56 protein-coding genes and 1 other RNA gene (2 of these 57 running past the window's edge) are annotated in these 55348 nt (G+C 65.8%); 20 read left to right on the plus strand and 37 right to left on the minus strand.

Annotated elements, in window-relative coordinates:
* On the plus strand, positions 1–244 hold the end of the coding sequence (locus ACNQQL_RS07805; RefSeq protein WP_347063758.1) for a DUF6600 domain-containing protein. Its footprint begins 2312 nt before the window's first position; 244 of the gene's 2556 nt are visible here — the last part of the coding sequence; its start codon lies beyond the left edge, outside the window; the stop codon is at positions 242–244.
* 74 nt (positions 245–318) lie between these two features.
* Here ACNQQL_RS07805 and ACNQQL_RS07810 read toward each other — a convergent pair whose 3' ends face one another.
* Both ACNQQL_RS07810 and ACNQQL_RS07815 read right to left on the minus strand, forming a co-directional pair.
* Entirely contained in the window at positions 319–1290 is a 972-nt protein-coding gene (locus ACNQQL_RS07810) for a thymidylate synthase (RefSeq protein WP_072436420.1), read from the minus strand.
* Between the two features lie 41 nt (positions 1291–1331).
* Positions 1332–2729 carry a sigma-54 dependent transcriptional regulator gene (locus ACNQQL_RS07815; protein WP_072436032.1) on the minus strand — a complete coding sequence of 466 codons (1398 nt, stop codon included), beginning with the start codon at positions 2727–2729 and terminating at the stop codon, positions 1332–1334.
* 501 nt (positions 2730–3230) lie between these two features.
* On the opposite strand from ACNQQL_RS07815, the gene ACNQQL_RS07820 reads away from it, so the two are divergent.
* Positions 3231–3557 (plus strand): hypothetical protein, encoded by a 327-nt coding sequence (locus tag ACNQQL_RS07820; RefSeq protein WP_347063804.1) that lies wholly within the window; start codon positions 3231–3233, stop codon positions 3555–3557.
* 272 nt (positions 3558–3829) lie between these two features.
* Positions 3830–4330 (plus strand): dihydrofolate reductase, encoded by a 501-nt coding sequence (locus tag ACNQQL_RS07825; protein WP_347063759.1) that lies wholly within the window; start codon positions 3830–3832, stop codon positions 4328–4330.
* An 83-nt stretch (positions 4331–4413) separates the two neighbouring features.
* Here the strand turns inward: ACNQQL_RS07825 and pmbA are convergent, their stop codons facing one another.
* Positions 4414–5784 (minus strand): metalloprotease PmbA, encoded by a 1371-nt coding sequence (gene pmbA, locus ACNQQL_RS07830; protein WP_072436035.1) that lies wholly within the window; start codon positions 5782–5784, stop codon positions 4414–4416.
* A 127-nt stretch (positions 5785–5911) separates the two neighbouring features.
* Here pmbA and yjgA point away from each other — a divergent pair, with 127 nt between their 5' ends.
* Together yjgA and mog are read left to right on the plus strand one after the other, a co-directional pair.
* Positions 5912–6514 (plus strand): ribosome biogenesis factor YjgA, encoded by a 603-nt coding sequence (gene yjgA / locus ACNQQL_RS07835; protein ID WP_305729451.1) that lies wholly within the window; start codon positions 5912–5914, stop codon positions 6512–6514.
* Positions 6498–7106 carry a molybdopterin adenylyltransferase gene (gene mog, locus ACNQQL_RS07840; protein ID WP_347063760.1) on the plus strand — a complete coding sequence of 203 codons (609 nt, stop codon included), beginning with the start codon at positions 6498–6500 and terminating at the stop codon, positions 7104–7106. The genes yjgA and mog overlap by 17 nt, the downstream gene beginning before the upstream one ends.
* Positions 7107–7140: 34 nt before the next feature.
* Here mog and orn read toward each other — a convergent pair whose 3' ends face one another.
* Complete coding sequence (gene orn / locus ACNQQL_RS07845; RefSeq protein ID WP_204426006.1) at positions 7141–7761, minus strand: oligoribonuclease; 621 nt, start codon at positions 7759–7761, stop codon at positions 7141–7143.
* Between the two features lie 117 nt (positions 7762–7878).
* Here orn and ACNQQL_RS07850 point away from each other — a divergent pair, with 117 nt between their 5' ends.
* The 3 genes from ACNQQL_RS07850 to ACNQQL_RS07860 all read left to right on the plus strand — a co-directional run bounded on the left by ACNQQL_RS07850 (position 7879) and on the right by ACNQQL_RS07860 (position 10456).
* Positions 7879–9138 carry a M48 family metallopeptidase gene (locus ACNQQL_RS07850; RefSeq protein ID WP_204426005.1) on the plus strand — a complete coding sequence of 420 codons (1260 nt, stop codon included), beginning with the start codon at positions 7879–7881 and terminating at the stop codon, positions 9136–9138.
* The gene (gene rsgA / locus ACNQQL_RS07855) at positions 9135–10076 is read left to right on the plus strand and encodes a ribosome small subunit-dependent GTPase A (protein WP_072436039.1); all 942 of its coding nucleotides are present in this window, start codon (positions 9135–9137) and stop codon (positions 10074–10076) included. The genes ACNQQL_RS07850 and rsgA overlap by 4 nt, the downstream gene beginning before the upstream one ends.
* A 62-nt stretch (positions 10077–10138) precedes the next feature.
* Positions 10139–10456 (plus strand): putative signal transducing protein, encoded by a 318-nt coding sequence (locus tag ACNQQL_RS07860; protein WP_011351362.1) that lies wholly within the window; start codon positions 10139–10141, stop codon positions 10454–10456.
* 63 nt (positions 10457–10519) lie between these two features.
* Here ACNQQL_RS07860 and ACNQQL_RS07865 read toward each other — a convergent pair whose 3' ends face one another.
* From ACNQQL_RS07865 to rpsP, 6 genes are all read right to left on the minus strand, one after another.
* On the minus strand, positions 10520–11458 hold the full coding sequence (locus ACNQQL_RS07865) for a CobD/CbiB family protein (protein ID WP_034183056.1): 939 nt from the start codon (positions 11456–11458) through the stop codon (positions 10520–10522).
* Between the two features lie 120 nt (positions 11459–11578).
* Positions 11579–12265: a CoA pyrophosphatase gene (locus tag ACNQQL_RS07870; protein ID WP_204426004.1), complete on the minus strand. Its 687-nt coding sequence runs from the start codon at positions 12263–12265 to the stop codon at positions 11579–11581.
* Positions 12266–12352: 87 nt separating this feature from the next.
* Positions 12353–12745, minus strand: a complete 393-nt coding sequence (gene rplS, locus ACNQQL_RS07875) for a 50S ribosomal protein L19 (protein ID WP_011883860.1) — start codon at positions 12743–12745, stop codon at positions 12353–12355.
* 132 nt (positions 12746–12877) lie between these two features.
* Positions 12878–13672 carry a tRNA (guanosine(37)-N1)-methyltransferase TrmD gene (gene trmD / locus ACNQQL_RS07880; protein WP_034183054.1) on the minus strand — a complete coding sequence of 265 codons (795 nt, stop codon included), beginning with the start codon at positions 13670–13672 and terminating at the stop codon, positions 12878–12880.
* A gap of 1 nt (position 13673) precedes the next feature.
* Positions 13674–14351, minus strand: coding sequence for a ribosome maturation factor RimM (rimM, locus tag ACNQQL_RS07885; RefSeq protein WP_347063761.1), 678 nt, complete (start codon positions 14349–14351; stop codon positions 13674–13676).
* A gap of 42 nt (positions 14352–14393) precedes the next feature.
* Positions 14394–14648 (minus strand): 30S ribosomal protein S16, encoded by a 255-nt coding sequence (gene rpsP / locus ACNQQL_RS07890; protein WP_006476550.1) that lies wholly within the window; start codon positions 14646–14648, stop codon positions 14394–14396.
* A 152-nt stretch (positions 14649–14800) separates the two neighbouring features.
* Between rpsP and ACNQQL_RS07895 the strand changes: the two genes are divergently transcribed.
* Positions 14801–15940, plus strand: coding sequence for a sorbosone dehydrogenase family protein (locus ACNQQL_RS07895; protein ID WP_347063762.1), 1140 nt, complete (start codon positions 14801–14803; stop codon positions 15938–15940).
* 109 nt (positions 15941–16049) lie between these two features.
* The gene (locus ACNQQL_RS07900) at positions 16050–16517 is read left to right on the plus strand and encodes an NINE protein (RefSeq protein WP_034183440.1); all 468 of its coding nucleotides are present in this window, start codon (positions 16050–16052) and stop codon (positions 16515–16517) included.
* A 52-nt stretch (positions 16518–16569) separates the two neighbouring features.
* Here ACNQQL_RS07900 and ACNQQL_RS07905 read toward each other — a convergent pair whose 3' ends face one another.
* Positions 16570–17748: a PA0069 family radical SAM protein gene (locus tag ACNQQL_RS07905; protein WP_347063763.1), complete on the minus strand. Its 1179-nt coding sequence runs from the start codon at positions 17746–17748 to the stop codon at positions 16570–16572.
* 90 nt (positions 17749–17838) lie between these two features.
* On the minus strand, positions 17839–18327 hold the full coding sequence (locus tag ACNQQL_RS07910; RefSeq protein ID WP_012492860.1) for an Lrp/AsnC ligand binding domain-containing protein: 489 nt from the start codon (positions 18325–18327) through the stop codon (positions 17839–17841).
* Between the two features lie 145 nt (positions 18328–18472).
* On the opposite strand from ACNQQL_RS07910, the gene ACNQQL_RS07915 reads away from it, so the two are divergent.
* Entirely contained in the window at positions 18473–19759 is a 1287-nt protein-coding gene (locus ACNQQL_RS07915) for a D-amino acid dehydrogenase (protein WP_347063764.1), read from the plus strand.
* A gap of 102 nt (positions 19760–19861) precedes the next feature.
* On the opposite strand, the gene ACNQQL_RS07920 is transcribed toward ACNQQL_RS07915, so the two are convergent.
* The 5 genes from ACNQQL_RS07920 to ACNQQL_RS07940 all read right to left on the minus strand — a co-directional run bounded on the left by ACNQQL_RS07920 (position 19862) and on the right by ACNQQL_RS07940 (position 24296).
* On the minus strand, positions 19862–20797 hold the full coding sequence (locus ACNQQL_RS07920; protein ID WP_034183049.1) for an electron transfer flavoprotein subunit alpha/FixB family protein: 936 nt from the start codon (positions 20795–20797) through the stop codon (positions 19862–19864).
* 16 nt (positions 20798–20813) lie between these two features.
* Positions 20814–21563: an electron transfer flavoprotein subunit beta/FixA family protein gene (locus ACNQQL_RS07925; protein ID WP_072436048.1), complete on the minus strand. Its 750-nt coding sequence runs from the start codon at positions 21561–21563 to the stop codon at positions 20814–20816.
* A gap of 228 nt (positions 21564–21791) precedes the next feature.
* Entirely contained in the window at positions 21792–22586 is a 795-nt protein-coding gene (locus ACNQQL_RS07930; RefSeq protein ID WP_175963715.1) for a MetQ/NlpA family ABC transporter substrate-binding protein, read from the minus strand.
* A 32-nt stretch (positions 22587–22618) separates the two neighbouring features.
* Positions 22619–23272 (minus strand): methionine ABC transporter permease, encoded by a 654-nt coding sequence (locus ACNQQL_RS07935; protein WP_006486982.1) that lies wholly within the window; start codon positions 23270–23272, stop codon positions 22619–22621.
* Positions 23262–24296: a methionine ABC transporter ATP-binding protein gene (locus ACNQQL_RS07940; protein WP_347063765.1), complete on the minus strand. Its 1035-nt coding sequence runs from the start codon at positions 24294–24296 to the stop codon at positions 23262–23264. Before ACNQQL_RS07940 ends, ACNQQL_RS07935 begins: the two co-directional genes overlap by 11 nt.
* 218 nt (positions 24297–24514) lie before the next feature.
* Between ACNQQL_RS07940 and ACNQQL_RS07945 the strand changes: the two genes are divergently transcribed.
* The gene (locus ACNQQL_RS07945) at positions 24515–25435 is read left to right on the plus strand and encodes a lysophospholipase (RefSeq protein WP_347063766.1); all 921 of its coding nucleotides are present in this window, start codon (positions 24515–24517) and stop codon (positions 25433–25435) included.
* Between the two features lie 31 nt (positions 25436–25466).
* Here the strand turns inward: ACNQQL_RS07945 and ACNQQL_RS07950 are convergent, their stop codons facing one another.
* Positions 25467–26390, minus strand: a complete 924-nt coding sequence (locus ACNQQL_RS07950) for a histone deacetylase family protein (RefSeq protein ID WP_072436050.1) — start codon at positions 26388–26390, stop codon at positions 25467–25469.
* 43 nt (positions 26391–26433) lie between these two features.
* Between ACNQQL_RS07950 and mltB the strand changes: the two genes are divergently transcribed.
* A complete protein-coding gene (mltB, locus tag ACNQQL_RS07955) occupies positions 26434–27777 on the plus strand; it encodes a lytic murein transglycosylase B (RefSeq protein ID WP_347063767.1) in 1344 nt (447 codons plus the stop codon).
* Between the two features lie 66 nt (positions 27778–27843).
* On the opposite strand, the gene cysM is transcribed toward mltB, so the two are convergent.
* The 16 genes from cysM to gyrA all read right to left on the minus strand — a co-directional run bounded on the left by cysM (position 27844) and on the right by gyrA (position 45619).
* A complete protein-coding gene (cysM, locus tag ACNQQL_RS07960) occupies positions 27844–28746 on the minus strand; it encodes a cysteine synthase CysM (protein ID WP_347063768.1) in 903 nt (300 codons plus the stop codon).
* Positions 28747–28960: 214 nt separating this feature from the next.
* Entirely contained in the window at positions 28961–29323 is a 363-nt protein-coding gene (locus ACNQQL_RS07965; RefSeq protein WP_072436053.1) for a ComEA family DNA-binding protein, read from the minus strand.
* 73 nt (positions 29324–29396) lie between these two features.
* A complete protein-coding gene (rfaD, locus tag ACNQQL_RS07970) occupies positions 29397–30389 on the minus strand; it encodes an ADP-glyceromanno-heptose 6-epimerase (RefSeq protein WP_347063769.1) in 993 nt (330 codons plus the stop codon).
* A gap of 63 nt (positions 30390–30452) precedes the next feature.
* Positions 30453–31403: a D-glycero-beta-D-manno-heptose-7-phosphate kinase gene (gene rfaE1 / locus ACNQQL_RS07975; protein ID WP_072436055.1), complete on the minus strand. Its 951-nt coding sequence runs from the start codon at positions 31401–31403 to the stop codon at positions 30453–30455.
* Positions 31404–31410: 7 nt separating this feature from the next.
* Positions 31411–32811 (minus strand): UDP-glucose/GDP-mannose dehydrogenase family protein, encoded by a 1401-nt coding sequence (locus ACNQQL_RS07980; RefSeq protein WP_347063770.1) that lies wholly within the window; start codon positions 32809–32811, stop codon positions 31411–31413.
* Positions 32812–32901: 90 nt separating this feature from the next.
* Positions 32902–34074: a lipopolysaccharide assembly protein LapB gene (lapB, locus tag ACNQQL_RS07985; protein ID WP_347063771.1), complete on the minus strand. Its 1173-nt coding sequence runs from the start codon at positions 34072–34074 to the stop codon at positions 32902–32904.
* A gap of 53 nt (positions 34075–34127) precedes the next feature.
* Positions 34128–34421, minus strand: coding sequence for a LapA family protein (locus ACNQQL_RS07990; RefSeq protein ID WP_347063805.1), 294 nt, complete (start codon positions 34419–34421; stop codon positions 34128–34130).
* Positions 34422–34630: 209 nt separating this feature from the next.
* Complete coding sequence (locus ACNQQL_RS07995) at positions 34631–34954, minus strand: integration host factor subunit beta (protein ID WP_072436057.1); 324 nt, start codon at positions 34952–34954, stop codon at positions 34631–34633.
* Between the two features lie 22 nt (positions 34955–34976).
* Positions 34977–36689, minus strand: a complete 1713-nt coding sequence (gene rpsA, locus ACNQQL_RS08000) for a 30S ribosomal protein S1 (RefSeq protein WP_034183438.1) — start codon at positions 36687–36689, stop codon at positions 34977–34979.
* Positions 36690–36831: 142 nt separating this feature from the next.
* Positions 36832–37518 (minus strand): (d)CMP kinase, encoded by a 687-nt coding sequence (cmk, locus tag ACNQQL_RS08005; RefSeq protein WP_258282249.1) that lies wholly within the window; start codon positions 37516–37518, stop codon positions 36832–36834.
* Positions 37519–37531: 13 nt separating this feature from the next.
* Entirely contained in the window at positions 37532–38836 is a 1305-nt protein-coding gene (gene aroA, locus ACNQQL_RS08010) for a 3-phosphoshikimate 1-carboxyvinyltransferase (protein WP_034183036.1), read from the minus strand.
* A gap of 13 nt (positions 38837–38849) precedes the next feature.
* Entirely contained in the window at positions 38850–39776 is a 927-nt protein-coding gene (locus tag ACNQQL_RS08015; protein ID WP_347063772.1) for a prephenate dehydrogenase, read from the minus strand.
* A gap of 184 nt (positions 39777–39960) precedes the next feature.
* Positions 39961–41043, minus strand: a complete 1083-nt coding sequence (pheA, locus tag ACNQQL_RS08020) for a prephenate dehydratase (protein ID WP_347063773.1) — start codon at positions 41041–41043, stop codon at positions 39961–39963.
* Positions 41044–41076: 33 nt separating this feature from the next.
* Entirely contained in the window at positions 41077–42159 is a 1083-nt protein-coding gene (serC, locus tag ACNQQL_RS08025; RefSeq protein WP_347063774.1) for a 3-phosphoserine/phosphohydroxythreonine transaminase, read from the minus strand.
* A 173-nt stretch (positions 42160–42332) separates the two neighbouring features.
* The gene (locus tag ACNQQL_RS08030) at positions 42333–42932 is read right to left on the minus strand and encodes a DUF2059 domain-containing protein (RefSeq protein WP_021157463.1); all 600 of its coding nucleotides are present in this window, start codon (positions 42930–42932) and stop codon (positions 42333–42335) included.
* A gap of 83 nt (positions 42933–43015) precedes the next feature.
* The gene (gene gyrA / locus ACNQQL_RS08035) at positions 43016–45619 is read right to left on the minus strand and encodes a DNA gyrase subunit A (protein WP_072436062.1); all 2604 of its coding nucleotides are present in this window, start codon (positions 45617–45619) and stop codon (positions 43016–43018) included.
* 548 nt (positions 45620–46167) lie between these two features.
* Here gyrA and ompA point away from each other — a divergent pair.
* The 4 genes from ompA (at position 46168) to ssrA (ending at position 48804) form a co-directional block, all read left to right on the plus strand.
* Positions 46168–46836, plus strand: coding sequence for an outer membrane protein OmpA (gene ompA, locus ACNQQL_RS08040; RefSeq protein ID WP_006400736.1), 669 nt, complete (start codon positions 46168–46170; stop codon positions 46834–46836).
* Between the two features lie 152 nt (positions 46837–46988).
* Positions 46989–47687: a bifunctional 2-polyprenyl-6-hydroxyphenol methylase/3-demethylubiquinol 3-O-methyltransferase UbiG gene (ubiG, locus tag ACNQQL_RS08045; RefSeq protein WP_347063775.1), complete on the plus strand. Its 699-nt coding sequence runs from the start codon at positions 46989–46991 to the stop codon at positions 47685–47687.
* Positions 47688–47700: 13 nt separating this feature from the next.
* Complete coding sequence (gph, locus tag ACNQQL_RS08050) at positions 47701–48417, plus strand: phosphoglycolate phosphatase (RefSeq protein ID WP_347063776.1); 717 nt, start codon at positions 47701–47703, stop codon at positions 48415–48417.
* Positions 48418–48434: 17 nt separating this feature from the next.
* Positions 48435–48804, plus strand: a transfer-messenger RNA (tmRNA) gene (gene ssrA, locus ACNQQL_RS08055).
* A gap of 278 nt (positions 48805–49082) precedes the next feature.
* Here the strand turns inward: ssrA and ACNQQL_RS08060 are convergent.
* The 3 genes from ACNQQL_RS08060 to ACNQQL_RS08070 form a co-directional block, all read right to left on the minus strand.
* Entirely contained in the window at positions 49083–49436 is a 354-nt protein-coding gene (locus ACNQQL_RS08060) for a DUF4148 domain-containing protein (protein ID WP_347063777.1), read from the minus strand.
* Positions 49437–49811: 375 nt separating this feature from the next.
* Positions 49812–50081: a hypothetical protein gene (locus tag ACNQQL_RS08065; protein ID WP_072436064.1), complete on the minus strand. Its 270-nt coding sequence runs from the start codon at positions 50079–50081 to the stop codon at positions 49812–49814.
* A 101-nt stretch (positions 50082–50182) separates the two neighbouring features.
* The gene (locus tag ACNQQL_RS08070; protein ID WP_347063778.1) at positions 50183–51289 is read right to left on the minus strand and encodes a substrate-binding domain-containing protein; all 1107 of its coding nucleotides are present in this window, start codon (positions 51287–51289) and stop codon (positions 50183–50185) included.
* 131 nt (positions 51290–51420) lie between these two features.
* Here ACNQQL_RS08070 and ACNQQL_RS08075 point away from each other — a divergent pair, with 131 nt between their 5' ends.
* The 3 genes in view from ACNQQL_RS08075 to fdhF are tightly spaced (at most 17 nt apart) and all read left to right on the plus strand, a layout consistent with a single transcriptional unit that may run on beyond the window.
* Complete coding sequence (locus tag ACNQQL_RS08075; protein WP_347063779.1) at positions 51421–51921, plus strand: NAD(P)H-dependent oxidoreductase subunit E; 501 nt, start codon at positions 51421–51423, stop codon at positions 51919–51921.
* The gene (locus tag ACNQQL_RS08080) at positions 51918–53495 is read left to right on the plus strand and encodes a formate dehydrogenase beta subunit (protein WP_072436067.1); all 1578 of its coding nucleotides are present in this window, start codon (positions 51918–51920) and stop codon (positions 53493–53495) included. Before ACNQQL_RS08075 ends, ACNQQL_RS08080 begins: the two co-directional genes overlap by 4 nt.
* Positions 53496–53512: 17 nt before the next feature.
* Positions 53513–55348, plus strand: partial view of a formate dehydrogenase subunit alpha gene (gene fdhF, locus ACNQQL_RS08085; protein WP_347063780.1) — the 5' portion only. 1116 nt of this gene lie beyond the right edge of the window; the window shows 1836 of its 2952 coding nt (coding positions 1–1836); it begins with the start codon at positions 53513–53515; its stop codon lies off the right edge, out of view.

The raw sequence follows: 55348 nt of genomic DNA on the forward strand, positions 1-55348 counted from the left end.
CGCACCGCCGCGCGTGAACGAGTACCGCCCGCCGGCCCCCGCCGCACATGAAATGCCGCGCCCGCAGCCGCAGGCGCCGCGCATGGAGCCACGGCCGTCGATGCCCGCACCGCACGTGGAACCGCGCCCGTCGATGCCCGCGCCCCGAATGGAACCGCGGCCGCAACCGGCGCCGCACGTCGAGGCGCCGCGCCCGAGCAACCCGCCGCCGCAAGGCGGTCACGAAGAGCGGCACCGCCAGTAAGTGCCGCAAACGTGAAGCAAAAAGGCCCGACCGGCTGATGCCGGTCAGGCCTTCTTTCTGCGGGGGCCGCGCGATCAGACCGCCATCGGCGCGGTCAGCGGCTCATGGTGGCGATAGCCGACGAGCGAGAAGTCCGACGGCTCGATCTGCTCGAGCCACTCGGGCGCATAGACGCCCGTCTTCGCGTATTCAGGCACGCGCTCGGCGATCTCGAGCCGCGGGCTTTCGTACGGCTCGCGTGTGAGCTGCTGCTGCAGCATGTCGAGCTGGTTCTCGTAGATGTGCGCGTCACCGATGAAATACGTGAACCAGCGCGGCGTATAGCCCGTCAGCCGGCCGACGAGCGACAGCAGTGCGGCCCCTTCCGTCAGGTTGAACGGCGTGCCGAGCCCGACGTCGTTGCTGCGGATGTACAGGCACAGCGAGATTTCGCGCTTCGTCGCATTCGGCAGGAACTGGTACAGCAGATGGCATGCGGGCAGCGCGATCTGGTCGAGCACGGCCGGATTCCACGCGTGAAACAGGATACGACGGTCGGCCGGATTCTCCATGATCGTGTCCAGGCACTGGCGCAACTGGTCGATCGCCTTGTACAGCAGCACCTTCGGTGCGCCGTCTTCGTCGAAACGCGTGACGATCCGGAAGCCGCGGCGCGTCGCGTCGGCGATCTGCGCATCGGCGCCCGCATCGAGCACCTTGTAGCCCGGCCACTGGCGCCATTGCACGCCGTACACGTCGCCGAGATCGTCGACGCCCTGGCGGTACGGGTTCGCGAGCCACTGCGCGTTCTCGTTCGCGTTCGCGTCCCACACCTTGCAGCCGAGCGCGCGGAAATCGGCCGCGCTGCGCGACGCGCGCAGGAAGCCGACCAGTTCGCCGACCGCGGACTTGAACGCGAGCTTCTTGGTCGTGACGGCCGGGAAGCCTTGCTGCAGGTCGAAGCGCAGCATCGCGCCCGGCATGCTGATGGTGCGGATCCCCGTGCGGTTCTCCTGCCAGGTGCCGGTATCGAGAATGGTACGAACGAGGTCGAGATACTGTTTCATGCGGGTTCCTTCGGCCGCGAGGGCGGCCGTACCCGCCAATTTTAGCAAGCGTGATGCGGAAACTCCGGCAACGACGCAGGAAACCCCGCCAGCGCGTCGCCGCGATCGCGCATTCCGTGCGCGCACATCAGCCGGTAGAGCGTGACGCGCGACACGCCGAGTTCGCGCGCGGCATCCGCGAAACGGCCGCGATGGCGCAGCAGCGCCTGCTCGATCGCCTGCCGTTCGGCCGCCTCGCGCGCCTCCAGCAGCGACACGGGCGCGAGCGTCGCGTAGTCGTTCAGCTCGAGATCGGCCGCGGTGATCATCCGGCCCTCCGACATCACGATCGCGCGGCGCACGCGATTGATCAGCTCACGCACGTTGCCCGGCCACGAATAGCCGTACAGCGAGGCCACCGCATCAGGGGAAAAGCCGCGCAGGCGGCGATGCGCATCGCCCTTGAAACGCTCGAGCATGTGGCGCGCGATCACCTCGATGTCCTTGCCCCGCGCGCGCAGCGGCGGCTCCTCGATCTTCAGCACGCACAGGCGATGGAACAGGTCTTCGCGGAACCGCCCTTCGCGCAGCGCCGCTTCCATGTCCACGTGCGTCGCGCAGATCACGCGCACATCGACCGGCACCGACACGTGCGCACCGAGCCGCTCGATCTTGCCTTCCTGCAGGAAGCGCAACAGGCTCGCCTGGCTTTCGAGCGGCAGGTCGCCGATCTCGTCGAGAAACAGCGTGCCGCTGTTGGCGGCCTCGACGCGGCCGATCTTGCGCTGGTTCGCACCGGTGAACGCGCCGCGCTCATAGCCGAACAGCTCGGCCTGCAGCAGCGTCGACGGGATCGCACCGCAATTGATCGCGATGAACGGCGCCTGCGCACGCGACGAGCGCTCGTGAATCGCGACCGCCGTCAATTCCTTGCCCGTGCCCGATTCGCCGGAGATGAACACCGGCGCATCGGTCGCCGCGACGCGACGGATTGTCCTGAAGAGTCCGAGCATCGCATCGCAGGTGCCGACCATCTCGCCTTCGCTGCGGCCCGCACCGGCAAGCGGCGCAACGGGCTCGGTCAGCGCGACCATGCCATGCGCATGACCGACGGTCTCGACGATCCGCGACATCTCGTACGGCATCGTCACGTAGTCGAAGCAATAGTCGCGAATGAGATGGCGCAGCGTGGCGTCCTGCAACTGGCCGCGCCGCGTCGCCGCGATCCAGCCGATGTGCTGGATGCTCAGACAGGATTCGAGTTCGCGCAGGTCCGAGGGCTTGAAGCCCGGCGAGAAATCGAGCAGGCCGGCCGTTGCAACGCCGTGCTGCACGACGCGCCGTACGTCGCGTACGGTCTCCGCGAGATCGACGCGCCAACCGCATTCGTCGAAATGGCCGCGCAACGCATCGTTCGGTTCGCGCGAGTAATAGATCACGTGCCGCTGATCGGCTCCCATATGCCCACCCCGTTCATCAACCATCCAACGATTGCCGCGCACGCCAAGTCGCGTGCGAAAGGATCGAATCGGGTCAGCCAAAGGTGGCTCGATTCGCCATGCCGATGCGCGGCAACGACAAAGCCTCGCATGATGGCGCTAATTTCGCGTCCGTTTTTTTTTGATCAACACAGCTTAGTTATAGGCACTGAATGCGACAAACCGATTTCAGCGCCTCGGGCGATGCGGTCAAATCGCTCGGGAAGTCGACGCATGTCAATCATCTGCACATAGCACCTGCGCAGCGAAGTGCTCTTTCATCGACACACGCGTCGATTTTCATCCTTGTAGCGTATCGATTGAATCCGCAGTATTCCCAAGCCCCCTCGTTTCAGGCCTGAAACACTTTCAGGCGTTTTTCGCCGCAATTGTCGACGCGTGTGCGCGAATCGCAATCGTGACAAGGGTCCCGGCGCGATGGCATGTATTTCGCTGCATAGGAATACATCGGAGACAGCGACCATGCGAAAACATCTGTTACTTTCCTTCGTGCCGATGGCGATTTCGCTCTCGGCCGCCGGCCCGCCCGCGCCGGCGCATGCGGATGAAAACATGAAGCTGGATCGCGCGATGCTGCTCGCCGAAAACGCGCCAGGCATGCAGCCCGGCAACGGGTTCGGCATCGTGACCGTGTCGGCGCCGCAACCGCTGCCGGCCGGCAAGGCTTCAGTGACGCTGTGGGACGAGATCCCGCCTCCGCCCCAGTTACCGACGCCGCTCCCGGTACCGCAGCCACGCGACGTGCAGCACGCGATGGAAAAAAACGCACAAGGCACCACGCACCAGTGAGCATGTACCAATCCATTCGATGAGGATTCCATAGCTATTCGAATCTGCCGGACAGCATCGATCGCGCTCCCCTCACCGCCCCGCGACACGAAACGGTTTTTGTGCTCCGTCCCCCGGCGGGCACTCTTTTTACTCTGTCCGTCGCCGCGCCGCATTGCATCGCGCATCGCGGCGCGCAACACCGGAAAGCCGATGCACGTGCGAGGAATCCGGCAGGCACCGCCGTTCCGGTAGAATCGGCGCCATTCCGGCTTTCCTCTTCTCCGACCTTCATGACGACGTTGACCCTGATCGTCGCGCGTGCCCGCAACGGCATCATCGGCCGCGACAACCAGTTGCCCTGGAAACTTCCCGAGGATCTCGCGTTCTTCAAGCGTACGACGATGGGCGCGCCGATCGTGATGGGCCGCAAGACCCACGAGTCGATCGGCCGGCCGCTGCCGGGCCGCCGCAACATCGTCGTCACGCGCGACGCAACGCGCCGCTTCGATGGCTGCGACACGGTCACGTCGCTCGCCGACGCGCTGGCCCTCGTCGCGCGCGACGGCGTGCCCGAAGCATTCCTGATCGGCGGTGCGCAACTCTACGCGGAAGGCCTCGTGCTCGCGGATAAACTGATCGTCACCGAGATCGATGCCGACTTCGACGGCGATGCATCGTTCCCAGCGCCCGACGCCGCGCACTGGCAGGAAGTTTCGCGCGATGCACACCAGGCCGCCGCGCCGAACACGTTCGGTTATGCGTTCGTCGTCTACGAACGCAAGCGCGCCTGACGCGTCACGCACAATGAGCAAAGCCCGACCGGCTCGCGCCGGTCGGGCTTTTTCGTTTCGTGGCGGCCTGCGCCGCGCGCGGCTTACTGCCCTGCGATCGTCATCTGCTCGATCAGCACCGAGCCCGTTTCCTTCGTACCGCGGACGATCGAATCCGCGCCGATCGCGACGATATGCCGGAACATCTCCTGCAGCGTGCTCGCGACGGTGATTTCCTCGACCGGATACTGGATCACGCCGTTCTCAACCCAGAAACCTGCCGCGCCGCGCGAATAGTCGCCCGTCACATAGTTCACGCCCTGCCCCATCAGTTCGGTCAGCAGCAGGCCCGTACCGAGCTTCTTCAGCATCGCGTCGAAATCGTCGCCCGGCTGCGTGTTCGAGCTGCGCAGCGCGAGGTTGTGCGAGCCGCCCGCGTTGCCGGTGGTCTGCGTGCCGAGCTTGCGTGCCGAATAGGTCGACAGGAAGTAGCCTTCGACGACGCCGTCCTTGACGACGCTGCGCGCGCGCGTACGTACGCCTTCCTCGTCGAACGGCGCGCTGCCCATCGCGCGCGGCACGTGCGGATCCTCGACGACCTGGATGTGCGGCGCAAACACCGGCTTGCCGAGGCTGTCGACGAGGAACGACGTCTTGCGGTACAGCGCGCCGCCGCTCACGGCCTGCACGAATGCGCCGAGCAGGCCGGCCGCGAGCGGCGCCTCGAACAGCACGGGCACCTTGCGGGTGTCGAGACGGCGCGCGCCCATCCGCGCGAGCGCACGCTCGGCCGCGTAACGGCCCACCGCTTCGGGTGCCGCGAGATCAATCGCGCTGCGCTTCGACGAATACCAGTCGTCGCGCTGCATTTGACGGCCGCTGCCCGCGATCGGCGCGCATGCAATGTAGTGGCGCGAGTACGGATAGCCGGACAGGAAGCCGCGCGACGTCGCGAGCACGAACTGCGAATGCTGCGCCGACACGCTCGCGCCTTCCGAATTGCGGATCTGCGGGCTGACCGCGAAGGCGGCGTCTTCCGCGCGGCGGGCAAGTTCGACGGCCTCGTCGGCCGTCAGCGCCCACGGATGATAGAGATCGAGGTCGCGCGGGTCGGTTTCGAGCAGCTCGGCCTCGGCAAGGCCGGCCGCTTCGTCCTCGGCCGTGAAACGTGCGATGTTGTAGGCGGCAGCGACGGTATCCTTGATCGCGGCTGGTGAAAAATCGGACGTGCTCGCGTTGCCGCGCTTCTTGCCGATGAACACGGTCACGCCGACCATCTTGTCGCGGTTGTGCTCGATCGTTTCGACTTCGCCGCGGCGCACCGACACCGACAGGCCGTCGCCCTCGGAGATTTCGGTCGCGGCGTCCGTCGCGCCGAGTGCCTTCGCATGGCGAAGGATGTCCGACGCGATTTCTTTGAGCTGGTCCTGCGTGTGCGGGAAATAGCGCGCTTGTACGTCGAGATTGGCTGCCATCGTCTTGGTATCCGGTGGCGGGCGGGCGCCCGCATGTTCAAAATGTTGCGTATCCCGCGATCATAGCAAGGTCCGGGGACGGACACAGACAAGCTTGGGGTGTCCGCGCCGCGATACAATGCCGCCCATGACACGCAAAACCCGAATTCAGCCGATCGAGCCTGCCGTCGAAGACGACGACAACGGCTACGATCGCCCCAGCAAATCCCAGTTGAAGCGCGAGATGCACGCGCTGCAGGAGCTCGGCCAGGCGCTCGTCGACCTGCCGAAGGACGCGCTCAAGCGCATGCCGATGCCGGAAGCCCTCGCGGACGCCGTTCGCGAGGCGCGCCGGATCACCGATCACGAAGGCAAGCGCCGCCAGCTCCAGTACGTCGGCCGCGTGATGCGCTCGCTGGCCGACGACGAGACGGCCGCGCTGCGCACCGCGCTCGACGCGCAGCGCGGCGTGAACAAGGCCGCGACGGCCCGCCTGCATTGGATCGAGCGCACGCGCGAACAGTTGCTCGCCAGCGACGACGCACTGACCGAATTCCTGCGCCGGCACCCCGACGCCGACATCCAGGAAGGCCGCACGCTGATCCGCAATGCGCGCAAGGAAGCGCAGCAAGGCAAGCCGCCGCGCTATTTCCGCGAACTGTTCCAGTGGGTCAAGACCGCGAGCGGCACCCCCGGCGGGGATGATGAAGCGGCCGACGACGCCGGAGACGACCATGACGACGAAGCCTGACCACCCGGACGAACTCGTCGTCGGCCTCGTGTCGATCAGCGACCGTGCCAGCACGGGTGTCTATGAAGACAAAGGCATTCCGGCGCTGCAGGAGTGGCTCGCCGGTGCGCTGGTCTCGCCGTGGCGCGCCGAAACCCGGCTGATCCAGGACGACGCGCCGACGATCTCCGCGACCCTCGCCGAGCTCGTCGACGTCGCCGGCTGCGACCTCGTGCTGACGACGGGCGGCACGGGCCCCGCGCGCCGCGACGTGACGCCCGAGGCCACGCTGGCCGTGGCGACGAAGGAAATGCCGGGATTCGGCGAACAGATGCGGCAGATCAGCCTGAATTTCGTGCCGACCGCGATCCTGTCGCGGCAGGTCGCGGTGATTCGCGAGACGGTCGACCATGCGGCGCTGATCATCAACCTGCCCGGCCAGCCGAAGTCGATCCGGGAAACGCTCGAAGGGCTGCGCGATGTCGACGGCAAGTCGACCGTGCCCGGCATCTTCGCAGCGGTGCCCTACTGCATCGACCTGATCGGCGGCCCGTACATCGAGACCGACGCCGCGGTGGTCGCGGCGTTCCGGCCGAAAAGCGCGCAGCGCTGAGCGTTTGTCGAGCGCCGAGCGCGTGCCGGCCCGCTCAGGCGGCCGGCGCGGACTCGCCTGCCGACGCCGACGCGGCCGGAATCAGGAAATGCTCGCGGTAGTACTTCAGCTCGTCGATCGACTCGTGGATGTCCGCGAGCGCCGTGTGCATCGCGCGTTTCTGGAAGCCCTTGTAGATCGCGGGCTGCCAGCGGCGGCACAGCTCCTTCAGCGTGCTGACGTCGAGATTGCGGTAGTGGAAGAATTTCTCGAATTCGGGCATCCAGCGCGCCATGAAACGGCGGTCCTGGCAGATCGAGTTGCCGCACATCGGCGACTTGCCGGGCGACACGTACTGCGCGAGGAACGCCTGCAGTTGCGCGGCGGCTTCCGCCTCGGTCACGGTCGATGCGCGCACGCGGTCGATCAGGCCCGAGCGGCCGTGCGTCGACTTGTTCCAGTCGTCCATCTTCGCGAGCGTTTCGTCGCTCTGGTGGATCGCGAACACGGGGCCTTCGACGGCAACGTCGAGCGTGGAATTGGTCACGACGACCGCGATCTCGATGATGCGGTCGTTATCCGGGTCGAGGCCCGTCATCTCCATGTCGAGCCAGACGAGGTTCAACTCGTTGCGCACGAGCGCGGGCTGGCTGGTGGAAGCGGCGGTATCGGTCATGAGTCATCCTGGAAAATGGCGGACGGCGCGCGACGCCGCCCGGGCGGCCGGCAACGCATCAGCGGGCCCGGTCCGCAAGAACATATAATTCTCGCATAGAACCCTTTGGCGCCTTCGATGTCACCCTTTTCGTTCACCCTGCTGTTCGCGCTCGCCGTGCTCGCGATGGTCGTCACCAAGCTGTGGCTCGCGTCGCGGCAGATCCGCTTCGTCGCCGCGCATCGCAACGGCGTGCCCGCGCAGTTCAGCGCAACCATCCCGCTGACCGCCCACCAGCGCGCGGCCGACTATACGGTCGAGCGTACCCGGCTGACGATGCTCGAGATCGTCGTCAGCGCGGCCGTGCTGGTCGGCCTCACGCTGCTCGGCGGCGTCGGCACGCTCGACACGCTGCTGACCGGCTGGCTCGGCCGCGGCTACGGGCAGCAGGTCGCGCTCGTCGCGGCGGTGCTCGTGATCACGAGCGTGATCGACGTCCCGTTCGAGTATTACCGCCAGTTCGGGATCGAGCAGCGTTTCGGCTTCAACCGGATGACGAAGCGGCTGTTCTTCACCGACATGCTGAAAAACTCGCTGCTCGGCGCCGCGCTCGGCCTGCCGCTGCTGTTCGTCGTGCTGTGGCTGATGAACCAGGCCGGCAGCCTGTGGTGGCTGTGGACCTGGATCGTCTGGGTCGCGTTCCAGTTGCTCGTGCTGCTGATCTACCCGACCTTCATCGCACCGCTCTTCAACAAGTTCGAACCGCTGAAGGACGACGCGCTGCGCACGCGCATCGAGTCGCTGATGAAGCGCTGCGGCTTCGCGGCGAAGGGGCTGTTCGTGATGGACGGCAGCCGCCGCTCCGCGCACGGCAATGCGTACTTCACGGGCTTTGGCGCATCGAAGCGGATCGTGTTCTTCGACACGCTGCTCGCGCGCCTGTCCGGCCAGGAAATCGAAGCCGTGCTCGCGCACGAACTCGGCCATTTCAAGCGCCGCCACGTGATGAAGCGGATGCTCGTGTCGTTCGTGTTGAGCCTCGTGCTGCTCGCGCTGCTCGGCTGGCTGGCGCAGCGCACCTGGTTCTATACAGGGCTCGGCGTCACGCCGTCGCTCGACACGAGCAACGCGGGCGCCGCGCTCGTGTTGTTCTTCCTCGCGATTCCGGTGTTCCTGTTCTTCGCGACGCCGTTCAGCAGCCTCACGTCGCGCAAGCACGAATTCGAGGCCGACGCGTTCGCGGCCAGCCAGACCGACGCGCAGGATCTCGTCAGCGCGCTCGTGAAGCTCTACGAGGACAACGCATCGACGCTGACGCCCGACCCCGTCTACACGGCCTTCTATTACTCGCATCCGCCCGCATCGCAGCGGATCGACCGCCTGCTGCAGCTCGCATGAGCCGGCCGCCTTCCCGCAAGCCGGCCCCGCGCGCGTCGGGCGCGCAACGTGTCGAAGGCCGCGTGATCGCGGCGCACGGCCGCCACTACATCGTCGCGCCCGACGACGGCGGCCCGATGCTGCAGTGCTTCCCGCGCGGCAAGAAGAGCGACATCGCGGTCGGCGACCGCGTCGTATACGAACACGCGTCGGCCGACCAGGGCGTGATCGTCGAGATCGGCGAACGGCGCAACCTGCTGTACCGTTCCGACCAGTTCAAGTCGAAGCTCTTCGCGGCCAACCTCGACCAGTTACTGATCGTGCTCGCGACCGAGCCCTATTTCAGCGAAGACCTGCTCGGCCGCGCGCTGATCGCCGCCGAGGCGAACGAGCTGAAGCCGCTCGTCGTGCTGAACAAGATCGACGTCGAGGCTGCGCTGCCGGTCGCGCGCGAGCGCCTCGCACCGTACCGCGCGCTCGGCTACGACGTGCTCGAGCTGTCGGTGAAGGGCTCGCCCGACGACGCGCGCGCACAACTGATGCCGCACCTCGCCGGCCATTCGACGATCCTGCTCGGCCAGTCCGGGATGGGCAAGTCGACGCTCGTGAACCTGCTCGTTCCCGATGCCGAAGCCGCGACGCGCGAGATCTCGGCCGCGCTCAACAGCGGCCGCCACACGACGACGTTCACGCGCCTCTACCCGCTGGAGGGCGGCGGCGCGCTGATCGATTCGCCTGGCTTCCAGGAATTCGGCCTCTACCATCTGACGGAAGGCCGTCTCGAGCGCGCGTTTCCGGAGTTCCGGCCGTTGCTCGCGGACTGCCGTTTCTATAATTGTCATCATCTGCACGAGCCCGGCTGCGCGATCCTCGAAGCGGTCGCCGACGGCCGCATCGCGCCATCGCGGCACGCGCTGTATGCGCAGCTCGTGCACGAGGCGAGTCAGATCGTCCGCTGATCGCGCGACAGGCGCGCGGCGGCCGATGCCGTTCGGGCCGGCCTTCATCGACAGGAGCCGCCATGCGTTTCAAGGCACCCGATCTTGCGACGGCACAGCATTGGGCCAACGTGCTTCAGGTGGCCGGCATCGGTTGCGAGCTGCATAACTGCTACGCGACCGGCGCACTCGGCGGCCTGCCCGCCGACGCGTGCACGCCCGAGCTGTGGCTCGACGACGAACGCGACGACGCGCTCGCTCGCCGGCTGCTCGATGCCGCGTCGCACGGCCCGTCGGCCGGCGCCGCGCCGTGGCGCTGCCGACAGTGCGGCGAAGCGCTCGAGGCCCAGTTCACGGCGTGCTGGCAATGCGGCGCCGTGCGCGATCCGCTCGACGACTGACCCACAGCAAAAAGGCCGGCATCAAGCCGGCCTTTGCCTTTCATCGAGCGCTGCGCGGCCCCGTCACGACACCCACACGGCGAGCGTCAGCATCAGCAGCAGGATCATCCACAGGATCACCGCGCGCCAGACGAGGCCGACCGCCGACTGCAGCGTACGCGGCGTGCAATCATCACCGACCGTCAGCGGACCGCTGTCGCCGACCGCCAGCGCATCGAGGCTCGACGGTTCCGCGAGCGGCCCCGCGAGACGCGCGCCGAGCGCCCCGCTGCCGGCTGCCAGCAGCACCCCGTCGTTCGGGTCGGGCCACTGGCGCGTGTGGTTGCGCCACGCGTAGATCGCATCCTCGAAATTGCCGACGATCGCGAAGCCGAGTGCGGTCAGTCGCGCGGGGATCCAGTCGATCACGAAGAACGCGCGCTGCGCGAACGTCGAGAAGGCGGCCGTGCGCTCGTCGCCCGGCGTCGACCAGCTGCGCGCGAGGTATTCGGAAATCCGGTACAGCACGGCGCCGGCCGGCCCGATCGGCAGCACATACCAGAAGAACACGCCGAACACGTGGCGATGCGATGCGACAACCGCGTGAATCAGCGTATGGCGGACGATTTCGCCGACCGGCATGTCGACCGTGTCGATGCCCGTCCACTCGCGCAGGATTTCGCGCGCGCGCGGCACGTCGTCGTTGTTGAGCGCGAGATGGATGTCGGTGAAGTAATGGCTGAACTGGCGGAAGCCAAGCGTGAAATACACGACGACCACGTTCCACAGGAACGCGAGCACGAAGCTCACCTTGTACAGCAGGAAATAGATCAGTGCGACGACCAGCACCCACGGCAGCACGACCGCGAGCCACGCGAGGATGCCGTGCTTCTGCTTGCCGGCGTCGAGGCCATGCGCGACGGTTTCCGCATGAAACTGGAACAGCGCGAACACCGGATTGTTCGGCGACAACGCGCGGACCTGTTCGATGATGAGGGCAAGGAGAACCGAAAAGAAAGTCATGCGTGGCGCCGTCTTCGGAGTTATGTCATTTTTTGCATAACGATAGCACAGCGTAAGCCAAGCATGGCTGCCGGCGCGGTCGCCCGGCGGCAGGCCGCGCGCGTGAGCCGGTGTGCGCGCCTATGCAGCGGCCAAGAAGCGGTACAGATTGCGAAACATGGCGGCAGTTGCGCCCCAGATGAAGTAATGCCCGCCTGGTCTGCCGTTCGGATAGGGCATCGCAAAAAAACGACGCTCGCCGCCTTCCCAGCGGAACACGCGGACTTGATGGTTCGCGGGATTCATCACGAACGCGAGCGGTACCTCGAAGATCTCGGCGACTTCGAACGTGTCGGCCTGCACGGTGAACGGCGGATGCACGAGGCCGACCACCGGCGCCACGCAGAAGCCGGTGCCGGTCAGGTAATCGGGTAGCGCGCCGAGAATCTCGACGCGTTCGGCGTCCAGCCCGATCTCTTCCTTCGCCTCGCGCAACGCAGTGGCGGTCGCGTCGCGATCGAACGGTTCGCGACGGCCGCCGGGAAAGCTGATCTGCCCGGCATGGTCGTTCAGGTGGTCGGCGCGCTGGGTCAACAGCACGGTGAGGCCCGACTCGCGGGCAACGAGCGGCACGAGGACAGCCGCGCTGCGCGGATCGACGCCTTCCTGCAGCCTCGCCTCTCCGGGCTCGACGTTCCAGTCGAGCGTGCGCGCGAAACGGTCGCGCAAGCCGGACGGCGTCATCAGGTGCGGATCGATGGCGGGCAGGCCGGCGCCGGTGCCTTCGACCGGCAATACTTCGGGATCGATGATGGGGCGGCGGTTCAATGGGGCTCTCTGGTTCGTGTCGTATCGAGCATATTGTCGCGCCAGAATGAAAAAAGCACCCGGGTGGGTGCTTTTTCCTTACAGCTCTTACTCTTGGGAAGCTGCTGCGGTGCGATCCTTCGACACCAGCTTTTCCTTGATACGAGCCGACTTGCCCGAACGCTCGCGCAGGTAGTACAGCTTCGCGCGACGCACATCGCCGCGGCGCTTCACGACGATGCTTGCCAGCAGCGGCGAGTACGTCTGGAACGTACGCTCGACGCCTTCGCCCGACGAGATCTTGCGAACGATGAAGTTCGAGTTCAGGCCACGGTTGCGAATCGCGATCACGACGCCTTCGTAAGCCTGAACGCGCTTGCGGTTACCTTCAACCACGTTCACGTTCACGATCACCGTGTCGCCCGGGGCGAATTCGGGGATCGTCTTGCCGGCGAGCGCGCGCTCGATTTCTTCCTGCTCAAGTTTTGCGATGAGGTTCATCACTGACTCCTATTGCCATCGTGTCGGCGTTTGCACCTGCCTGCTCCCAGGCCGGCCCCGATAGAGGATGGATTCACATCAGGCACCGCGCACGCATGCACGGCACCGCCAATTCCCGCCCGCGACGCCGCCTCAGGAGGCGTCCTTCGCTTCGCGTGCGAGGTTCGCAAGCCATGCCTCGTCGGCACGGCTCAACAACTTTTCGCGGCGCGCCCGGACGATCAGGTCCGGCCGCTTCCGCAACGTATTCCGCAATGCTTCCTGACGCCGCCACCGCTCGATCTCGGCATGATGCCCGCCGAGCAGCACGTCCGGCACGCGCACGCCGTCATATTCCTCGGGGCGCGTGTAATGCGGACAATCGAGCAGGCCGTCGACGAAACTGTCCTGCACGGCCGACTGCGAATCGTTCAGCACACCGGGCAGCAACCGCACGACCGCATCCATCATCGCCATCGCCGGCAGTTCCCCGCCCGACAGTACGAAATCGCCGAGGCTGATTTCCTCGTCGACGCAACGGTCGAGCAGGCGCTGATCGATCGCTTCGTAGCGGCCGCACAGCACGACGACACCCGGCTCCTGCGCCATCCGCACCGCTCGCTCGTGCGTGAGCGGCGCGCCCTGCGGCGACATCATCACGACGCGCGTGCTCGCGATGCCCTGCTCCGCCTGCGCCGCTTTCGCGGCGCCGATCGCGGCTTCGAGCGGCCTGGCCAGCATCACCATGCCCGGACCGCCGCCGTACGGACGATCGTCGACCGTGCGGTAGTTGTCCGTCGTGAAATCACGCGGGTTCCAGGTGCGCAGCCCGAAGCGCCCCTGCTTGACGGCCCGGCTGGTGATTCCCCAGTCGGTCAGTGCACGGAACATCTCGGGAAAGAGCGTGACGACGTCGAACTGCACCGCGCTCTCGGTAACCTGGTTCATTTCAGTAATCGGCTTCCCAGTCGACGACGATGCGACGCGCCGCCTGATCCACCGTTTTGACGTATACGCCGACAAACGGAATCAACCGTTCGTCGGTGGTCGGCTGACCGTCTTTGCCGGTCGCGGGATACTCGACACGCATGATCGCATGCACGCCGTTGTCGATCATCCCGCTCACTTTCCCGAGCGCCACCGATTGCTCGTTGACGACATCGAGGCCGATCAGGTCGACCCAATAGAATTCGTCCGCGGCCAATGCCGGGAAATCTTCCCGGCGCACGAACACGCGAAAGCCGCGCATAGCCAGCGCGGCATCGCGGTCACTGACGCCCGCAGGTTGCGCAACGACCGTGTCGCTGTGCGTCTTCGACTGCATGATGCGGACGGAGAGCCGCTCCGCACCGCGTTCCAGCCACCAGCGGCGCGCGTTGAGCAACGCGTCGCCGCCGCGACCGGCATCGGCATGCGCCGCCACCTTGACCCATCCCTTCAGGCCGTAGGCGTCGACCACCGCCCCGACCTCGACGGCATCGTCGGGCCAGGCTTGCATCGCTTCGAGACTACCCTGTTCGGCAGCCTGACCGGCGTTCGCGACAACGTCGCGCTCGACCGGCTTGCGGACGAATGCGCCGAATGACGCACGCCCGCGCCTTGCATTACCGGAATCGTGACCCGCCATCAATGCACCTCACAGCCGGCACGACCGGCACACCGTGCCATGTTAGGCAGCCGGTTGCGCCTTTTGCGCTTCCTTCACGAGACGCTGGACGGTCGGCGACAGTTGCGCGCCAACACCTTGCCAGTACGTCAGGCGGTCCTGAGCGATACGCAGCGACTCGCCCTTCGTGGCGACCGGGTTGTAGAAACCGACGCGCTCGATGAAGCGGCCGTCACGACGGTTGCGCGAATCGGTAGCAACGATGTTGTAGAACGGGCGCTTCTTCGAGCCGCCACGAGCCAGACGGATGATAACCATATGATGTCCTTCGGAAAACCGGGTTCGAAACTACTGAAACACGCAATTATAGCCGGAAACCAGAGGCACAACAAACACTTACGCGCAAAAAATCCACGGACGGCCCGTCCGCCGGGCATACAATCGTCGTGTCCAGGACGCTCCCGACCGTCATGCCGCTCCTTCGCGCCGCCTCGACGCGCCGCGCGCAGCACCGTTTCATCGCGCTGCCTGCCGGCCTTGCCTGCCTCGCGTCCGCAACGGCGTTCGCCGCGCCGTTGCCGGTCGATGAACTGGTCGTGCCGCCCGGCTTCCACGTGGAAGTGCTGACCGACGCGGTACCGACCGCACGCGAAATGGCGTGGTCGCCGCGCGGCATCCTGTATGTCGGCACGCGGGAAGGCCGCGTGCATGCGTTCGAGATGCACGAGGGCCGGATCAGCGCGCGCCACGTGATCGCGTCCGGACTCGACATGCCTGTCGGCGTAGCCTACCGCGAGGGTGCGCTCTATATATCAGCCGTGTCGCGCATCCTGCGCCTCGATCGCATCGACGACCGGCTCGCCAAGCCACCGCCCCCTGCCGTCGTGACCGACGCGCTGCCGACCGACCACCATCACGGCTGGAAATTCATCGCGTTCGGCCCCGACGGCAAGCTTTACGTGCCGACCGGTGCACCGTGCAACGTCTGTCTCGCCGATCGCGGCCGCTACGCGATCATTGCGCGCATGAAGGCAGACGGCAGCGGAAGCGAGATCGTCGCACGCGGCGTACGCAATACGGTCGGCTTCGCATGGCACCCCGATTCGGGCGAGCTGTGGTTTACCGACAACGGGCGCGACATGATGGGCGACGACGTGCCCGACGACAAGCTCAACCGCGCGCCGCGCGCCGGCCTCGACTTCGGCTTTCCGTACTGCCATGGCGGCGATACGCCCGACCCCGAATTCGGCAGCGCCGACGTATGCCGCCGTTATGTGCCGCCCGTATTGAAACTCGGCGCACACGTCGCGGCGCTCGGCATGCGCTTCTATACCGGGCCGATGTTTCCGGCGTCGTATCGCAATAACGTGTTCATCGCCGAACACGGTTCGTGGAACCGCAGCACGAAGGTCGGCTACCGCGTGATGCGCGTCGTCGTATCGGCGGACGGCAGCCAGGCGCGCCAAACCCCGTTCGTCCAGGGCTGGCTGCGACCCGACGGCACGGTGTGGGGACGCCCGGCCGACGTGCTGCCGCTGCCGGACGGTTCGCTGCTCGTGAGCGACGATTACGCAGGCGCAATCTACCGCGTGACCTATGCGGCACCTTGACGCAGGCCGGGGGTGACCGGGCCCGACCGGGCATCGTAGAATGCGTGCCGGGCCGCGCGCCCGCGCCGGCCCGCCGGCCGCCCATGCCAACGACAATACGCCGCCATCCATGTCCAGCAGCACCGCACCGTCCCGCCGCTTCCGTTCCAAGACGCTCACCGCCGCCCTCGCATTCCTGTTCGGATCGCTCGGCGCGCACCGCTTCTATCTGTACGGCTTTCGCGACGTGTACGGCTGGGCACACCTGCTCGCGACGATCGTCGGCATCCCGGGCTTCCTCCTGCTCGCGGCGACCCAGCGCAGCGCCGGCCTCGGCTGGTGGCTCGCGGTACCTGGCGCGATCTCTCTGCTGGCGGCGTTCCTCGCCGCACTCGTCTACGGGCTGCGCCCCGACGAAAAGTGGGACGCGCAATTCAACGCGGAGACCGGCAAGCACAGCCGGTCGGGCTGGACCGTGATCTTTGTCGTGATCTTCTCGCTGCTGATCGGTGCGTTCCTGCTGATGACCGCGCTCGCGCTGTCGTTCCAGACGTATTTCGAATCGCAGGTCGAAGCAGCGAAGCAGATTTCGCAGTAAGCGTAACGAGCGCGACACACCGGCGCCGACGAGCACCGATATTGCGCGCCAGTCAGAACAGGTTCAACTGCATGTCGTCGCGCGACTTCGCGCCGGCAGCGCGCACTGCCATGCGCGGCGCAGGCACTGCGGCGGCCGGCGCGCCGCGAAACTGCGACAGATCGAGGATGCCGTTCGTGCGCTCGTTCAGCCCGAGCCGCTTGACGGCCTGGCGGAAACGCTGCCGCAACAGGTCGGCCCAGATCCCCTCGCCCTTCATCCGTTTCGAGAAATCCGAGTCGTAGTCTTTCCCGCCGCGCATGTCGCGCACGCGATTCATCACGCGCTCCGCACGATCGGGAAAATGCGCGGCGAGCCAGCTCTTGAACAGCGGCGCGACCTCCCACGGCAACCGCAGGATGATGTAGCTCGCATGCGTCGCGCCCGCTTCCGCGCACGCTTCGAGCACGCGCTCCATGTCGGGCTCGGTGACGAACGGGATCACCGGCGCAATGCTCACGCCGACCGGCACGCCCGCATCGCGCAGCGCGCGGATCGTGCGCAACCGGCGCGCCGGCGTCGCCGCCCGCGGCTCAAGCGTGCGCGAGAGATCGGCATCGAGCGTCGTGATCGTGACTGCCGCCATCACCTGCCCGCGCTCCGCCATCGGTGCAAGCAGGTCGAGATCGCGCTCGATCAGCGACGACTTCGTGATCGCGGCGAACGGCAACCCGCGATCGTGCATCACCTGGATCACGCTGCGCGTGATGCGCAGGTCGCGCTCGACCGGCTGATAGGCGTCGGTATTGACGCCGAGCGCGATCGGCTCAGGCACGTAGCGCTTGCGCGAAATCTCGCGCTCGAGCAGTTCGGCCGCATTGACCTTCGCGTAGATGCGGCTTTCGAAATCGAGCCCCGGCGACAGGCCGAGATAGCTGTGCGTCGGCCGTGCGAAGCAGTAGATGCAGCCGTGCTCGCAACCGCGATACGGATTGAGCGATACGCTGAACGGAATATCGGGCGACTGGTTGTGCGTCAGGATGCTCTTCGCACGCTCCTCGAACACCTGCGTGCGCAGCGGCGCGGCGAAGTCGGCATCGTCCGACTCGTGCGTCCAGCCGTCGTCGACCGCTTCGCGCTGCGCGAGCTCGTACCGCCCCTGCAGGTTGTCGACCGCACCGCGCCCCTTGAGGGGCACGGGCGGCGCTACCGGAAATTCGTTGTCGGATCGATCGTCCATGTGCCCACCCATTCGCCTGCGCCCAATACTGTACATTTATACAGTATTGGGCGCAGCATGCCAAGGGCGGGATAAGGGGCCCGGTAACGGGCCGCCGGCGCGTCACTCGCCGACCGCGATCGTCAGCGTTTCCTTGATTTCCTCCATCACGACATAGCTCTTCGACTGCACGGCGCCGGGCAACTGCAGCAGGATGTCGCCGAGCAGCTTCCGGTAGTCGGCCATCTCGCCGATCCGCGCCTTGATCAGATAGTCGAAATCGCCGGATACGAGGTGGCATTCGAGCACCTCGTCGATCTTCATCACTTCCCGACGGAATTGCTCGAACATGTTGCCGCCCTTGTGGCCGAGCGTGATCTCGACGAACACCAGCAGCGCGGCACCCAACTGGCCCGGGTCGACCCGCGCGTGATAGCCGGTGATCACGCCGTCCCGCTCCATGCGCCGCACGCGCTCGATGCACGGCGTGACAGTCAGGCCGACCTGTTCCGCGAGGTCTTTCATCGCCATCCGGCCGTCGTCCTGGAGCAGTTTGAGGATGCGCCGGTCGAGCTTGTCGAGCGAGCGTACGGGCTGACGTTGCGTTCTCATTTGTTTATGCTGAAAACCTGAAAAATACGATAACAAAACCTGCACATTCGACAATACCATAGCTCGAAAAACTAGATCAGCTAGAGGTTACACGGAACCGCGGGTGCGTCCGGCCTCGATCTGGTCCCTTCCATCTGGAGCAGCTATGCGAGTCGTCATTCTGGGCAGCGGTGTGGTGGGCGTGGCAAGCGCGTATTACCTCGCGCGCGCCGGTCATGAAGTCACTGTGATCGACCGGGAAGCCGGCCCTGCGCTCGAGACGAGCTTCGCGAACGCGGGCCAGATCTCCCCCGGCTATGCCGCGCCGTGGGCCGCGCCCGGCGTGCCGCTGAAGGCCGTCAAATGGATGTTCGAAAAGCATGCGCCGCTCGCGATCCGTCTCGACGGCACGCGCTTCCAGCTCCAGTGGATGTGGCAGATGCTGCGCAACTGCACGACCGAGCGCTATGCAGTCAACAAGGGCCGCATGGTCCGCCTCGCCGAATACAGCCGCGACTGCCTGCAGGCGCTGCGCGCCGACACCGGCATCCAGTACGAAGGGCGCACGGGCGGCACGCTGCAGCTGTTCCGCACGCAGCAGCAACTCGACGGCGCGGCGAAGGACATCGCCGTGCTGCAGGAAGCGAACGTGCCGTTCGAACTGCTGTCGCCGGCCGACCTGAAGAATGCCGAACCGGCTCTCGCCGCGGTGTCGCACAAGCTGACGGGCGGCCTGCGCCTGCCGGGCGACGAAACGGGCGATTGCCAGCTGTTCACGACGCGCCTCGCGGCGCTCGCCGAATCGCTCGGCGTCAAGTTCCGCAACAACACGCCGATCGACGCGCTCGCGATTGCCGGCGGCAAGATCGCCGGCGTGCAATGCGGCAGCGAGACGGTGCGCGCGGACGCGTACGTCGTCGCGCTCGGCTCGTACTCGACCAGCTTCATCTCGAACCTGATGAAGATCCCGGTCTATCCGCTGAAGGGCTATTCGATCACCGCGCCGATCGTCAACGAAGCGGCCGCGCCCGTGTCGACCGTGCTCGACGAGACCTACAAGATCGCGATCACGCGTTTCGACCAGCGCATCCGCGTCGGCGGCATGGCGGAAATCGTCGGCTTCGACAAGAACCTGCGCGCCGCGCGCCGCGAAACGCTCGAGATGTGCGTGAACGACCTGTTCCCGGGCGGCGGCGATACGTCGAAGGCGACGTTCTGGACGGGCCTGCGCCCGATGACGCCGGACGGCACGCCGATCGTCGGCCGCACGCCGGTGTCGAACCTGTTCCTGAACACCGGCCACGGCACGCTCGGCTGGACGATGTCGTGCGGTTCGGGCCAACTGCTCGCAGACCTGATCTCGGGCAAGAAGCCCGCGATCCAGGCCGACGACCTGTCGGTGCACCGTTACCTGAAGGAAGTGGCCGGCCAGACGCGCCCGGCATACGCATAAGCCGCGGTGGCCCGCAGCAATGCGGGTCGGCCGGCATCGAAAAAAAGGGGCGCTCGTAGCGCCCCTTTCTCCGTGTACTTACCGCTGAAGCGTCACGTCGCGTCAGCCGAGCTCGGCCACGAGTTCCGGCACGAGCGTGAACAGATCGCCGACGAGGCCGTAGTCGGCCACGCTGAAGATCGGCGCTTCCGGATCCTTGTTGATCGCGACGATCACCTTCGAATCCTTCATGCCTGCCAGATGCTGGATCGCACCCGAGATGCCCACCGCGATGTACAGCTGCGGCGCGACGATCTTGCCGGTCTGGCCGACCTGGTAGTCGTTCGGCACGTAGCCGGCGTCGACTGCCGCGCGCGATGCGCCGAGTGCGGCCGACAGCTTGTCCGCCAGCGGCTCGAGCACCTTCGTGTAGTTTTCACCGCTGCCCAGACCGCGGCCGCCCGACACGATGATGCTGGCCGACGTCAGTTCCGGACGGTCCAGCTTCGTCACCTCACGGCTCACGAACTGCGACTTGCCTGCGTCGGCTGCCGCTTCGATCTTCTCGACCGAAGCGCTGCCGCCTTCGGCCGCCACCGGATCGAAACCCGTCGCACGCACCGTGATGACCTTGATCGGGTCGCTCGACTGCACCGTCGCGATTGCGTTGCCTGCGTAGATCGGGCGCTCGAACGTATCGGCCGAATCGACCGCCGTGATGTCCGAAATCTGCGCGACGTCCAGCTTCGCGGCGATGCGCGGCGCGATGTTCTTGCCGTAGGCGGTCGCCGGCGCGAGGATGTGCGAGTAGTCCTTCGCGATGTTCAGCGCGGTCGCTTCGACGTTTTCCGCGAGGCCTGCTTCGAGCTGCGGCGCGTCGGCCAGCAGCACCTTCGAAACACCTGCGATCTTCGCTGCTGCGTCTGCCGCCGCTTGCGCGTTGTGGCCCGCAACCAGCACGTGAATGTCACCGCCGATCTTCGCCGCCGCTGCCACCGTGTTCAGCGTCGCGGCCTTGATCGACGCGTTGTCGTGTTCTGCAATCACCAGAATCGTCATTTCCTTGCGCTCCCTCTTACAGCACCTTGGCTTCGGTCTTCAGCTTCTCGACCAGCGTCTTCACGTCCGGCACCTTCACGCCGGCCGCGCGCTTCGGCGGCTCGACCACCTTCAGCGTCTTCAGACGCGGCGCGACGTCCACGCCCAGGTCTTCCGGCTTCACGATTTCCAGCGGCTTCTTCTTCGCCTTCATGATGTTCGGCAGCGTCACGTAGCGCGGCTCGTTCAGGCGCAGGTCCGTGGTCACGACCGCCGGCAGCGTCAGCGACAGCGTTTCCGCGCCGCCGTCGACTTCGCGCGCAACCGTGGCCTTGCCGTCGGCGACCGTCACCTTCGACGCGAACGTCGCTTGCGGCAGGCCTGCCAGCGCGGCCAGCATCTGGCCCGTCTGGTTCGAATCGTCGTCGATCGCCTGCTTGCCGAGGATCACCAGTTGCGGCTGTTCCTTGTCGACCAGCGCCTTCAGGATCTTCGCGACGGCCAGCGGCTCGACGCTGTCGTTCGACTCGACGAGGATCGCGCGATCCGCACCGATCGCCAGCGCCGTGCGCAGCGTTTCCTGCGCCTGCGTAACGCCCACCGAAACGGCGATCACTTCGGTCGCGACGCCCGCTTCCTTCAGGCGCACCGCTTCTTCAACGGCGATTTCGTCGAAAGGGTTCATCGACATCTTCACGTTCGCAATGTCGACGCCCGTGTTGTCCGACTTCACGCGGACCTTCACGTTGTAATCGACCACTCTTTTCACTGGCACCAGGATTTTCATGCACACGCTCCAAAGTTACGAATACGACCAGAGGCCATTCTATAGCGAGGCCTCATGACTGCGCGGCCAAGCGGACCCATCCATCGTGGCTGTCGAGGATACCGCTTCTTGGCGACGCGCCAATGATAGCGAACGGTCGTTCTATTTTAAAAGAGAAAAAACCCGGACGCAAAGCCCGGGTTTTCGATCATCAACTCTAATCCCGCCGGGCGCCCCGCACTCTGCCCGTTACCAGGCGGCAATGACCGCGCCGCCGAACTTGCCTTCGATGAACTGCTTCACGTCGGCCGAATGATAGGCCGCAATCAGTTTCGCGACCCACGGCTTGTTCCTGTCCGCGTCGCGAATCGCGAGGATGTTCGCGTACGGGCCGTTCGGCCCTTCGATCGCGATCGCGTCCTGTTTCGGTTTCAACCCCGCTTCCATCGCGTAGTTGGTATTGATCGCGGCCGCGTCGACGTCGCCGAGCGAGCGCGGAATCTGTGCCGCATCGAGTTCGACGATCTTCAGCTTGCGCGGATTGTCGACGATATCGAGCGGCGTCGCCTTCAGCCCCGCATCCGCGCGCAGTTTCAGGAGGCCCTGCTTTTGCAGCAACAGCAGCGCACGGCCGCCGTTGGTCGGATCGTTCGGGACCGCGATGCGCGCGCCGGGCTTCAGTTCGGTCAGCGACTTCACGCGCTTCGAATAGATGCCCATCGGGAACGTGACGGTATCCGCGACCTTGATCAGCTTGTAGCCGCGATCCTTCACCTGCGCCTGCAGATACGGATCGTGCTGGTAGCTGTTCGCGTCGAGGTCGCCCGACGCGAGCGCCGCGTTCGGCTGCACGTAATCGGAGAATTCGACGATGCGGATCTCGAGGCCGCTCTTCGCCGCGACCTTCTTCACCGCTTCCATGATCTGCGCGTGCGGCCCGCCCGTCACGCCCACCTTGATGGTTTCGGCCTGCGCGTGCGCACCCGCGAACAGCGCGGCTGCGCCGAGTGCCGCCGCGAATTTCAGCATGAAGCGTCGTTGCATCGTCTCCCCCCTATTGGATGGTCAATTTCGTCTTATTTGTGGCTCAGCCGGCGGACGAGCCAGTCGCCGAACGACTGCACGATCTGCACGAACACGATCAGGATCGCGACGACCGTCCACATCACTTCCGGCAGATAGCGCTGGTAGCCGTAGCGAATCCCGAGATCGCCGAGCCCGCCGCCGCCGATCGCGCCCGCCATCGCCGAATAGCCGACCAGCGACACGAACGTGATCGTCAGGCCCGCCACGACGCCCGGCAGCGATTCGGGCAACAGCACCTTGAATACAATCTGCGATGTGGTCGCGCCCATCGATTGCGCGGCTTCGATCAGCCCGCGGTCGACTTCGCGCAGCGCCGTCTCGACGAGACGCGCGATGAACGGCGCGGCCGCCAGCGTCAGCGGCACGACCGCCGCGGCCGTGCCGATCGACGAACCCGTGACGAGCCTCGTAAACGGAATCACCGCGACCAGCAGGATGATGAACGGCGTCGAGCGGACCGCGTTCACGATGCCGCCGAGCACGCGATTCACGGCGAGGTTCTGCAGCACGCCCTGGCGATCGGTCAGGTAGAGCAGCACGCCGAGCGGCAGACCGACGAGCGCGCCGACCGCTCCGGAGATGCCGACCATGATCAGCGTCTCCCAGAACGACTGCACGAACATATCGAACATCTCACTCAACATACGAAAGCTCCTCTACCACCACACCTTGCTCGCGCAGGAACGCGAGCGCCTGCCCGACCTTGCCCGGCTCGCCGCCCGCGAGCACCGCGAGCGAACCGAATGCCTGCCCCTGGATCTCGTCGATCTGGCCGTGCAGGATGTTGAAATCGAGTTCGTAACGGCGAATCGTCTCCGACAGGATCGGCTGGTCGACACCCGAGCCCGTGAACGCGAGCCGCAGCAGATGCCCGCTGCCCGTCTTCAGCCGCTCGGCCACGCGCACCTTCAGCGCGGGCGGCAGTTCCTGCGCGATCACGTCGCCGATCAGCGCGCGCGTCACTTCGTGATGCGGCTGCAGGAACACGTCGATCACGCGGCCTTCCTCGACCACCCGCCCCGCGTCGAGCACCGCGACGCGATCGCACACCTGCTTGATCACTTCCATCTGGTGCGTGATCAACACGATCGTCAGGCCGAGCTCGCGGTTGATGCGCTTCAGCAGGTCGAGAATCGAACGCGTGGTCTCGGGATCGAGCGCGGACGTCGCTTCGTCCGACAACAGCACCTTCGGCTGGCTCGCGAGCGCGCGTGCAATGCCGACGCGCTGCTTCTGTCCGCCGCTGATCTGCGCCGGGTAACGATCCTTCTGTGCGGACAGCCCGACGAGGTCGAGCAGCGGCAGCACGGCGGCCTCGATGTCGGCACGGCTTGCGCCGGCCAACTCCAGCGGCAGCGCGACGTTGTCGAACACCGTGCGCGACGACAGCAGGTTGAAGTGCTGGAAGATCATGCCGATCTCGCGGCGCGCCTCGCGCAGCGCGCCAGCCGGCAGCAGCGTGAGATCGCGCCCGCTGACGACGACATTGCCTTCGGTTGGCCGCGTGAGCAGGTTGATGGTGCGCACGAGCGTGCTCTTGCCGGCGCCGCTTCGGCCGATGATGCCGAACACCTCGCCCTGCGGAATCGTCAGGTTGACGTTGTGCAGCGCCTCGACCCAGCCGCTCGGCCCGGGGAAACGCTGCGAAAGATTGCGTAATTCGATCATGTAAACAAAACGGCGGCCGGCTGGCGAGCAGGCCCGCCAGTCGGCCACCGATGCATCTGGAATAGCCGGCGATTTTACCGCAAACCCCTCATTCCCCTTAATAATCGATTTCGATCTTTTCATAACCTCACGAAATTAGAGGGGCACCGCTGGCCCGCCGCGGGAGTGTCGCGACTATGATCCGGAACACGCATGCCAACGCACAGGGGACCCGCCAGATGACCGCCACCACCACGCCGGCCGCCGCACCTGCCACCGCCGGATCGGCGCCTGCGTCGCCGCCGGCGCCGAAAATGGGCCGGCTGCGCACCGCGGACGGGCTCGAACTGGCGTCGTACCGCTGGCCGGCCGGCAGCGGCACCGCGCCGCCGCGCGCGACGATCGCGCTCGTGCACGGCCTCGCCGAACACGCGGGCCGTTATGCCGCGCTCGCCGGCCGGCTGAACGCGGCCGGCATCGACGTGCTCGCGATCGATCTGCGCGGGCACGGCCAGTCGCCCGGCAAGCGAGCCTGGGTCGAGCGTTTTGACGATTACCTTGACGATGCGGATGCACTGGTCGCCGAAGCAGCGCGCGGCAATGCGCCGCTGTTCCTGATGGGACACAGCATGGGTGGCGCGGTCGCCGCGCTGTACGCGATAGAACGCGCGCCGGCCAGCGGCCATGCGCTGACGGGCCTCGTGCTGTCGAGCCCGGCGCTCGCACCGGGGCGCGACGTGCCGCGCTGGATGCTCGCGGTAAGCCGCGTCATCAGCCGCGCGTGGCCGACCTTTCCCGCGATCCGGATCGACGCGGCGCTGCTGTCGCGCGATCCGGCCATCGTCGCGGCCAATCGCGCCGATCCGCTCGTGCATCACGGCGCGGTGCCCGCGCGCACCGGCGCGGAGATTCTCGACGCGATGGCGCGTATCGAACGCGACCGCGGCGCGCTGCGCGTCCCGGTGCTCGTCTATCACGGCACCGAGGACAAGCTGACCGAACCCGACGGCAGCCGTGCGTTCGGCGCGCGAGTCGGCTCGCCCGATCGCACGCTGACGCTATACGATGGCGGTTTCCACGAAACGATGAACGATCTTGAACGCGATCGCGTGATCGACGCGCTGATCGCGTGGATTCACGCGCGCGTGCCGGCGCGCTGATCAAGCGCACATGCCGGCGGCGGCCCGCCGGTCAGATGCCGGCCAGCACGCGCAGGTGCGCGACGACACTGCGCCCGAGCGCGGACAGGTTGTAGCCGCCCTCGAGACAGCTCACGATGCGGCCCTGCGCATGACGACGCGCCACGTCGACGATCTGCGCGGTCAGCCATTCGAAGTCGGCCTCGACGAGGCCGAGGTTGCCGATGTCGTCCTCGCGATGCGCATCGAAGCCCGCCGACACGAACAGCATCTGCGGCTTGAACGCGTCGAGACGCGGCAGCCAGAACATGTCGACGGCTTCGCGGATCGCCATCCCGTTGCTGCGCGCGGGCATCGGCAGGTTGACCATGTTCGGCGCCTGGTGATCGGCGCCCGAGAACGGGTACAGAGGATGCTGGAAGAAACTGCACATCAGCACGCGCTCGTCGTTTGCAAACGCAGCCTCGGTGCCGTTGCCGTGGTGCACGTCGAAATCGATGATCGCCACACGCTCGATGCCGTGTACGTCGAGCGCATGCCGCGCGGCGATCGCAACGTTGTTGAAGAAACAAAAACCCATCGCGCGCGCGGGCTCCGCATGGTGGCCGGGCGGCCGGACGCTGCAGAACGCATTCGCGTAGCGGCCTTCGATCACCGCATCGGTCGCCGCGATCGCGGCACCGGCTGCGCGCAGCGCCGCGCGCCACGTGTCGCGGTTCATCAGCGTATCGGGATCGATCTCGACGTAGCCGTCGACCGGCGTCATGCTCCGGATGTAGTCGATGTGCGCCTGCGTATGCACTCGGCCCAGCGCCACCTCGCTCGCGAACGGCGCGGTTTCGTGCACGATCAGGTCGTCGATGCGGCTCGCAATCAGTTGATCCTGGATCGCCGACAATCGGGCCGGGCATTCCGGATGCCATTCCCCCATCTCGTGCAGCATGCAGTCGGGGTGCGTATAGAAAGCGGTTGCCATAAGCTGTCTTCCGCAGCGCGCGGTGCGCCGCAGGTCTCCATCAATGATGTCCATCGTCTGCCGCGAATTCGCCGCTAACTTACCACAACGGGGCCCCGTTTCGCCCCGGCGCGCCGGATGCGTCGGGTATACTGCGCCGAACCCAATCGCCCCGTCCGCCCGCTTCGACATGAATTCCAGCAAGCCTGCCGCCCTTCTCTCCGCGTTGCTCCGTGTTCGCGCTCCGCTCGTCGTCGCCGCCGTCGCCACAGCCCTCGGCGCCGCGCCTGCCGGCGCGCAGACGCAGCCTGCGAAGCCTGCCGGTACGCGCGTCGCACAGGCCCAGCCCCAGCAGCCGGCGCCGCAAGGCCAGACCTTCGAAGAGGAAATCGTTCCCCAGCGTTACGCGAGCAACGCGAAGGTCGACGCGTTCATCGACGAGATGGTGAGCCGCAACGGCTTCGACTCCGCGAGCCTGCATGCGCTGTTCTCGCGCATCAGCTATTCGGCGACGGCGGTCAAGCTCGTGAAACCCGCCGCGTCGCCGACGGTCAAGAACTGGCGCGTCTATCGCTCGCGCTTCATCGAGCCGATCCGCATCAATGCGGGCGTGAAGTTCTGGAAGGCCAACCAGGCGACGCTGCAGCGCGCATCCGAGGAATTCGGCGTGCCGCCCGAGGTGATCGTCGGCATCATCGGCGTCGAGACGATCTATGGCCGCTACATGGGCAATTTCCGCGTGCTCGACGCGTTGACGACGCTCACGTTCGACTATCCGGACACGCCGAATCGCGACAGCCGCCAGGCAACGTTCCGCAAGAACCTCGAGGATTTCCTGGTCTGGACCCGCGACAACCAGCTCGACCCGACCACCGTGCTCGGCTCGTATACAGGGGCAATCGGGATTCCGCAGTTTCTGCCGAGCAGCATCCGCGAATATGCGGTCGACTTCGACGGCACGGGCCACGTCGATCTGCGCAGCAGTCCTGTCGACGCGATCGGCAGCGTCGCGAACTACCTGAAGCAGCACGGCTGGGAAACCGACCGCCCGGTGGTCTGGCAGATCACGCCCGATTCGGGCAGCCTGGGGATCGCACAGGCCGCCGCCGACGGCCAGCCCGAACCGCACTGGGCACTGTCGCAACTGATGCGCGCGGGCATGACGCTGAACGAACCGGCGGTCAATATCACGACCGAAGCCGCCACGCCGGTGACCGTGGTCGACCTGCCGTCGCCGGGGCGCGCGACCGAATACATGCTCGGGCTGAAGAATTTCTACGTGCTGACGCGCTACAACCGCAGCTTCTTCTACGCACTTACCGTGTACCAGCTCGGCGAGGCCGTGAAGGCGCAGATGGAAGCGAGCGGCGCGCTGAAGCCGGCCAACGCGGATGAGCAAGCGCAGTAGGCAACGCACCCGCCCAAACAAAAAACGCCGCAACTGCGGCGTTTTTTTATCGCGTGCGGGACGGGTTCAGGCCGGGAACACGCCCGTGGACAGATAGCGGTCGCCGCGATCGCAAACGATGAACACGATCGTCGCGTTCTCGACCTGACGCGCGATGCGCATCGCGACTTCGCATGCGCCGCCCGACGAAATGCCCGCGAAGATGCCTTCGACAGCCGCCAGCCGGCGCGCCATCGTTTCGGAGGCGGCCTGACTCACGCTCTCGACGCGGTCGACGCGGCTGCGATCGAAGATCGTCGGCAGATAGGCTTCCGGCCACTTGCGGATGCCTGGAATGCGCGAACCTTCTTCCGGCTGCGCACCGACGATCTCGATCGCGGGATTCTGTTCCTTCAGATACTGCGACACGCCCATGATCGTGCCGGTCGTGCCCATCGCCGACACGAAGTGCGTCACCCGCCCGTCGGTGTCGCGCCAGATCTCCGGACCGGTCGCTTCGTAGTGCGCGACCGGGTTGTCGGGGTTGGCGAACTGATCGAGGATCACGCCCTTGCCCTCGCGTTGCATCTGGTCCGCCAGGTCACGCGCCAGCTCCATCCCGCCCTTCACCGGCGTGAGGATGATCTCGGCTCCATAGGCCGCCATGCTCTGGCGGCGCTCGACTGACAGGTCCTCCGGCATGATCAGCACCATCTTGTAGCCGCGAATCGCCGCTGCCATCGCGAGCGCGATGCCCGTGTTGCCGCTCGTCGCCTCGATCAGCGTATCTCCCGGCTTGATGCGCCCGCGCGCCTCGGCCTTGCTGATCATCGACAGCGCCGGGCGATCCTTCACGGAACCGGCCGGATTGTTGCCTTCGAGCTTCGCGAGCACCACGTTGTTGCGCGCGCGAATCTCGTCGTCCGGCAAGCGGACCAGTTGCACAAGCGGCGTATTGCCGATCGTGTCTTCGATAGTTTTGTAAGCCATGGGTATACCGTGAGTACGAGGCCGATCAATCGATCGATTGTAAACCAGCACCGCCGCTCGCGCCGGCAACCCCTTTGCGACGATGGAATACGCATGCCGCGCGATTCGCGATCGCCGAGCACGCAGCGCGCACGCAAAAAACCCGCGGCATGCCGCGGGAAGCCGTCGCAATGACGGCGACTGAAGGAGCTCTTTGTCGGTCGCGCGCGACGCGTTACTTCTGCGCAGTGCGGGCAGGTGCCGCGGCGGGCTTTGCCGCTGCCGCCTTGCCCGCGACCGGCGCGGCTGCAGTGCCCGAGCCGGCCGCGCCTGCGCCGGCCGCACCTATCGTCAGCCCTTCCTGCTGAAGTCGCTCGACGGTATGGCCGCCCATGCCTTTCACGCGTGACGCGAGATCGTCCGCACTCCTGAACGGACCGCGCGCGCCGCGTTCGTCCAGAATCGCCTTCGCCCGCGCCGGGCCGATGCCCTTGATGCCGACGAGCGCATCCTCGTTCGCGGTGTTGACGTCGACGGCCGCCCAGGCCGACGCGACTGCGCCGAGCATGACCGCTGCGGCAAACCATTTTCTGATCATGTGCTGGATCTCCGATGAAAACGGCCGGCGGCTGCCGACCGTGAGACCCAGTCTATCGATGCAACGCTTCTGTTTAAACCTGGCCGGACAGCCAACGAACGTAGCGGTCGACGCCTTCCTGCACGGTCAGGAACGGTGCGTCGTAGCCGGCCGCGCGCAGTTTCGTCTGGTCGGCCTGCGTGAAGCACTGGTACTTGCCGCGCAACGCATCGGGGAACGGCACGTATTCGATCAGCCCCTGCTCGACCTGCTGCGCGAGCGTCAGCGGCGGCAGGTTGTCAAGCGCACGCAGCGTATTCACGACCGTCGACGCGATATCGTTGAACGGCTGCGCACGGCCCGTGCCGAGGTTGAAGATGCCCGACTTCTCCGGGTGATCGAAGAAGAACAGGTTCACCTTCGCGACGTCCTCGACCGACACGAAATCGCGCGTCTGCTCGCCCGGTGCATAGCCGTTGTACTCGCCGAACAGCTTCACCTTGCCTTCCGCGCGGAACTGGTTGAAGTTGTGGAACGCAACCGACGCCATGCGGCCTTTGTGCGTTTCGCGCGCGCCGTACACGTTGAAATAGCGGAAGCCGGCGATCTGGCTCTTCGCGGTCGGCAGCACGCGACGGATCACCTGGTCGAACAGGAACTTCGAATAGCCGTACACGTTCAGCGGCGCCTCGACATCGCGCTCCTCGACGAAACGCGTCGAGCCGCCGTAGATCGCGGCCGACGACGCGTACAGGAACTGCGCGCCCTGTGCGAGGCACGTGTTGAGCACTGCGCGGCTGTAGCGGAAGTTGTTGTCCATCATGTAGCGGCCGTCGGTTTCCATCGTGTCCGAACAGGCGCCTTCGTGGAACACCGCGCGCACCTTGCCGAAATCGCCGCGCGCAAAGCGTTCGACGAATTCCGTCTTGTCGAGATAGTCGTCGATCTCGCAATCGACGAGATTGCGGAACTTGTCCGCGCGCGTCAGGTTGTCGACCGCGATGATGCGCGTCTCGCCGCGCTCGTTGAGCGCCTTGACGATGTTCGCGCCGATAAAACCGGCTGCGCCGGTGACGATGAGGGTCATGATCGTCCTGCCTGAAAAGTGCGAGCTACTCGTGCGGCGCGCTCGTCGCGCCGCCGAATGCGCTCAATGAAACAGTTCGTCGTAGTCCACCGTGGCCGTGCCGAGCTTGCCGACCACGATGCCTGCCGCGCGATTCGCGAGCACGACCGCGTCGACGAGCGGCACGCCTGCGCCGAGCATCGTCGCGACCGTCGCGATCACGGTATCGCCCGCGCCCGACACGTCGAACACCTCGCGCGCGAGCGCCGGTGCGTGCAGTTCGCCGGTGGCGGAAAAGAGCGTCATGCCCTCTTCCGAACGCGTGAGCAGCAGCGCGTCGATGCCGAGTTCCGCACGCAGATTCGCGACACGCGCGCGCAGGTCGTCTTCCGATTTCCACTGCCCGACCACTTCGCGCAACTCCGCGCGATTCGGCGTGATCAGCGACGCGCCGCGGTAGCGCGCCCAGTCGTCGCCCTTCGGGTCGACGAGGACGGCCTTGCCGGCCGCACGCGCTTTCTCGATCATCGTCGTGACGTGTGTCAGGCCGCCCTTCGCGTAATCCGACATCAGCACGACGTCGTGCTGCGGCAGCAGCGCGTCGAAGCGCGCGAGCCCTGCGAGCAGCACCTCGTGCGTCGGCATCGCCTCGAAGTCGACGCGCAGAAGTTGCTGCTGGCGTGCGAGCACGCGCAGCTTGATCGTGGTCGGCAGCGTCGGGTCGCGCTCGAGATACGGCGTCACGCCGCTGCTGCCGAGCAGCTCGACGATCCGCTCGCCGGGTTCGTCGCAACCGACGACGCACAGCAATCCGGCCTGGCCGCCGAGCGTCACGGCATTGCGCGCGACGTTGGCCGCACCGCCGAGCCGCTCTTCCTGACGCTGCACGTGCACGACCGGCACGGGCGCTTCCGGCGAAATTCGATCGACGTTGCCGAACCAGTAACGGTCGAGCATCACGTCGCCGACGACAAGCACACGCGAGCGCGCAAGCTGCGCGCGCGGCACCGGAACGACTTCGCGGAGAGTATTCATCGTGTGATCAGCCACGGGAAAACGACTGGGGATCGACATACGGCCGGCCGATCGCATAGTAGTCGATGCCCAGTTCGGCCATCGCGTCCGGCTCGTACAGGTTGCGCCCGTCGAAAATCACCGGCGCCTTCAGTTCGGCCTTCAGGCGCGTGAAATCGGGGCTCCGGAATTCCTTCCATTCGGTCACGATCACGAGCGCGTCCGCACCCGTCACGGCGACGTCCTGCGTATCGACGAGCTGCAGCCGCGCGAGCGCGTCCGCATCGTCGCCGAAATCCAGCGCGAACACGCGCCGCGCCTCGTCGACCGCGACCGGATCGTACGCGCGCACGATCGCGCCGCGCTCGAGCAGCGCGGCGATCAGGCGGCGGCTCGGCGCCTCGCGCATGTCGTCGGTGTTCGGCTTGAACGCCAGGCCCCAGACCGCGAACTCGCGGCCGGTCAGGTCGGCGCCGTAGCGCTGCTCGATCTTGCCGATCAGCACGTCCTTCTGCGCATGGTTGGCCGCCTCGACGGCTTCCAGGATGCGCAGCGGCTGGCCGTTCTCGCCCGCGGTGCGAATCAGCGCCTGGACGTCCTTCGGGAAGCACGAGCCGCCGTAGCCGACGCCCGCGTACAGGAAGTGATAGCCGATACGCGGATCGGAGCCGATCCCGCGGCGCACGGCCTCGATGTCGGCGCCGACCTTGTCGGCAAGATTCGACATTTCGTTCATGAACGAGATACGCGTCGCGAGCATCGCATTCGCCGCATATTTCGCGAATTCGGCCGAACGAACGTCCATGTAGATCGTCCGCTCGTGGTTGCGGTTGAACGGTGCGTAAAGCTTCTTCATCTTCTCGCGCGCGATCGTGCCCGTCTCGTCGCCGTCGACACCGATGATGATCCGGTCAGGGCGCATGAAGTCCTCGACCGCGGCGCCCTCCTTCAGGAATTCCGGGTTCGACACGACCGAGAAGCGATGCGCGACACTGCCCCCAAGCCCGCGCGCGGCAAGCGCCTCGTCGACCACGCCGCGCACGCGCTGCGCGGTGCCGACCGGCACCGTCGACTTGTCGACGATCACCTTGAAGCCCGTCATGTGGCGGCCGATGTTGCGCGCGGCTTCGAGCACGTATTGCAGGTCGGCCGAGCCGTCCTCGTCGGGTGGCGTACCGACCGCAATGAACTGGATCTCGCCGTGCGCGACGCTCGCCTCGAGGTCGGTCGAAAAGCGCAGGCGCCCCGCCGTGCGGTTGCGCGCGATGATGTCCAGCAGCCCCGGTTCATGAATCGGCATCCCGCCGTTATTCAGGATGTCGATCTTGCGCGAATCGACGTCGAGACAGAAGACGTCGTGACCGATCTCCGCGAGGCATGCGCCCGTGACGAGGCCGACATAGCCGGTGCCGATGATGGTGATTTTCATAGATGTTCCGGTACTTCCCGGTAATTGACTAACTTGGCCGCCGGGACGACCCCGGCGACAATCGCTGCGCGTTGGCTCCGCGTGCCGGGATCAGCTCGACATCGCAGGTTCGACGCGGCGCGGCGCATAGGTTTCCCAGCCGCTGCATCCGGGGCACTGCCAGTAGAAGAGCCGCGCCCGGAAACCGCAATTCTGGCACGTATACCGTGGCAGATTTTTCGTGCGCTGCTTGATCAGCGCACGCATCATTTCAAGTTCCTTACGACGCGGTTCGTCGGCCGCCGCGATCTGCGCATCGAGCAGGTGCAGCATCCCCGACAGGTTCGGCGACTTCTCCATCTGCGCGCGCGCGAGCGTGTGCGCCGCGTCCTGGCCGCGCAACCCCGCGATATGCTGATAGGCGATGTCGAGCAGGTCGTTCGACGGATAGCGGTCGACATACCCCATCAGCAGCTCCGCGCCGTCAACGTTCTTGCCGAGCGCGACATAGGCCTTCATCAGCTTGTCGGCGACGAGCGGCAGATACGCCGGGTTCTGCGCTTCGACTCGCTTCCAGTGCTCGATCGCAGCCGCGTGATTGCCCTCCGCCTCCGCGGCATCGCCGGACAGGATCGTCGCGCGAACGTTCTGCGGGTTCACGGTCAGCGCGAGCCGCAGTTGCTCTGCTGCCGCGGCCGCGCTCTTGCGCTGCAGCGCGTCCTGCGCGAGTTCGCAGTGAAACTGCGCGATTTCGGTGCCGAGCGGTTTGTCGCTCATCGACTCGATGCGCTTCGCGGTATCGATCGACTTGTTCCAGTCCTTCTCGATCTCGTAGATCGTCAGCAGCGCCCGCTGTGCGCCAAGCGCGTAGTCGCCGTCGGCGAGCTTGTGGAACGCCTCCTCGGCGCGATCGAGCAGGCCGGCCTTGAGGAAATCCTGGCCGAGCTCGTACAGCGCGTGGTCGCGCTCGTTGACCGGCAGGTCCGTACGGCTCAGCAGGTTCTGGTGCACGCGGATTGCACGGTCGGTTTCGCCGCGACGGCGGAACAGGTTGCCGAGCGCGAAGTGCAGCTCAACCGTCTCGGGGTCGAGCTTGGCGACCTCGATGAACGCGTCGATCGCCTTGTCGGGTTGTTCGTTCAACAGAAAATTCAGGCCGCGAAAATACGATCGCGGCAGGTTGGCACTCTCCGACAGGAGATTCTTCAGGTCATAGCGTGACGCCGCCCAACCGAGCGCGAACGCAACCGGAATCGCGAGCAACCACCAAAAATCCAGATCCATGCGAAATATCGAAGCAGAGACGAAAACCGCGCGATTATCGCGCGGCGTCCGTGTTAAATGACGGGCGGCATCGGCGGCTGGTCGATGACGGCAGGCGTTTCGCGCGCCGCGCGCAGATCGCGCTTCAGGCGCCCGTTCTCGAGACGCAGACGGAAGATCGAAGGCAGCACGGACAGCAGGCCGGCCAGCAGCCCCACGACGAAGAACGCGAGGCCGATCAGGATCAGCGGCGCTTGCCATGCATAGCCGGCAACAAAATTCAGCGTCGCGGTTTGCGTATTGGCCAGCGCGAGCACCAGCAGCAGCACGAACACCAATACCCGGATCAGCCAGACGATAAACTTCATGAAGCCCTCTCTTTGTTGAGGTTTGCCGCGGCGCGCGACTCCCCTTCGTCGCACCGAATCGACCCGTATTGTAAAGGAAGCGTTTCCGTGGCTGCGCAGATCCTGCGCGCCCCATTGCGCCATGATCGCCGGAAATGAAAAAAGCGCCCGCAAGGGGCGCTTTTTTCTTCAGCCTTCGCCGGACAGGTTCCGGGCAAACCGAACGACGCTCAACGCTCGTCGTCCGGATCGTCAGCCTTCAGCGGCTCACCGGCGCGGCCGTCGACGCGTTCACGCAATTCCTTGCCAGGCTTGAAGTGCGGCACGAACTTCTCGGGCACCTGCACTTTCTCCCCCGACTTCGGGTTGCGTCCGACACGCGCCGGGCGACGGTTGAGGCCGAAGCTGCCGAAACCCCGAATTTCGATGCGATGCCCTTTCGCCAGGGCTTCAGACATTGCATCGAGCATCGTTTTCACCGCGAAATCCGCATCCTTGAGGACAAGTTGCGGAAATCGCGATGCCAGCTGCGCGACCAACTCGGATTTGGTCATACTTCAGCAGACCTCGTGAGGCTTACTGGTTCTGGCCGTCGAGCTTCGCCTTCAGCAGCGCGCCGAGGTTGGTCGTACCGGTCGCAGCAGCGCTGGAGTCCGATTGCAGGCCGCGGATCGCTTCCTGTTGTTCGGCCGAATCCTTCGCCTTGATCGACAGGTTGATGCCGCGCGACTTGCGATCGATGTTGATCACCATCGCGTTGACCTTGTCGCCTTCCTTCAGCACGTTGCGTGCGTCTTCGACGCGATCCTGCGAAATTTCCGATGCGCGCAGGTAGCCTTCGATGTCGCCCGTCAGCGTGATGACCGCACCCTTCGCATCGACCGTCTTCACGACGCCGTCGACGATCGAGCCCTTGTCGTTCATTGCAACGTAGTTGCTGAACGGGTCGCCTTCGAGTTGCTTGATGCCGAGCGAAATACGCTCCTTCTCGACGTCGATACCGAGCACGATTGCTTCGACTTCGTCGCCCTTCTTGTACTTGCGAACAGCTTCTTCGCCGGCTTCGCTCCACGACAGGTCCGACAGGTGGACCAGGCCGTCGATGCCGCCCGGCAGACCGATGAACACGCCGAAGTCGGTGATCGACTTGATTGCGCCCGTGATCTTGTCTCCCTTCTTGAAGTTGCGGCTGAAGTCATCCCACGGATTCGGCTTGCACTGCTTCATGCCGAGGCTGATACGACGGCGGTCTTCGTCGATCTCGAGAACCATGACTTCGACTTCGTCGCCGAGCTGGACAACCTTCGACGGAGCAACGTTCTTGTTGGTCCAGTCCATTTCCGACACGTGGACGAGGCCTTCGATGCCCGATTCCACTTCAACGAATGCGCCGTAGTCGGTGATGTTCGTGACCTTGCCGAACAGGCGCGTGCCCGACGGGTAACGGCGCGAGATGCCTTCCCACGGATCGTCGCCCAGTTGCTTGATGCCCAGCGAGACGCGGTTCTTCTCTTGGTCGAACTTGAGGATCTTCGCGGTGACTTCCTGGCCAACCGACAGGACTTCGCTCGGGTGACGCACACGACGCCATGCGATGTCGGTGATGTGCAGCAGGCCGTCGATGCCGCCGAGGTCGACGAACGCACCGTAGTCGGTGATGTTCTTGACCACGCCGTTGACGATCGCGCCTTCCTTCAGCGTCTCGAGCAGCTTCGCGCGCTCTTCGCCTTGCGTCGCTTCGATCACTGCACGACGCGACAGCACGACGTTGTTACGCTTGCGATCGAGCTTGATCACGCGGAACTCGAGCGTCTTGCCTTCGTACGGGGTCGTGTCCTTGACCGGACGCGTGTCGACCAGCGAACCCGGCAGGAACGCGCGGATGCCGTTGACCATCACGGTCATGCCGCCCTTCACCTTGCCGGTGATCGTGCCGGTGACGAGTTCGTTGTTGTCGAGGGCCTTTTCCAGCGACAGCCACGATGCAAGGCGCTTCGCCTTGTCGCGCGACAGGATCGTGTCGCCGTAGCCGTTTTCGAGTGCGTCGATCGCGACGGACACGAAATCGCCCGACTGCACCTCAACCTCGCCCTGATCGTTCAGGAATTCCTCGATCGGAATGTAAGCCTCGGACTTCAGGCCTGCATTGACGACCACGAAGTTGTGGTCGACGCGCACGACTTCGGCGGAAATCACTTCGCCGGCGCGCATGTCTTGGCGGGTCAGCGACTCTTCGAACAGAGCCGCAAAGGATTCGGTATTCGGGGTGGAGGTTTGCAGGTCGGACATAAAAATCTGATTGTGCATGGCTCGCTGTGCCACGCCGGCCGGAATGGCAGGCTGAAAGGGCCAGATCGAAGACCACACGGGGTTAAGGGTTCGAAACACGCTCCGCGCTTGCGACGCGGGGCACCTACCGCTGCCTGCCTTCTCAGGCGGGCTGACCGAGCGCCCGGTACCACTGCAGCACCTGGTCGACTGCTTCATCGACCGAAAGTGCCGACGTATCCAGCAGCTCGGCATCTGCCGCGGGCTTCAGCGGTGCGGCCGCGCGATTGCTGTCGCGCGCGTCACGTTCACGAAGATCCCGGAGCAAGTCATCTATATTAGCAGAAAAACCTTTTTGCATCAATTGCTTATACCGTCTGGCCGCGCGCGCCTCGGCGCTGGCCGTCAGGAACACCTTCAGCACGGCGTCCGGGAAGATCACCGTACCCATGTCGCGGCCGTCGGCAACGAGGCCCGGCGTCTTGCGGAACGCGCGCTGGCGCGCGACCAGCGCGGTGCGCACGGGCCCGTGCACGGCAATGGCCGACGCGCGGTTGCCGACCGCCTCGGCGCGGATGTCGTTCGACACGTCGACGCCGTCGAGCTGCGCGCAGCCTTCGCGGAACGTGATGTGGAGATCGTCGATCAGTTTCACCAGTGCGTCGATGTCCTCCGCCGCGATGCCGTAGCGCACGCTTGCGAGCGCCGCGAGACGGTACAGCGCACCGCTGTCGAGCAGGTGGAAGCCAAGGTGCGCGGCGACGAGCGCCGCGACGGTGCCCTTGCCGGAAGCGGTCGGGCCGTCGATTGTGATGACGGGAGTCGGGTGAAAGGGTCGGGTCGATTTCATCGGAACAGTCGGGTCAGGCTTTGGCGAGCGCGGCGAAGCGGTCGAAATAGTCGGGGAACGTCTTGCCGACGCACTTCGGATCGTTGATCCGCACGGGCACGCCGCCCAGGCTGACGAGCGAGAAGCACATCGCCATCCGGTGATCGTCGTACGTGTCGATCGCCGCGTTCGGCGTGAGCTTTTCCGGCGGCGTGACGACGAGATAGTCGGGACCTTCCTCGACGATCGCGCCGACCTTGCGCAGTTCGGTCGCCATCGCGGCGATGCGGTCGGTCTCCTTCACGCGCCAGCTCGCGATGTTGCGCAGCGTGCTCGTGCCGCTCGCGAACAGCGCCGCAACCGCGATGGTCATCGCGGCATCGGGGATCAGGTTAAAGTCCATGTCGATCGGCTCGAGCTTACCGTGGTCGTGGCCGATGCCTCGCACGTCGATCCAGTCGTCGCCCATCGTCACGTTCGCGCCCATCTGCATCAGCGCGTTCGCGAAGCCGACGTCGCCCTGGATGCTCGCACGCCCCACGCCCTCGACGCGCAGCGGGCCGCCGCCAAGCGCGCCGGCCGCGAGGAAGTACGATGCGGACGACGCATCGCCCTCGACCATGATCCGCCCCGGCGAGCGGTAGCGGACGCCAGCCGGCACGACGAAGCGCTGCCAGCCGTCGCGCTCGACGACCACGCCGAAACGCTCCATCAGCCGGATCGTGATGTCGATGTAAGGCTTCGAGATCAGTTCGCCGTCGACCTCGACGACGATCTTGCCGTCCTTCGCCTTCACGAGCGGCAGCGTCATCAGCAGCGCCGTGAGGAACTGGCTCGACACGTCGCCGCGCACGCGGATCGGCGCATCGACCGAAATCGTCGCGGGCCTGATCCGCAGCGGCGGGTAGCCTTCGTTCAGTTCGTAATCGATCCGCGCGCCGATCTGCCGCAGGCCGTCGACGAGATCGCCGATCGGCCGCTCGTGCATGCGCGGCACGCCGTGCACGCGGTAGTCGCCGCCGTTCACCGCGAGCGCCGCGGTCAGCGGCCGCACGGCCGTGCCCGCGTTGCCGAGGAACAGGTCGGCAGTCTTCGCGGTGAACGCGCCGCGCGTGCCCGTGACGACGCAGGTGTCGCCGTCGCGCGCGAGCTTCACGCCGAGCTTGCCGAGTGCATCGAGCATCACGCGCGTGTCGTCGGAGTCGAGCAGATTGGTGATCGTCGTTTCGCCTTCGGCAAGCGCCGCGAGCAGCAGCACGCGGTTCGAGATGCTCTTCGAGCCGGGCAGGCGCACGGTGCCCGATGCGCTGGAGTACGGGCCGAGATCGAGATAGTCCATGGGAATCGTCCTGTTATTTCTTGACCGGTTCGGCAGCGGGCGTGCCGCCACGCTCCTGCCATGCCTTGCGTGCGGCACGCGAGCGCGTGAACACGGCTTCGAGCGCCGCGCCGTCGCCGGCGTCGATCGCCTCGCGCAGCCGCGCGAGCACGCGCGTGTAGCCGTCGAGTTCGTCGAGCAGCGCCGCGCGGTTCGCGACGCACACGTCGCGCCACATCTCCGGGCTCGATGCCGCGATGCGCGTGAAATCGCGGAAGCCGCCCGCCGCGTACGAGAATTTGAGTTCCGCGTCCGTCTCGCCGAGGATCTGTTCGACGAGCGCAAACGACAGCACGTGCGGCAGATGGCTGATCGACGCAAACACGCGGTCGTGCTGCCCGGTGCTCATCGTGCGCACGTCGGCGCCGGTCGCGCGCCACATCGCGTCGATCCGCGCGACCGATTCGGGCGCGTTCTCCGGCAGCGGGCACAGCACGACGTTGCGGCCGACGTACAGGTCCGGCAACGCGGCCTCGACGCCGCTCGACTCGCGGCCGGCGATCGGATGCCCCGGCACGAACTGTGCGATCCGCGCGCCGAGCGCTTCGCGCGCGGCGGCGGCGACATCGGATTTGGTGCTGCCCGCATCGGTGACGATCGTCGCATCGGCGAGCCACGGCGCGATGCGCGCGAGCAGCGGGCCCGTCTGCGCGACGGGTGCGGCCAGCAGCACGAGATCGGCGCCCGCCAGCGCATCGCGCAACTGCGCGTCGTCGTCGAGCGCCGCCGCGCGGTCGATCACGCCGAGCGACAGCGCACGCTCGACCGATGCGCGCGAACGGCCCACGCCGACGATCTCGCCCGCGCCGCCCGGCGCGCGCTCGCGCAGCGCACGGGCCAGCGATCCGCCGATCAGGCCGACACCGAAAATGACCAGTTTGTTGAATGCAAAGCCTGACACGACAAGAGCCAAGTTACGCGCGCGGAACGACGCCCCGCACACGGAATTCCAGATTCCGGGCAACGGGCCCGCACCCGGCGCGACCTGCACCGGATGCCGCCCGAACCCGCCTTCGGCAGCGCCGACCGGCCTGCCCTGCCCGCCGGCCGCCACGCCTGCGCGAGCAGGCACCGGGCGCCGCGCGTCAGCGTGCGCTCGGATACGAACCGAGTATCTTCAGGAACGCGGCCTTCTGGCCGAGTTCCGTGAGTGCGGCCGCGACTGCCGCATCATCGCGGTGCCCTTCGATGTCGATGTAGAAGTAGTACTCCCACGTGCCGACGCGTGCCGGACGCGACTCGAAGCGCGTCATCGACACACCGTGCCGCGCGAGCGGTTCGAGCAGCTTGAACACGGCGCCCGGCTCGTTCTTCACCGACACGATCAGCGACGTCTGATCATGACCGCTTTGCCCGGCCGGCTGCTTGCCGATGATCACGAAGCGTGTGCGGTTGTGCGGATCGTCCTGGATCTGCGAAAACGCGATCTGCAAGCCGTAATGCGCGGCCGCGCGGTCACCCGCGATCGCCGCGACGGTCGGATCGGCCGCCGCGAGACGCGCGGCCTCCGCGTTGCTCGCCACGGCCTGCCGCTCGAGCTGCGGCGCATTCGCGGCGAGCCACTGCTGGCATTGCGCGAGCGCCTGCGCATGCGCGCAGACGCGCTTCACGCCGTCGAGCGTGCCGCTCTGCGTGAGCAGGTTGTGGTGGATGGGCAGCGCGAGCTCGCCGCTGATCAGTAGTTGCGTCTGCAGCAGCAGGTCGAGCGTGCGCGACACGGCCCCTTCGGTCGAATTCTCGACCGGCGCGACGCCGAACGCGGACGCACCGGCCTCGACCGAACGGAACACCTCGTCGATCGACGGGCACGGCAGCCCTTCGATCGACTGGCCGAAATACTCGAACATCGCCTGTTCGCTATACGTGCCGACCGGCCCGAGGAACGCGACGTGGATCGTCTGCTCGAGCGCGCGGCTCGCCGCCATGATCTCGCGCCAGATTGCGCTGATGTGCTCGCTCTCGAGCGGCCCCGCGCTCATGTCCTGCAGCCGCGCAATCACCTGCAGCTCGCGCTCCGGCCGGAACACCGGCGCGTTGAAATACTTCTTGACCTCGCCCACCTCCAGCGCCACCGCGGCGCGCTGGTTCAGGAGCGCGATCAGCTGCGCGTCGATCGCGTCGATGCGGTCGCGCAGCGGTTTCAGGCGGGAATTCAGTTCGTCGTCCATGCGTTTTGCCGTGCTGTTTGAACAGCGTCGCCGTCAGGCGCCGCGCTGCTCGAAGTCCTTCATGTACTCGACGAGCGCCTTCACGCCCTCGAGCGGCACCGCGTTGTAGATCGACGCCCGCATGCCGCCGACGGACTTGTGGCCCTTCAGCTGCAGCAGCCCGCGCGCCTTTGCGCCGGCAAGGAAGTCTTCGTTGCGCGTTTCGTCGGCCAGGAAAAACGGCACGTTCATCCGCGAACGCGCTGCCGGCTCGACCTTGTTCAGATAGAAGCCGCTTGCATCGATCGTGTCGTAGAGCAGCTTCGATTTTTCGATATTGCGGGCCTCGATCGTTTCGAGCCCCCCCTGCCGCTTCAGCCACTGGAACACGAGGCCCGCGATGTAGATCGCATAGGTGGGCGGCGTGTTGTACAGCGAGTTGTTCTCGGCGACGGTCTTCCATTCGAACGCGGACGGGCAGATCGACAGCGCGCGATCGAGCAGATCCTCGCGCACGATCACGACCGTCACGCCGGCCATCCCGATATTCTTCTGCGCGCCGCCGAACAGCACGCCGTATTTCGCGACGTCCATCGGGCGCGACAGGATGTGCGACGAGACATCCGCGACCAGCGGCACGTCGCCGAGATCGGGAATCTCGAACGTCTCGACGCCGTCGATCGTCTCGTTGGTGCACAGATGCACGTAGGCCGGATCGTCCGACAGTTGCCATTCGGCGCGCGCCGGCGCGCGCGTGAAGCCGTCTTCCGTCTTGCCGGTTGCGGCGAGATGCGGCGTGCAGAACTTCTTCGCCTCGCCGAACGATTTCTGCGACCACGAGCCCGTCACGACGAAGTCGGCGGTGTTGCGTGACCCGAGCAGGTTCATCGGCACGATCGCGTTTTCCGCGATGCCGCCGCCCTGCAGGAACAGGATCCGGTGGCTTGCCGGCACGCCGAGCAAGTCGCGCAGGTCGGTCAGCGCGGCCTCGTGAATCGACATGAACTCCTTGCCGCGATGGCTCATCTCCATCACGCTCATGCCGCAGCCGTGCCAGTCGAGCATTTCGTCGGCGGCCTGCCGCAGCACTTCCTCGGGCATCGCCGCAGGACCGGCGGAGAAATTAAAGACGCGCATCGTGAAAACCTCGGGAGGGACGCGACCGGCGGCTTGCCGCCGCATGTCAGTTGCAAATGAGCCGCGCCAGAAAAAGAATGGCCGCTTGCGCTCGCGCGCAAACGGCCATTATCGCACTGTCGGAAGGCTCCCGCCAAACCCGGCCGAACGGCCGGGGGGCGTGCCCGGACGGCTTACTTGCCCGGCTTGACTGCTGCGACTTCCTTGTCAGCCTGCGTGCGCGTTGCCTGGATCGCTTGCGGCATGTACTTCTGCATCAGGCCGTTGACCACGTCGCGACCGACCTGATCCTGAACCTGGATGAACTTGCGGCCCGTCGGGCTCTTGTAGAACGTCGTCAGATCCTTGATCTCCGACGTGCTGTAGTACTTCGCGTATGCGTCGTACTGAGCCGACATTGCGTCGTTCTGGAACTGCTGCGTGCCGAACACCTTGCCCGCGCCGTCGACCAGCTTCGGCACCGCGTTCTTCTGCAGCGTCGGAACGGCAGCCTGCTTCTGCTTGTCGTTCAACGTCTTGTTTTCCGACAGCGCGTCCGACAGGATCGCCGGCACGAGCTGCTTGGCCTGCATTTCGGCGCTGTTGCCGATTGCCGACACGAGCTTCGGCGCGTCGATCGCGTCGAGCAGATCCTTGATCGCGGCCTTCTTGTCGGCGTCGATCGGCGCAGCTGCCGCGGCGGGCGCCGGTGCGGAATTCGACAGCGCTTGCGCCATCGCGAACGTCGGCACCAGTGCAGCCAGCAGGACCAGTTGCTTGAATTGCTTTTGCATCATCACTCCCTTTTGGAAATATGAATGGTTGCTCGCCGGCCGCGGCGCTTCACGCCCGCGGCGGCCAGAGTCTCATCCGTTCTTCAGGCTTCGCCGTCCGACGCCTCGTCGGCCTCGCCATCGCCCTCCTCGGCCTCCGCAATCTGCTGCAGGCCAGAGAGCTTGGTACCCTCATCGAGACTGATGAGTGTAACACCTTGCGTGGCGCGCCCCATCTCGCGAATCTCGGAAACACGGGTGCGAATCAACACGCCGGCCGTCGTGATCAGCATGATCTGATCCTCGGCGTCGACGAGCGTCGCGGCCACGACCTTGCCGTTGCGCTCGGACGTCTGGATCGCGATCATACCCTTCGTACCGCGGCCGTGACGTGTGTATTCGGTGATCGGCGTGCGCTTGCCGTAGCCGTTCTCGGTCGCGGTGAGCACGGTCTGCTCCTCGCTGCCCGCAACCAGCATCGCGATGACCTGCTGCCCGTCCTCGAGCTGCATGCCGCGCACGCCGCGCGCCTCGCGCCCCATCGGACGCACGTCGTTCTCGTCGAAGCGCACGGCCTTGCCGGCGTCGGAGAACAGCATCACGTCGTGCGCGCCGTCGGTGATCGACGCACCGATCAGGAAATCGCCGTCGTCGAGGCCGACCGCGATGATGCCCTTCTTCATCGGACGGCTGAACGCTTCGAGCGGCGTCTTCTTCACGGTGCCGAGCGACGTCGCCATGAAGATGAACTTGTCGGCCGAGAATTCCTTCACCGGCAGCACGACGTTGATCTTCTCGCCATCCTGCAGCGGGAACATGTTGACGATCGGGCGGCCGCGCGAGTTGCGCGAGCCCTGCGGCACTTCATAGACCTTGACCCAGTACACGCGGCCGCGGTTCGAGAAGCACAGGATGTAATCGTGCGTGTTCGCGATGAACAGCGTCTCGATCCAGTCGTCTTCCTTCATCTGCGTCGCCTGTTTGCCGCGACCGCCGCGCTTCTGCGCGCGGTACTCGGACAGCGGCTGCGACTTCACGTAGCCCGCGTGCGACATCGTGACGACCATGTCCTGCGGCGTGATCAGATCCTCGGTGTTCAGCTCGGTCGCGTTCAGCTCGATCTTCGAGCGGCGCGCGTCGCCGAATTCGGCCTTCACCGACGTGAGTTCCTCGCCGATCATCGTCGTGATCCGCTCGGGGCGCGCGAGGATGTCCAGCAGGTCGGCGATCTGCGCCATCACTTCGCGGTACTCGCCGATGATCTTGTCCTGCTCGAGGCCGGTCAGGCGCTGCAGGCGCATCTGCAGGATTTCCTGGGCCTGCGTGTCGGACAGACGGTACAGCCCGTCGCCCTGCATGCCGAATGCCGGGTTCAGGCCTTCCGGGCGGTACGCGGAGCGGCCGCCGGCCGCCGCGTTCTCGCTTTCGGCGCGCGTCAGCATCTCGCGCACGAGCGACGAATCCCACGGCTTCGCCATCAGTTCCTGCTTCGCGATCGGCGGCGTCGGCGCGGCCTTGATGATCGCGATGAACTCGTCGATGTTCGCGAGCGCGACCGCGAGACCTTCGAGCACGTGGCCGCGTTCGCGGGCCTTGCGCAGTTCGTAGATCGTCCGGCGCGTCAGCACTTCACGTCGATGCGACAGGAAGCACTGCAGGATTTCCTTCAGGTTCAGCAGCTTCGGCTGGCCGTCGACGAGCGCGACCATGTTCATGCCGAACGTGTCCTGGAGCTGCGTCGCCTTGTACAGGTTGTTCAGCACCACTTCGGGCACTTCACCGCGCTTGAGCTCGATCACGACACGCATGCCGCTCTTGTCGGACTCGTCGCGGATGTCGGAGATGCCTTCAAGCTTCTTCTCGTTGACGAGCTCGGCGATCCGCTCGAGCAGCGAGCGCTTGTTCACCTGGTACGGCAGCTCATCGACGATGATCGCCATCCGCTGGCCGCGGTCGATCTCCTCGAAGTGCGTGGCCGCGCGCATCACGACGCGGCCGCGCCCGGTGCGATAGCCGTCGCGCACGCCGGCGACGCCGTAGATGATGCCGGCGGTCGGGAAGTCCGGCGCCGGGATGATCTCGATCAGCTCGTCGATCGTCGCTGCCGGGTTGTTCAGCAGGTGCTGGCACGCGTCGACGACTTCGTTCAGGTTGTGCGGCGGGATGTTGGTCGCCATGCCGACCGCGATGCCCGACGAGCCGTTGATCAGCAGGTTCGGAATGCGCGACGGCAGGACCGACGGCTGCATTTCGTTGCCGTCGTAGTTCGGCTCGAAATCGACCGTTTCCTTGTCGATGTCGGCGAGCAGCTCGTGACCGATCTTCGCCATGCGAATTTCGGTGTAACGCATCGCCGCGGCATTGTCGCCGTCGATCGAGCCGAAGTTGCCCTGCCCGTCGATCAGCATGTAGCGCAGCGAGAAGTCCTGCGCCATCCGCACGATCGTGTCGTAGACCGCGGTGTCGCCGTGAGGGTGGTACTTACCGATCACGTCACCGACGATACGCGCCGACTTCTTGTACGCGCGGTTCCAGTCGTTGTTCAGTTCGTGCATCGCGAACAACACGCGCCGGTGCACGGGCTTCAGGCCATCGCGGACATCCGGGAGGGCACGTCCGACGATCACGCTCATCGCGTAATCGAGATACGAACGGCGCATTTCCTCCTCTAGGGAGGTGGGCAGGGTCTCTTTGGCGAATTGATCCATGTATCCGTATCGTTTCGGAGCGAAGACGGCGAACGCCTTTCGCGTGGGCGCTGCATGCGCAACGCAACGCGAGATTCTAACATGCGCCCATCAGCCGCAAATTCGCCTCCCCCGCTATATATAAATAGCGAAAATCGCGGCGGCGGCGAACCGACCGGAATCGCACGCGACTCGACGTCACCGTTGATCGCGCCCGATTTACCGGCGATCGCGCCCGGTTTGTTTCACGCGCACGAGTAAACAGATGCACGCATCCGCGCAATTTCGCCGGCACACCCTTGACAATCTCCAAAAGTTGCGGCAGGCCGGTGTTGCGCATGCACCACAAAGTTGAGGGGATCTTAGGGTGGGGAGGATTTTTTTTCGTAGGAAGGGAACGATATGGCAAAATGCCAACGCACTGAAAGTTAGACGCTGCTCGAAGTCTACACAGAGCGGTGCCGCGTTTTTTGTGCCGCACCAATGTTATACTTCGAGCAATGTATGACTTGTCACCGTCAACAGGCTCGCAGTAAACCTGCGGTAATCTCAATTTCGAGAGGAGAAATATGAATAAACTTTCAAAGCTCGCGTTCATTGCAGCTACCGCAGTTATGGCTGCATCCGCTTCGGCACAGTCGGTGCCGGCGTCGCGTCAAGCCGTCAATGACAACTGGGTGAACGGCACGGGCGAATGGGTGTGGATGAACGGCACGAACGAGCTCTGCTGGCGTGACGCGTTCTGGACGCCGGCCACCGCCAACGCAAAGTGCGACGGCGCACTGGTCGCCCAGGCACCGCAGCCGCCGGTCGCTCCGGTCGCTCCGGCCATCACGAGCCAGAAGATCACGTATCAAGCTGACGCCCTGTTCGACTTCGACAAGGCAACGCTCAAGCCGCTGGGCAAGCAGAAGCTGGACGAACTGGCTTCGAAGATCCAGGGCATGAACACGGAAGTGGTCGTCGCAACGGGCTACACGGACCGCATCGGTTCGGACAAGTACAACGACCGTCTGTCGCTGCGCCGTGCGCAGGCCGTGAAGTCGTACCTGGTCAGCAAGGGTGTGCCGGCCAACAAGATCTACACGGAAGGCAAGGGCAAGCGCAACCCGGTTACGACTGGCTGCAACCAGAAGAACCGCAAGCAGCTGATCGCCTGCCTCGCACCGGACCGCCGCGTGGAAGTCGAAGTGGTTGGTACGCAAGAAGTCCAGAAGACGACCGTTCCGGCGCAGTAAGCCGCGGTTTTCGACTGCTTCAAAGCCCCGCTCCGGCGGGGCTTTTTCATTGATGCCCGTCCGGGCGCTCGCTGGCCTCGTCGTCCGCCCGCTTATATACTCGGGGCTGACGAACCGCAGCACCGCCCTCCTTCCGTAGCCCGTTTGCCGCCATGACCAACGCCGATCCGCACGAACTCCAGAAATTCAGCGACCTCGCCCATCGGTGGTGGGATCCGAATGCCGAATTCAAGCCGCTGCACGACCTGAACCCGGTCCGGCTCGGCTGGATCGACGCGCATGCGCACCTGGCCGGCAAGCGCGCGCTCGACATCGGCTGCGGCGGCGGCATCCTGTCCGAATCGATGGCCGGGCTCGGCGCCCAGGTGAAAGGCATCGACCTGTCGACCGAAGCGCTTGGCGTCGCCGACCTGCACAGCCTCGAAAGCGGCATCGCGGTCGACTACGAGGCGATCGCCGCCGAAGCGATCGCCGCGCGCGAGCCAGGCTCCTACGACGTCGTCACGTGCATGGAGATGCTCGAGCACGTGCCGTCGCCCGGCGATATCGTCGCCGCGTGCGCGACGCTCGTGAAACCGGGCGGCTGGGTGTTTTTCTCGACGCTGAACCGGAATCTGAAGTCCTACCTGTTCGCGGTGATCGGCGCTGAGTACATTGCGCAAATGCTGCCGAAGGGCACGCACGACTACGCGCGCTTCATCCGCCCGTCGGAACTGGCCGGCTTCGTGCGTACGACGGATCTGCACATCGCGGAGATCAAGGGCATCACGTATCACCCGATCGGCAAGCGCTTCGCACTGTCGAACGACACCGACATCAACTACCTCGTTGCGTGCCGCCGCGGCGCGTGACCCTCCGACCGGCATGACGACTCCCCTTTCGACCGCGCGGGCCGCACTCGACGAACCGCGCCTGCTGCACTGCGCTGCCGTGCTGTTCGACCTGGACGGCACGCTTGCCGACACGGCGCCCGATCTCGCCGCCGCGGTCAACAAGATGCAGCGCGCGCGCGGCCTGCCCGAAACGCCGCTCGACGTGCTGCGGCCGCTGGCTTCGGCCGGCGCGCGCGGCCTGCTCGGCGGCGCGTTCGGCATCGACCCGCACACGCCCGGCTACGAAGCGATGCGCGATGAGTTCCTGGCCAACTACGCGACGAATATCTGCGTGCATACGACGCTGTTCTCCGGCATCGGCGACGTGCTCGACGAACTCGATGCGCGCGGCGTGCGCTGGGGCATCGTCACGAACAAGGCGATGCGGCTCACGGCGCCGCTCGTCGACCTGCTCGGTCTTGCACCGCGCGCGGCCTGCGTCGTCGGGGGCGACACAACGCCGCACTCGAAGCCGCACCCTGCTCCGCTGCTGCACGCGGCCGACCAGCTGACGCTCGCGCCGGCGCGCATCGTCTACGTCGGTGACGATCTGCGCGACATTCAGGCCGGCAGCGCTGCCGGCATGGCGACGGTCGCGGCCGCGTACGGTTACTGCGGCGACGGCGCCGCGCCGGCCGACTGGCAGGCCCAGCATCTCGTCGACACGACGCAGGAACTGCGCGAACTGCTGCGCGATGTTGGGCTATAATGACCGATCTGATCCGCGGGGGCGACCTGGTTTCGACAGGGGTTGTGAAGCGGCTAGGGCATGTCGAGGACCCGTCACCTCGTTAATCAATGGGAAAATCGTAACTGCAAACGACGATACGTTCGCACTGGCAGCCTAACGGCCGCCGTCCTCTGCCTAGTTCACTGACGGGCTAGTGTCGCAAGACCGGTAGCAATACCGCCAGAGGTCATTTACGTCAGTTAAGCCCTGTCGGCGTCGCGACGCCAGGGTCGAAAACCTAGCGAATCGCCGTAGTGCAGCGTGTTCGTCCGCGTCGCTGCGGTTAAATCAAATGACTGAACTAAACATGTAGAACTAGTCGTGGAGCGCTTCTGGACGCGGGTTCGATTCCCGCCGCCTCCACCAAATTCCGCGCTCGCCGCACGAACCCCGCATGACGCAAGTCTGCGGGGTTTTTTGTTGCCGACGAAACACATGCGCTCCCTCTCCTTCCGAAAAAGCGCCCAGCCACGGACGGGCCGGGCGGAATGCCGCCGGTATTCCGGCGACAGGAGGTGACGGATATTCCGCCGCGCCCGCGCAAGCGTCGGTCGCAACGGGCTGCGGCCAGCCCGGTGTGCTCGAGCGCAGGGCGCGACGTGTCCGCCGCATCCTGCGCTCGAGCACACCGGGCAATACACGACTTAGCTGCCGCGATACAGCGACTTCATTTCTTCAACGCTGGCCGGGCGCACGCCCATGGCATGCGAACCCGATGCCGATGCGCCCTGTGCCTGCGCACCGTACCCGCTGGCGTCGGCGCCTTGCGCTTGCGCCAGTGCGCTGCGCTGCTGCTCGGCAACACGCGCCGTGGCGGCCTGGACCGCTTCCGGATAGTGCGGATCTTCGCCGCGGGCGGAGTTGTAACCGGCTTGCTGGAGCTGGACCAGCTCGGCACGGACCTGCGCGCGGGTGATCGTCGAACCCGACTGGGCAAACGACACGACCGGGGCAACGAGAGCGGCAGCAACGACAACAGCTTGAACGAGTGACTTCATGATGACCTACCTCCAGATTTGTCTGTTTTCGCGGTGAACACCTTGTTCAGCGCCGACAAACCGAAGTTTATGTAGGTGGGTGCTTAAGAATAAGGCAGGTTTCGGGAAGACATTCTTCCCGGTTTACGGGTTAACCCTAGATCATCCGCCGGGCTGGCGATTCGCGAACGCTGCTTCATCCGGCATCGCGTCGCATGACGACTCGCCTGAAAGCACAAGCCCCGCGAAGCGACAACGCTTCGCGGGGCTCGAATGGTGTTGCACGGGATTCGTGCAGTCACGCCGGACATACGGTCACGCCGATATGCGCGTGCACATCACCCGCCTGCCGAATCGACACCGCACGACGACGGCGCAAACACGCCTGTCCGCGCGTTACTGGCTATCCATCGGGCACTTCAGGTTGCAGCCGTTCGGGTCACCCAGGTCGCCCTTGCGACGCAAGGCCGACTTCTTGCTGCCCTGGTATTTCTGCGACGGCGCCGACGCCGCGAACGGCATCTGCGGATGCTCGTTCAGGCGAAACTGTTCGCTCAGGATGCCGCCGGGCACGCCCGGGGAATTCTGCGCAAGCGCAAACGGCGAAGCCGCGACCAGAAGCCCCGCGGTCAACGCTGCCGCGGCGAGGGAAACGGAAAATTTCATGGCGGGATGACGCCTGAACGGCGTGCTTGTTGGAACGTTGATCAAGCGTCAAGCGTAGCGCAAATCCCCCGCTGCTGCAGCGCGGTTCGACCGCGTCCCCGTTACCGGGAATGGCCGTCCGGCGCGCTCGTGCCGTCGCTGCCGGCCAGCCCCGTCGCGATGCTCGTCAGCGTCCCGCATGCAGCCGGATCGTAGCCGTCGAGATGTGCGACGCGCTCGACGAAGCGCGCGTCGCGCAGTAGCGCCAGCACGCCAGCGAGCGGCCGCGCATCGAGCCGCGCGCGTTCGCACGCGAAGTAATAGTCCTCGTCGACGACCGGTATGAAATCGAGCCCGAAATGACGGGCGGCCGGCTCGACACCGAAGCCGAGATCGGCCATCCCGCTCGCGACGAACGCCGCGATCGCCGAATGCGTGAGCTCGGCCGACGCATAGCCGTCGATGCGCTCGGGATCGATGCCGATCGCACGCAGCGCGAGATCCAGCAGCATGCGCGTACCCGACCCCGGCTGCCGATTGACGAAGCGGATGTCATTGCGCGCGAGGTCCGCGAGCCCGCGGACCTGCTTCGGGTTGCCGCGAGACACGAACAGCCCCTGCTGGCGGCGCGTCAGGTGAATCAGCACGTGGCGCGTGTCGTCGAGCCACGGCCGATAAATCTGCGCGCACCGAGCGCGAAACGCGCCGCGCGGCAGATGGAAACCGGCCAGGTCGCATTCGCCGCGTGCGAGCGCCTGCACGGCCTCGACGCTCTCGCGATACTTGATGTCGACGGCCGCCTGCGTATCGACGAGCGCGGACACGAGCGTCGCGACCGCGTAACCGTGCGACGCATGGATACGCACGGCACCGTCGCGTTGCGCGAGCCGCCGGTTCAGGTCGCTGGCCACCTCGTCCGCGAGCGCACGCAGGTTTCCGTCGAGGCGGCTGCGCGCAAGGCGCTGCGCGTCGACGACCGCCCGCCCAAGTTCCGACAGCGTCGACCCCTTGCCCCGCGCGGTTTCGATCAACTCCCCGCCGATGCACGCTTCCAGCGCGCGCAGCATGCCCCACGCGTGCCGGTACGACAGCCGTTTTGCCTGGGCAGCCTGCGCAATGCTGCCCGTATCGGCCACGAGTTCCAGCAAGGGCGCGACGTCCGACAGGCTGGCCGTGCGACCTTCCGTGTCGCGTACGGTCAGATACGCGTCGCATTCGATTCGAATCAATTATGTACTCCGATTTCCTATTGCGACTGCGAAATCTTCCGCTTATCGTTGATGAAAATCAATCTGAACGAAGTCGCGATGCTCACTATATGAATAGCGAGAGCATATGAGACTTTGGAGGAGCACAACCGATGTCCCCGAATTCCCATGCGCCCGACGCGCTCGTCGAGCGCCATGCGCGCACCGGCCGGTCGCTGGTCGCGATCCTTCACGCGATCCAGGACGACGCGGGCTACGTGCCTCCGGGCTGTGTCGCGCCGCTCGCCAGGGCGCTGAATCTGTCGCGCGCGGAAGTGCACGGCGTACTGACCTACTATCACCACTTCCGTACCGCGCCGCCCGCGCGCGTGACGATCCAGATGTGCCGCGCCGAAGCGTGCCGCAGCATGGGCTGCGAAACGCTCGCCGCGCATGCTGAAACCCGCACGGGCTGCCGGTTCGACGCAGCGCACGGCGATGCCGCGGATGCGCACGCGCCGGACGCCGTCGCGCTCGAATCGGTCTACTGTCTCGGACTGTGCGCGCAATCGCCGTCGCTGACGGTCAACGGCGTGCTGCATGCGAAGGTCACGCCGGAGAAATTCGACGCGCTGCTGGCCGATGCTCTCGCCCACACGCCGGAGGCCGCATGACGACCCGCATCTACGTCCCGCGCGATTCGTCCGCGCTGGCCCTCGGCGCCGACGCGCTCGCCGCCGCGATCGTCGCGGAAGCCGAACGGCGCGGCCTCGCGATCGAACTGGTCCGCAACGGCTCGCGCGGGCTGCTGTGGCTCGAGCCGCTCGTCGAGGTCGGTACGGCCGCCGGACGCATCGGCTATGCGAACCTGTCGGCCGCCGACGTGCCGGCCCTGTTCGATGCAAACTGGCTCGAAGGCGGTGCGCATCCGAGCGGCGTCGGCGTCGTCGACGCGCACCCCTATCTCGCGCGCCAGCAGCGCCTCACGTTCGCGCGCATCGGCCTGACCGATCCGCTGTCGATCGACGACTACCTGCAGCATGAAGGCCTCGCCGGCCTGAAGAACGCACTCGCGCTCGACGGCGATGCCGCGTGCGAAACGCTGATCGAATCGGGGCTGCGCGGCCGCGGCGGCGCGGCGTTCCCGGCGGGCATCAAGTGGCGCACGGTCCGGCACGCGAGCGCCACGCAGAAGTACATCGTCTGCAATGCGGACGAAGGCGATTCGGGCACGTTCTCCGACCGCCTGATGATGGAATGCGATCCGTACTGCCTGATCGAAGGGATGATCATCGCGGGCATCGCAACGGGCGCGACGGTCGGCTACATCTACGTGCGCAGCGAATACCCGCACGCGATCGCGACGCTCGAAGCCGCGATCGTCCGCGCGCGCGAGGCCGGCTGGCTCGGCGAACGCGTGCTCGGCTCCGCGCATGCATTCGAGCTGCACGTCGCGAAAGGCGCGGGCTCGTACGTGTGCGGCGAGGAAACGGCACTGCTCGAATCGCTCGAGGGCAAGCGCGGCGTCGTGCGCGCGAAGCCACCGCTGCCAGCGCTCGCCGGCCTGTTCGGTCAGCCGACCGTGATCAACAACGTGATCACGCTCGCGACGGCACCCGTGATCTTCGCGCGCGGCGCCGCGTTCTATCGCGATTTCGGCATGGGCCGCTCGCGCGGCACGCTGCCGTTCCAGCTGGCCGGCAACATCCGTCACGGCGGCCTCGTCGAACTCGCGTTCGGCGTCACGCTGCGCGAGCTGCTGTTCGACTTCGGCGGCGGCACGGCAAGCGGTCGGCCGGCACGCGCCGCGCAGGTCGGCGGCCCGCTCGGCACCTACCTGCCCGACCATCAGTGGGATGTGCCACTCGATTACGAGGCGTACACGGCGATCGGCGCGGTGGTCGGCCACGGCGGCATCGTGCTGCACGACGACACGTCGAACCTCGCCGAGCTTGCCGAATATGCGATGAAGTTCTGCGCGATCGAATCGTGCGGCAAATGCACGCCGTGCCGGATCGGTTCGACGCGCGGCGTCGAGACGATCGCGCGCATCCGCCACGGCGACACGTCGGAGCGGCAGGTCACGCTGCTGCGCGACCTGTGCGACACGATGCTGGCCGGTTCGCTGTGCGCGATGGGCGGGATGACGCCCTACCCGGTGCTGTCCGCGCTCGACCATTTCCCCGAAGATTTCGGGCTCGCTGGCGGCAAGGATGCCGCGTCGAGCCCGGTCAAGGCTGCGGCCTGACCCAGAAGGAGCCCTGCATGTCCCTCGACACGAACAACGTCCGCCAAGGCGGCTGCGGCTCAGGCCAATGCGCGTGCAAGAGCGCCGCACAGGCGCGCGCCCGCGACCCGTTCGACGATACCGACTACGGCACGCCGCAACGCCATGCCGATACCGACGTCACGCTCGAAATCGACGGCCAGCCGGTGACGGTACCGGCCGGCACGTCGGTGATGCGCGCGGCGATCGAAGCCGGCGTCAACGTCCCGAAGCTCTGCGCGACCGATTCGCTCGAGCCGTTCGGCTCGTGCCGGCTGTGCCTCGTCGAGATCGAAGGCCGGCGCGGTTATCCGGCGTCGTGCACGACGCCGGCCGAAGCGGGCATGAAGGTGCGCACGCAGTCGGACCGGCTGCAATCGCTGCGCCGCAACGTGATGGAGCTGTACATCTCCGACCATCCGCTCGACTGCCTCACCTGCCCCGCCAACGGCAACTGCGAGCTGCAGGACATGGCGGGTGTCGTCGGGCTGCGCGAAGTGCGCTACGGCTTCGATGGCGCGAATCACCTCAACGACCGCAAGGACGAATCGAACCCGTACTTCACGTACGACCCGTCGAAGTGCATTGTCTGCAACCGCTGCGTGCGCGCGTGCGAGGAAACCCAGGGCACGTTCGCGCTGACGATCGCCGCGCGCGGCTTCGAATCGCGCGTCGCCGCCGGCGAAAGCGAATCGTTCATGGCATCGGAATGCGTGTCGTGCGGCGCCTGCGTCGCCGCATGTCCAACGGCCACGCTGCAGGAAAAATCCGTCGTGCAGCTCGGGCAGGCCGAACACTCGGTCGTCACGACCTGCGCGTACTGCGGCGTCGGCTGCTCGTTCAAGGCCGAGATGAAGGGCACGCAGGTCGTGCGCATGACGCCGAACAAGAACGGCCTCGCGAACGAGGGGCACGCGTGCGTGAAGGGACGCTTCGCGTGGGGCTACGCGACGCACAAGGACCGCATCACGAAGCCGATGATCCGCGAGAAGATCACCGACCCGTGGCGCGAAGTGAGCTGGGACGAAGCGCTCACCTATGCGGCGACGCAATTCCGCAAGCTGCAGCAGAAATACGGCCGCGATTCGATCGGCGGCATCACGTCGTCGCGCTGCACGAACGAGGAAACCTACCTCGTGCAGAAGCTCGTGCGTGCCGCGTTCGGCAACAACAACGTCGACACCTGCGCGCGCGTGTGCCATTCGCCGACCGGCTATGGCCTCAAGACGACGCTCGGCGAATCGGCCGGCACGCAGACGTTCGCATCGGTCGACCAGGCCGACGTGATCGTCGTGATGGGTGCGAACCCGACCGACGGGCACCCGGTGTTCGGCTCGCGGCTGAAGCGGCGCGTTCGCGAAGGCGCGAAGCTGATCGTGATCGACCCGCGCCGCATCGATGTCGTCGACGGCCCGCACGTGAAGGCCACGCATCACCTGCAACTGCGCCCCGGCACCAACGTCGCGATCGTCAACGCGCTCGCGCACGTGATCGTCACCGAAGGGCTTGTTGCGGACGCGTTCGTCGCCGAGCGCTGCGAGACGCGCGCGTTCGAGCAATGGCGCGACTTCGTGTCGCACGCCGACAATTCGCCCGAGGCAACCGCCGACGTGACCGGCGTGCCGGCCGAACTGGTACGCGCCGCCGCGCGCCTCTACGCAACGGGCGGCAATGCCGCGATCTATTACGGGCTGGGCGTGACCGAACACGCGCAGGGCTCGACGACGGTGATGGGCATCGCGAACCTCGCGATGGCGACCGGCAACATCGGCCGCGAAGGCGTCGGCGTCAATCCGCTGCGCGGCCAGAACAACGTGCAGGGTTCGTGCGACATG

It is taken from the genome of Burkholderia sp. LFS061, from assembly GCF_047978125.1.
In the GTDB taxonomy this organism is placed as follows: domain Bacteria; phylum Pseudomonadota; class Gammaproteobacteria; order Burkholderiales; family Burkholderiaceae; genus Burkholderia; species Burkholderia pyrrocinia_C.

What these genes read in the sequence shown, in the direction of transcription:
- mog (WP_347063760.1), top strand. Translation starts at nt 6,498, where the DNA reads ATGACGACGAAGCCTGACCACCCGGACGAACTCGTCGTCGGCCTCGTG.
- ACNQQL_RS07865 (WP_034183056.1), bottom strand. Translation starts at nt 11,458, where the DNA reads ATGACTTTCTTTTCGGTTCTCCTTGCCCTCATCATCGAACAGGTCCGC.
- gyrA (WP_072436062.1), bottom strand. Translation starts at nt 45,619, where the DNA reads ATGGATCAATTCGCCAAAGAGACCCTGCCCACCTCCCTAGAGGAGGAA.
- ACNQQL_RS07945 (WP_347063766.1), top strand. Translation starts at nt 24,515, where the DNA reads ATGACCGCCACCACCACGCCGGCCGCCGCACCTGCCACCGCCGGATCG.
- rimM (WP_347063761.1), bottom strand. Translation starts at nt 14,351, where the DNA reads ATGGCGGGTCACGATTCCGGTAATGCAAGGCGCGGGCGTGCGTCATTC.
- ACNQQL_RS07930 (WP_175963715.1), bottom strand. Translation starts at nt 22,586, where the DNA reads ATGCAACGACGCTTCATGCTGAAATTCGCGGCGGCACTCGGCGCAGCC.
- ACNQQL_RS08030 (WP_021157463.1), bottom strand. Translation starts at nt 42,932, where the DNA reads ATGCAAAAGCAATTCAAGCAACTGGTCCTGCTGGCTGCACTGGTGCCG.
- yjgA (WP_305729451.1), top strand. Translation starts at nt 5,912, where the DNA reads ATGACACGCAAAACCCGAATTCAGCCGATCGAGCCTGCCGTCGAAGAC.
- rsgA (WP_072436039.1), top strand. Translation starts at nt 9,135, where the DNA reads ATGAGCCGGCCGCCTTCCCGCAAGCCGGCCCCGCGCGCGTCGGGCGCG.
- ACNQQL_RS07815 (WP_072436032.1), bottom strand. Translation starts at nt 2,729, where the DNA reads ATGGGAGCCGATCAGCGGCACGTGATCTATTACTCGCGCGAACCGAAC.
- mltB (WP_347063767.1), top strand. Translation starts at nt 26,434, where the DNA reads ATGATGTCCATCGTCTGCCGCGAATTCGCCGCTAACTTACCACAACGG.
- lapB (WP_347063771.1), bottom strand. Translation starts at nt 34,074, where the DNA reads ATGGATCTGGATTTTTGGTGGTTGCTCGCGATTCCGGTTGCGTTCGCG.
- trmD (WP_034183054.1), bottom strand. Translation starts at nt 13,672, where the DNA reads ATGAACCAGGTTACCGAGAGCGCGGTGCAGTTCGACGTCGTCACGCTC.
- rfaE1 (WP_072436055.1), bottom strand. Translation starts at nt 31,403, where the DNA reads ATGAATACTCTCCGCGAAGTCGTTCCGGTGCCGCGCGCGCAGCTTGCG.
- ACNQQL_RS07920 (WP_034183049.1), bottom strand. Translation starts at nt 20,797, where the DNA reads ATGACGATTCTGGTGATTGCAGAACACGACAACGCGTCGATCAAGGCC.
- ACNQQL_RS07820 (WP_347063804.1), top strand. Translation starts at nt 3,231, where the DNA reads ATGCGAAAACATCTGTTACTTTCCTTCGTGCCGATGGCGATTTCGCTC.
- orn (WP_204426006.1), bottom strand. Translation starts at nt 7,761, where the DNA reads ATGACCGATACCGCCGCTTCCACCAGCCAGCCCGCGCTCGTGCGCAAC.
- ACNQQL_RS07915 (WP_347063764.1), top strand. Translation starts at nt 18,473, where the DNA reads ATGCGAGTCGTCATTCTGGGCAGCGGTGTGGTGGGCGTGGCAAGCGCG.
- ACNQQL_RS08060 (WP_347063777.1), bottom strand. Translation starts at nt 49,436, where the DNA reads ATGAAGTCACTCGTTCAAGCTGTTGTCGTTGCTGCCGCTCTCGTTGCC.
- ACNQQL_RS08075 (WP_347063779.1), top strand. Translation starts at nt 51,421, where the DNA reads ATGTCCCCGAATTCCCATGCGCCCGACGCGCTCGTCGAGCGCCATGCG.
- ACNQQL_RS07860 (WP_011351362.1), top strand. Translation starts at nt 10,139, where the DNA reads ATGCGTTTCAAGGCACCCGATCTTGCGACGGCACAGCATTGGGCCAAC.
- rpsP (WP_006476550.1), bottom strand. Translation starts at nt 14,648, where the DNA reads ATGGTTATCATCCGTCTGGCTCGTGGCGGCTCGAAGAAGCGCCCGTTC.
- ACNQQL_RS07900 (WP_034183440.1), top strand. Translation starts at nt 16,050, where the DNA reads ATGTCCAGCAGCACCGCACCGTCCCGCCGCTTCCGTTCCAAGACGCTC.
- ACNQQL_RS07905 (WP_347063763.1), bottom strand. Translation starts at nt 17,748, where the DNA reads ATGGGTGGGCACATGGACGATCGATCCGACAACGAATTTCCGGTAGCG.
- ACNQQL_RS07965 (WP_072436053.1), bottom strand. Translation starts at nt 29,323, where the DNA reads ATGATCAGAAAATGGTTTGCCGCAGCGGTCATGCTCGGCGCAGTCGCG.
- gph (WP_347063776.1), top strand. Translation starts at nt 47,701, where the DNA reads ATGACGACTCCCCTTTCGACCGCGCGGGCCGCACTCGACGAACCGCGC.
- ACNQQL_RS07910 (WP_012492860.1), bottom strand. Translation starts at nt 18,327, where the DNA reads ATGAGAACGCAACGTCAGCCCGTACGCTCGCTCGACAAGCTCGACCGG.
- cysM (WP_347063768.1), bottom strand. Translation starts at nt 28,746, where the DNA reads ATGGCTTACAAAACTATCGAAGACACGATCGGCAATACGCCGCTTGTG.
- pmbA (WP_072436035.1), bottom strand. Translation starts at nt 5,784, where the DNA reads ATGGCAGCCAATCTCGACGTACAAGCGCGCTATTTCCCGCACACGCAG.
- ompA (WP_006400736.1), top strand. Translation starts at nt 46,168, where the DNA reads ATGAATAAACTTTCAAAGCTCGCGTTCATTGCAGCTACCGCAGTTATG.
- ACNQQL_RS07825 (WP_347063759.1), top strand. Translation starts at nt 3,830, where the DNA reads ATGACGACGTTGACCCTGATCGTCGCGCGTGCCCGCAACGGCATCATC.
- rfaD (WP_347063769.1), bottom strand. Translation starts at nt 30,389, where the DNA reads ATGACCCTCATCGTCACCGGCGCAGCCGGTTTTATCGGCGCGAACATC.
- ACNQQL_RS07850 (WP_204426005.1), top strand. Translation starts at nt 7,879, where the DNA reads ATGTCACCCTTTTCGTTCACCCTGCTGTTCGCGCTCGCCGTGCTCGCG.
- ACNQQL_RS08065 (WP_072436064.1), bottom strand. Translation starts at nt 50,081, where the DNA reads ATGAAATTTTCCGTTTCCCTCGCCGCGGCAGCGTTGACCGCGGGGCTT.
- ACNQQL_RS07810 (WP_072436420.1), bottom strand. Translation starts at nt 1,290, where the DNA reads ATGAAACAGTATCTCGACCTCGTTCGTACCATTCTCGATACCGGCACC.
- ACNQQL_RS07980 (WP_347063770.1), bottom strand. Translation starts at nt 32,811, where the DNA reads ATGAAAATCACCATCATCGGCACCGGCTATGTCGGCCTCGTCACGGGC.
- cmk (WP_258282249.1), bottom strand. Translation starts at nt 37,518, where the DNA reads ATGAAATCGACCCGACCCTTTCACCCGACTCCCGTCATCACAATCGAC.
- rpsA (WP_034183438.1), bottom strand. Translation starts at nt 36,689, where the DNA reads ATGTCCGACCTGCAAACCTCCACCCCGAATACCGAATCCTTTGCGGCT.
- ACNQQL_RS07895 (WP_347063762.1), top strand. Translation starts at nt 14,801, where the DNA reads ATGCCGCTCCTTCGCGCCGCCTCGACGCGCCGCGCGCAGCACCGTTTC.
- ACNQQL_RS07925 (WP_072436048.1), bottom strand. Translation starts at nt 21,563, where the DNA reads ATGAAAATCCTGGTGCCAGTGAAAAGAGTGGTCGATTACAACGTGAAG.
- ubiG (WP_347063775.1), top strand. Translation starts at nt 46,989, where the DNA reads ATGACCAACGCCGATCCGCACGAACTCCAGAAATTCAGCGACCTCGCC.
- pheA (WP_347063773.1), bottom strand. Translation starts at nt 41,043, where the DNA reads ATGGACGACGAACTGAATTCCCGCCTGAAACCGCTGCGCGACCGCATC.
- aroA (WP_034183036.1), bottom strand. Translation starts at nt 38,836, where the DNA reads ATGGACTATCTCGATCTCGGCCCGTACTCCAGCGCATCGGGCACCGTG.
- ACNQQL_RS07995 (WP_072436057.1), bottom strand. Translation starts at nt 34,954, where the DNA reads ATGACCAAATCCGAGTTGGTCGCGCAGCTGGCATCGCGATTTCCGCAA.
- serC (WP_347063774.1), bottom strand. Translation starts at nt 42,159, where the DNA reads ATGCGCGTCTTTAATTTCTCCGCCGGTCCTGCGGCGATGCCCGAGGAA.
- ACNQQL_RS07990 (WP_347063805.1), bottom strand. Translation starts at nt 34,421, where the DNA reads ATGAAGTTTATCGTCTGGCTGATCCGGGTATTGGTGTTCGTGCTGCTG.
- ACNQQL_RS08080 (WP_072436067.1), top strand. Translation starts at nt 51,918, where the DNA reads ATGACGACCCGCATCTACGTCCCGCGCGATTCGTCCGCGCTGGCCCTC.
- ACNQQL_RS07950 (WP_072436050.1), bottom strand. Translation starts at nt 26,390, where the DNA reads ATGGCAACCGCTTTCTATACGCACCCCGACTGCATGCTGCACGAGATG.
- rplS (WP_011883860.1), bottom strand. Translation starts at nt 12,745, where the DNA reads ATGAACCTCATCGCAAAACTTGAGCAGGAAGAAATCGAGCGCGCGCTC.
- ACNQQL_RS07940 (WP_347063765.1), bottom strand. Translation starts at nt 24,296, where the DNA reads ATGATCGAATTACGCAATCTTTCGCAGCGTTTCCCCGGGCCGAGCGGC.
- ACNQQL_RS07935 (WP_006486982.1), bottom strand. Translation starts at nt 23,272, where the DNA reads ATGTTGAGTGAGATGTTCGATATGTTCGTGCAGTCGTTCTGGGAGACG.